The sequence below is a fragment of the Streptomyces sp. CLCI03 genome, assembly GCF_053615355.1.
Window position 1 is genome coordinate 3,541,457 of record NZ_CM132132.1, and the last position, 54,360, is coordinate 3,595,816.

A 54,360-nucleotide genomic window follows, 5' to 3' on the forward strand; every position below is an offset into this window, starting at 1 on the left:
TTGCCCACCACCGTGTAGTGACGCGCGTGCCGCGTGTTGACGTGGACGACACCGGATCGGGGGGTCGCGGCCCGATCCGGGGACGCGGCGCGCGAGGGCGCGCTAGGGTTTCCAGGAGCCATGGGGAAGCGGGCTTACTTCCTACTTGGTCAGGCCCTCGCCGGGATTGCCGTCCCGTCGGGGGCCGTCTCATTTCTACGGTTGTCGGGGCGAGCATATGCCCGCGAACCAGTAGGAAATCCAGCCGAGTTGGCACCGTTCACCCGACCGAGCGACACGCGCCCGTGCGCGCCGGGGGTGGGGTGGGTCGGTTGGTTCTTTCCCCCGGTTCTTTGGTTCCTTACGCGTCCGAGCGGGCCGGATCGCGGCCCCCCGCGACCCGGCCGCGGGGCCTTCTCCCGCCCGACGCCTCGGGCCGCGTCGCGGCTCCCCGCGATCCGGGGCGGCACGGGCCGGGCCCGCCCCCGCGGCCCGTCGCGGAACCGGACGGGCGTCTGCCGCGTCTCCGGTCCATATCGGCGCCGCGAGGTTCCGGATGCGGAAATCCCCGTATTAGCATGGACATGACCAGCTGATTCTGGCCATGTCCAGTTATCAACTATCCAGGGGATACATGTCGTTCGACGCGGAATGGGCCCAGCACAAGGCCGCCGTCCTCGCACAGCAGTCACCCGCCCTGCGCCTCGCTCACGCGCCCGCGGACGGCGCCGCCCCGGGGAGCCCCGCCGGCGGTCTGGTGGCCGGCGCCACCTCCATCAACGGCAACGCCAACCTCCTGATCGAGATCGCCGCCCTCCTCCACGAGGGCCGGCCCGACGGGGACGCGAGCACGATGGCCCGCGCACCGCGCGCCCACGCCGACGTCTCGGCGCAGGTCCTGCGCTTCGCCCGGTTCGCCGACGACCAGTTCAAGGACACGATCGGCCTGTTCGCCGCCCTGGCCACCCGTCTGAAGACGGCCGGCACCGACTTCGCCCAGGTCGACGACGACACCGCCCGGTCCTTCCTCTCGGGCCTCCTCACATCCGGTCTGTACGTGAAGCCGGAGGCCCGATGAGCGGGCTCAGCCACCGCAAGGACGTCGAGTTCCTGGAGGAGTGCAACCCGGCCCTGGTGGAACGCAACGCCGCCGAGTTCAAGCGCCTGCGCGACCTGCTCGTCCAGGTCGAGGAGCCCGCCCGGCGCGCCGAGACCGGTACCCGATGGCAGAGCGACGGCAGCCACACCTACACCTCGCGCCTGTCCGAGGCGCGACAGCTCGTGCAGCACATCGCCGAGGGGTACGACAAGGCCGCGAGCGCCCTGCACGCGTACGCGGCGGCCCTGACCACCGCCAAGTCCCACTACGCGAACGGCAAGGGCTCCGAACGCAAGCTCGCCTCCCTGATCGCCACGAAGGGCACCGCGATCACGCGCACGGCTCAGGAGGCGGAGCCGATGCGCCAGTGGGAGGACATGCGGGCGACGACCGGCTTCCTCGACGGTCTCGCCGAACTCACCATGGACGTGGACGACATCCGCGACGAGGCGAACCGCCTCCACGACGACGCGGGCGGCAACTTCCGGCTGGCGAAGACCGTCGAGGAGGAGGCGCGCGGCGTGTGCGTCCACGCGCTGAAGCAGGCGTACGAGCTGCTGCCCGAGTTCCGGTTGAAGGGCGGCGGGGGCGGGGTCGACCTCTACGCGGCCATGGCCGACATCCGCCGCGAGGCGGCCGAGGCCCGCACCGACCCGCTGACGCATCTGCCGGGCAGCGGCCCGAAGAAGGACATGACCGGCCCGGTGGGACCGGACACCCCGGTCTCCCCGCAGCTCCGCGACATCCGGATGCGGGTCGCCGGGCTGCCGGACGCCGCCGACAACTACTGGGTCCCCCTGGTCACCGACGGCATGCACGCGGACTGGATCTCCCAGAACAAGGAGGTCCTGCGGGCGGCGGCCAAGAACGCGGGCCTGCCGGAGGAGCTGGTCGCGGGCGTGGCCTGGCAGGAGATCGGCGGCTACCAGCCCGGGCTGCTGGACGATGTGACGGGCACGATCCGCGAACAGGCCGCGGCCCCCTGGGGCCTGAGCCCGGTCTCCCCCGAGAACCTTCCGTGGCGACTCGGCGGCGAGCTGGACGAGACCTCGTACGGGCCGATCGCCATCCAGCTCCGGCGGGGCGCCGAGGTGCTCGGCTACGATCCGGCGAACCTCACGGACCACCAGCGGACCCTGGTGGAGGAGGCGCTCCAGGACCCCAAGCAGAATGCGTTCATAGCGGCCGGCTTCCTGGCCCAGATCAAGGCGGAGAGCGGTCTCGCCGACGTCCCGGCCGACCGGATGACGGAGGCCCAGATGCGGGAGATCGCCGCCCGCTACAACGGAGGTCCCTACTGGGACCTCCCCAAGGCCCAGGGCTACGGTGACCGCTTCGTCGGGAACCTCGCCCAAGCGAAGGACGCGATGCGATGACGTACCCGCGCGAGAGCGTCGACCTGCCCGAGGACCAGGGCTGCCTGCGGTGGGTGTTGGGTGTTCCGCTCGGGATCGTCCACCTGCTGAACGCCGCGGCCGTGTTCGGGGCCCTGTTCGCCGGGCCCCAGGGCGAGTGGGACGACCAGGGCTACGAGAACGTCGGCGCGCTGTGCCTGGTCTCCGTGTCCCTGAGCGCGCTCGGCCTGCTGATCACCGCCGTCCCGAGCGTGCGCCGGACCATGGGCCCGTGGTGGTTCGCCCCACCGCTCCTCCTCGGACTGATCGCGTTCGTCCGCGGCGCGACGCTCGGATGAGGCGCGGATGAGACCTTCCCGCGAGAACATCGACCTGCCCGAGGACCGCGGCTGCCTGCAGTGGGTCCTCGGGATACCGCTGGCCCTCTCCTACATCCCGGCGCTGTTCACCTGCTGGACGGCCCTGTCGATCCGGCCGCACCCCGACGACGACCTGCTGCGCGGGGACGTCCGCTTCCTGGCCGGCTGCTGCCTGGTGCTGTGCCTCGTAGGGCTGCTGATCACCATCACCCCGCTGTTCCGGCGCACGATGGGCCGGTGGTGGTTCGCCCTGCCGTTCCTGCTGGCGACGGTCGCCTACGTCCGCGCGCAGACGGTCTGACGCCGCAGCCCCCGCCCGGTCGGGGGCGGGGGCTGCGGCGAACGAGATGCGGCGCGGGGCGGTGCGGATCAGGCCGCGACCACGACCTGCTCGGCGGCCGGGGTCGGCTCGTCCAGCGGGGAGGCCGAGGCGGAGGCGTAGGCCTCCTTGTCCAGGATCCCCTCGCGGGCCGAGACGATGACCGGGACCAGGGCCTGGCCGGCCACGTTGGTGGCGGTGCGCATCATGTCCAGGATCGGGTCGATCGCCAGCAGCAGGCCGACGCCCGCGAGCGGCAGGCCCAGCGTGGACAGGGTCAGCGTCAGCATGACGGTGGCGCCCGTCAGACCGGCCGTGGCGGCCGAGCCGATGACCGAGACGAAGACGATGAGCAGGTACTCCTTGATGCCGAGCTGCACGTCGAAGATCTGCGCGATGAAGATGGCGGCGAGGGCCGGGTAGATCGCGGCGCAGCCGTCCATCTTGGTGGTGGCGCCGAACGGGACGGCGAAGGAGGCGTACTCCTTCGGGACGCCGAGGCGTTCGGTGACCTTCTGGGTGACGGGCATGGTGCCGACCGAGGAGCGGGAGACGAAGGCCAGCTGGATGGCGGGCCAGGCGCCCTTGAAGAACTGGATCGGGCTGACCTTGGCGACCGTCGCGAGCAGCAGCGGGTAGACGCCGAACATCACGAGGGCGCAGCCGATGTAGACGTCGGCGGTGAAGGTCGCGTACTTGCCGATCAGGTCCCAGCCGTACGTGGCGATCGCGGTGCCGATGAGGCCGATGGTGCCGATCGGGGCGAGGCGGATGACCCACCACAGGGCCTTCTGGAGCAGCTCCAGGGCGGACTCGGCGAGGTCGAGGACCGGCTTGGCCTTGGCGCCCAGCTGGAGGGCGGCGATACCGGCGACGACGGCCAGGAAGACGATCTGAAGGACCTTCAGCTCGGTGAACGGCGTGACGATGTCGGTGGGGACGATGCCGGTCAGGAAGTCGATCCAGGAGCCGGTCTTCTTCGGCTCCTTGCCGTCGGCGGCGGTGAGGCCGGTGCCGGAACCGGGGTCGGTCAGCAGGCCGATGGCGATGCCGATGCCGACCGCGATCAGCGAGGTGATCATGAACCAGAGGAGGGTGCGGGAGGCGAGGCGCGCCGCGTTGTTCACCTTCCGCAGGTTGGTGATCGACACCAGGATCGCGAAGAAGACGAGCGGGGCGATGGCCAGCTTCAGCAGCTGGACGAAGATGTCGCCGGTCTTCTCCAGGGTGGTGCCGAGCCAGCTGATGTCCTGGCTGCGGGCTATCCAACCGAAGAGGACACCGAGGGCGAGACCGGCGACGATCTGGGCCCAGAAGGGGAACTTGAACGAGGCCTTGGCAGGGGCCTGGGGGGTCGCGGACACGGACACTCTCCGGAGGTGGCGCACGAAGACAGGGGGGAAGTACTGCGGTGGTGAAACGGTGCGGCAGCAGCCAGAAGGGCCGGCCGGGACGGCTGCTGTATCGATTCAGCTCAACAGCAACAGGCCGCGGACGCGCGGCGGCAGAGGTCGACGTGCAGGCGCATCACGAGCGGAACGCTCGTGATCATGGGGTGCGCAACTGTGGTCAACATGTTGAACACGCTAACACTTCCCCTTTGAGAATCTCAAAGGGGCCCTTTGAGACAACGGCGCACAAGGCCCTCTTGCGCAGACCGGGAAAACGCGAACGCCCCAGCGTTACGGGCGGTATACCCGGTGCTGGGGCGGTTCGATGTGTGATGAAGCCAACTGTGCCGTTACGTGGTGACGCGCGCCGCGTCGTCCGCCTGGTCCTCCTGACTGCGGTTCGCGGCGAGCTTTTCCTTCGCACCCGCGACGCGGCCGGAGATCTGCGTGGACATCTCGTCGCGCTGCTTGCGCAGCAGGACGAAGGAGAGCGGGGCGGAGATCACGATGGCGAGCAGGACGACCCAGGCGGCGTTGGCGTCGCCGAGTCCCGCGGGCACCCAGCCGAGCCGGACGAGGCCCGCGACGAGGACGAGGCATCCGACGAAGATGCCCAGGCGCATCGCGGTGTAGCGGATCGTTGCGCTCGGCTTGAGGGACACGGTGACCCCTTCTCTCTCGTCGTGGTCTACGGCTGGTGCCCGTCCAGTGAAGCACGCCGGGGACCCACCACCGCCCTCCGGGGTGCGGCGGCGGGCACGGCGCACGTCAGTGCAGCGGCAGCAGCATCGTGATGTCGTCACGGTCGTCGCCGGGGGCCACGCGGATGGCTCCGGGGACGCGGCCGACCTCCTTGTAGCCGCAGGAGGCGTAGAAGTGCTCCAGGCCCAGACCGCCGCGGCAGGCGAGGCGGACGGCCTCGATGCCGTCGAGCGTGCGCGCGGCATCGGCGACGGCCTCCATCAGCGCGCGTCCGACGCCCCGGCCCTGGAGGTCGGGGTGGACCATGACCGTGTAGGCCCAGACCCAGTGCCGCTGCAGCCGGTGCGTGTTGAACGCGAGGAACGCGGCCGCGCCGACCCGGCCGTCCCGGTCGCGTCCCACGACCAGCCGGTGCCGGCCCTCGATCAGCGCGACGAGGTGCTTGATCAGCTCGGGCCGGATGTCGTCACGGGTGACGGGGGGTACGAAGCCGATGGCTCCGCCGGCGTTGGATGTGTCCGTCCACAGATCGACGAGGCCCTCGCGCAGGGCGGGGTCGACGACCGGATCGAAAGTGAAAGTAAGGGGCACAGCTGAAGAGTAATCATTACTCATGGGTGGAGGCAACGAACGCGGAACGCCGGAAGCCCCGGTCCACGGGGGACCGGGGCTTCCGGCGGCTCGAACCGGGATCGGCACGTCAGACGCGCATCGCCTGCGGGGTCTCGCGCAGGCCCGCGTCCGGACCGGGGTACTCGCGGATGATCTCGTAGCGCGTGTTGCGCTCGACCGGGCGGAAGCCCGCTTCCCGGATCAGCTCCAGCAGATCGTCACGACCCAGCTTGTTCGGGGTGCCGTAGTTGTCCGCGTCGTGCGTGATCTTGTACTCGACGACCGATCCGTCCATGTCGTCCGCGCCGTGCTGCAGCGCGAGCTGGGCGGTCTGCACACCGTGCATCACCCAGAAGACCTTGACGTGCGGCACGTTGTCGAAGAGCAGTCGCGAGACGGCGAAGGTCTTCAGCGCCTCGGCGCCCGTCGCCATCGTCGTACGCGCCTGGAGCTTGTTGCGTACCTTGCCGTCCTGCATGTCCACGAAGTCGTGCTGGTAGCGCAGCGGGATGAAGACCTGGAAACCGCCGGTCTCGTCCTGGAGCTCGCGCAGCCGCAGCACGTGGTCCACGCGGTGGCGCGGCTCCTCGATGTGCCCGTACAGCATCGTCGAGGGGGTCTTGAGACCCTTCTCGTGCGCGAGCCGGTGGATGCGCGACCAGTCCTCCCAGTGGGTGCGGTGGTCGACGATGTGCTGACGGACCTCCCAGTCGAAGATCTCGGCGCCACCACCGGTGAGCGACTCCAGGCCGGCCTCGATCAGTTCGTCGAGGATGTCGGAGGCCGACATCCCCGAGATCGTCTCGAAGTGGTGGATCTCGGTCGCCGTGAACGCCTTCAGCGAGACGTTCGGCAGCGCCTTCTTCAGCTCGGAGAGCGAGCGCGGGTAGTACCGCCACGGCAGGTTCGGGTGCAGACCGTTGACGATGTGCAGCTCGGTGAGGTTGTCGTTCTCCATGGCCTTGGCCAGGCGCACGGCCTCCTCGATGCGCATCGTGTACGCGTCCTTCTCGCCCGGCTTGCGCTGGAACGAGCAGTACGCGCACGAGGCGGTGCACACGTTCGTCATGTTGAGGTGCCGGTTGACGTTGAAGTGGACGACGTCACCGTTCTTGCGCGTGCGCACCTCGTGGGCGAGGCCACCGAGCCAGGCCAGGTCGTCCGACTCGTAGAGGGCGATGCCGTCCTCACGGGTCAGCCGCTCGCCGGAGCGGACCTTCTCCTCCAGCTCACGCTTGAGCCCAGCGTCCATGTACCGGTCGCCTCCTCTAGATGCCTCTGTCTGCCTGTCCTGCAAACCCAGCCCAACCGTACTCTCAGGCTTCCTCGGGCAGCTCCCCGACCCGGTTCTCCCACTTGGTGGAGAGCACGATGGTGGTGCGGGTGCGCGAAACGCCCTTGGTGCCGGAGAGCCTGCGGATGATCTTCTCCAGGCCGTCCACGTCGTTGGCGCGCACCTTCAACATGAAGGAGTCGTCGCCCGCGATGAACCAGCAGTCCTCGATCTCGTTGAGGTCGCGCAGCCGCCGGGCCACGTCCTCGTGGTCGGCGGCGTCGGACATCGAGAGTCCGATCAGCGCCGTGACGCCGAGGCCGAGGGAACGCGAGTCCACCGTCGCGCGGTAGCCGGTGATGACCCCGGCCGTCTCAAGCCGGTTGATGCGGTCGGTGACGCTGGGGCCGGAGAGGCCCACGAGACGGCCCAGCTCCGCGTACGAGGCACGACCGTTCTCCCGGAGTGCCTGGATGAGCTGCCTGTCCACCGTGTCCATTACGTGGAGCCTTCCATTATTCGGCGATCCTGCAAGTCTAGGTATAGAATCTAAGGCACGTAGGGTCAACACCCTGCGAAATCTTTCAGCTGATCAATGACGATCTTCAGGAGTGGTTCACCGTGCTCACGATCGAGATGGCCTACGCACACATGCGGGAGCTCCAGGAGCTGGCCAACCGATCCCGTGCCCACCAGCCCGCCGCGGCCCACCGCGTCGACAAGGCCCGCAAGCCGCTCGGCCGTAAGAAGAAGGCCTAGTCACCGGCGCTTGCCTCCCGGGGAGTGCGGGAGCTTCCGAGCTCCCCCTCCCAACGGCGGTACAGCCGGTGCGGCACCCCTGCCGCGTCCAGCACCCGCCCGGCGACGAAGTCCACCAGATCCTGGATGTGCGTCGCCCCCGTGTAGAACGCCGGAGAGGCGGGCAGCACGATCGCGCCCGCCTCGTCCAGCGCCACCAGATGCCGCAGCGTCTGACCGTTCAGCGGGGTCTCCCGCACCGCGACCACCAGCCGGCGCCGCTCCTTGAGCGTCACGCTCGCCACGCGCTGGAGCAGGTCCTTCGACAGTCCCAGCGCCACCCCCGCCACACAGGCCGTGGACGCGGGGACGATGAGCATCCCCTTGACCGGGTACGAGCCCGAACTCGGGCCCGCCGCCAGGTCCCCCGCACCCCAGTACCGGACGTCGTCCAGCTCAGGGCGCGCGAAGGTCTCGGGCTTCCCGTCCGCCCCACGCCCCAGCCACTGCGCCAGGTCCTCGCGCCAATGCGCGTCACGGAAGGCGATCCCGGTCTCGTCCAGCAGGGTGAGGCGCGAGGCACGGCTCACCACCAGGTCGACACTCTCCCCCGCGGCCAGCAGCCCGCGGAGCACCGCCGCCGCGTACGGCGTCCCGGATGCCCCGGAAACCCCGACCACCCACGGGGTGCGCTTGCGCTCAGTCATACCTCCGAGACTATCCGGCCACCGACGATGGGCACTCAGTAAGGTGTCGGGACGTTCCTGTGACGGGACGCGGCGAGGGGGAGAAGATGGGCACGGCGGTGGACACGGGCTGGACACAGCTCGACCGGGCCAAGGCGGCCGGGAAGCTGATGGTCGGCTGGGTGGCCCTGTTGTGGCTGATCGAGCTGGTGGACCTGGCCACCGGACACGCCCTGGACGGGTACGGGATCATCGCCCGTGAGGCGGACGGGCTCAGGGGGATACCGCTCGCGCCCTTCCTCCACTTCGGCTTCGACCATCTGGCGTCCAACAGCGTCCCGCTGCTGGTCCTCGGCTTCGTCGCCGCCCTCAGCGGCATCCGCCGGTTCCTCGCCGTCTGCGTCGCGGTCACCGTGGTGGACGGGCTCGGCGTCTGGCTGGTCTCCCCGTCGTACAGCATCACGGCGGGCGCCTCGGGCCTGATCTTCGGCCTCTTCGGCTACCTGCTGGTCCGCGGCTTCGTGGAACGCCGGCCGCTGGGCGTGGTGGTGGCGGTGGTGATCGCCGCCGTCTGGGGCGGCACGGTCTTCCTCGGCATCCTGCCGACGGACTCGGGCGTCAGCTGGCAGGGCCACCTCTTCGGCCTCCTGGCGGGCGCCGGGGCGGCCTTCGCCTTCCCGCGCCGCGCGCCGGACGCCGCCTAGCCGCGCAGCCGCCCGGCGGCTCGGCGGCCCGGCGGCCCGGACGCCTAGAGGGTCAGGCCTCGTACGGCCAGGTCGGCCAGGGCGCACACGAACAGGGCGATCCCGATGAAGCCGTTGACCGTGAAGAAGGCCCGGTTCAGGCGGGACAGGTCGTGCGGCTTCACGATCGTGTGCTCGTAGAGGAAGGCGGCGACGACGATCGCCAGGCCGATCCAGAACAGCGCGCCCGCGTCCGTGGCCAGCGCGTACCAGGCCAGCAGGAGCGTGGTCACGACGTGCGCGCCGCGGGCGCCCCAGAGCGCGGCCGGGACGCCGAAGCGGGCCGGGACGGACTTGACGCCCTCCGCGCGGTCGGCGGCCACGTCCTGGCAGCCGAAGATCAGATCGAAGCCGCCGATCCACACGCCCACGGCCAGGCCCAGGATCACCGCGTCCCAGGACCACTCGCCGGTGACCGCGAGCCAGGCCCCGACCGGGCCCATGGCCTGGGCCAGGCCCAGGATGGCGTGCGGGAAGTTCGTGAACCGCTTGCCGTACGGGTAGACCACCATCGGGATCACGGCGACCGGCGCGAGCGCCAGGCACAGCGGGTTCAGCAGCGCCGCCGAACCGAGGAAGACCAGGAGCGCGATCCCGGCGCCGGTCCAGGCCGCGCGGACCGAGACCGCGCCGGTGACCAGCTCACGGCCGGCCGTGCGCGGGTTACGGGCGTCGATCTCGCGGTCGATGATGCGGTTGGCGGCCATCGCGAAGGTCCGCAGTCCCACCATGCAGATGGTGACCAGGAGCAGGACGCCCCAGTGGACGCGCCGGTCGAGCTGGAACATCGCGGTGAACGCGGCGATGTAGGCGAAGGGCAGCGCGAAGACCGAGTGCTCGATCAGGACGAGTCTGAGAAAGGCCTTGACCTTCCCGACCTGCGGCGCGGCGGGCCCGGGACCGAGGACCCCTTCGGCTGCCGATGTCATGCGACGCTCCGGTGGAACTCGACGACGTGCTCGCGGACCTCGGCGACCGCCAGCGTGCCGAGCTCCACGTCCAGCAGTCCGGTCGGCGACCCCGGCTCCTCGGAGCCGGCCGGCGGTACGACCCGGGCGCTCAGGGAGACGCGGTCGTCACCGGCGGGGCGGACGGACAGGACGATGATGCCGTCGGCCAGTTCGAGTTCGGCGTCGCCCGCGCCGGCCAGCGCGTACAGCAGCTCGTCCGCGAAGACCGCGGCCTCGTCGTCGGTGAGCTCGGGCAGCGCGAAGGTCCGCCCCTCGCCGTCCGTACGGTCGGCCATGACCTGCCAGACGCCGGACTCCCCGGCGAACTCCTCGGGGGTGACCCCGGCCTGCTCGGCCGCGAGGCGCAGCCCAGGGTCGTTCACGTCGAGGTCGGGGCGTACCAGTGCCACGCAGGGCGTGTCGTCGCCCAGGAACAGGGCGGGGCCGCCCACAACGATCGGGCTCACAGTCCGTACTCCTTCCAGCGGCGGTCCACGAGGGCGGCGGTCGCCGGGTCGGACTCGACCATGTCGGGCCAGCCGCCGTCGCGGGTGTAGCCCTCCTCGGGCAGTTTCTTGGTGGCGTCGATGCCGGCCTTGCCACCCCAGAACTGCTGGTACGAGGCGTGGTCCAGGTGGTCCACCGGTCCTTCGACGACGGTGAGGTCGCGGGAGTAGTCGGTGTTGCCGAGCGCCCGCCAGGAGACCTCGTGCAGGTCGTGGACGTCGCAGTCCTTGTCGACCACGATGATCAGCTTGGTCAGCGACATCATGTGCGCGCCCCAGATGGCGTGCATGACCTTCTGCGCGTGCTTCGGGTACTTCTTGTCGATCGAGACGATCGCGCAGTTGTGGAAGCCGCCCGATTCCGGGAGGTGGTAGTCCACGATGTCCGGCACGATGATCTTGAGCAGGGGCAGGAAGAACCGCTCCGTCGCGCGACCGAGCGGACCGTCCTCGGTCGGCGGGCGGCCGACGACGATCGACTGGATGAGCGGACGCCTGCGCATCGTCACGCAGTCGATCTTCAGGGCCGGGAAGGGCTCCTGCGGGGTGTAGAAGCCGGTGTGGTCGCCGAAGGGACCCTCCGGGAGCATCTCGCCGGGCTCCAGCCAACCCTCGATCACGACTTCCGCGTTGGCCGGGACCTGGAGCGGGACCGTCTTGCAGTCGACCATCTCGATCCGCTTGCCCGCGACGAAGCCGGCGAAGAGGTACTCGTCGATGTCGCCCGGCAGCGGCGCGGTGGACGCGTACGTGACGGCGGGCGGGCAACCGAAGGCGATGGCGACCGGCAGCCGTTCACCCTTCGCGGCGGCGACGGCGTAGTGGTTGCGGCTGTCCTTGTGGATCTGCCAGTGCATGCCGATGGTGCGCTTGTCGTGGCGCTGCAGCCGGTAGAGGCCGAGGTTGCGGACGCCGGTCTCGGGGTGCTTGGTGTGGGTCAGGCCGAGGTTGAAGAAGTCCCCGCCGTCCTTGGGCCAGGTGAAGAGGGCCGGGAGCTGGTCGAGGTCCACGTCGTCGCCGGTGAGGACGACCTCCTGGACAGGCGCGGAGTCGCCCTTCACCTTCTTCGGCGGCACGTGCACCATCGAGCCGAGCTTGCCGAATGCCTCGCGGACCCCGATGAAGCCCTGCGGGAGTTCCGGCTTGAGCAGGCCGCCGATCTTCTCGCTGATCTCGCCGTACGACTTGAGGCCGAGGGCCTTCAGGAGGCGGCGGTCGGTGCCGAAGACGTTCATGGCCAGCGGCATCGCCGAGCCCCTGACGTTCTCGAAGAGGAGTGCCGGGCCTCCCGCCTTGTTCACTCTGTCGACGATCTCCCCGACCTCCAGATACGGGTCGACTTCGGCCTTGATGCGCTTGAGGTCGCCCTCCCGCTCCAGGGCCCGGAGCAGCGAGCGGAGATCGTCGTAAGCCATAGGGGTCAGTATCCGTCACCAACTACCCTGGAGGCGTCACCGGGGCCCTGACGCGGGCCCCCCGTCACTGACTGGGAGTCGGTCCCACACCGTGCTGCGCTATCTGCCGTTCCTGCTGATCCTCGCGCTGACCATCTACGCCTTCATCGACTGCCTGAACACGCCGGAGTCGGAGGTCAAGCACCTCCCCAAGGTGGTCTGGGTGATCATCATCCTGCTCTTCTCCATCGTGGGGCCGGTCGTGTGGCTGTTCGCGGGCAAGGACCGGGTGGCCTCGGGCGGCGGCGGGCGGGCGCGCCGGACGCAGTGGGTGGCGCCCGACGACAACCCTGAGTTCCTGAAGTCGCTGCGCGACGAGCAGGAGAAGAAGGACCAGGACAAGGACAAGGACTAGGTCCGAGTCCGGGCCGGGCCAGGGTCCCGCAGGGCCCCCTACCGGGCCCACGGCAGTACGCGGGTGCCCTCCTCCCCGGGGACCGTGACCACGCCGTCGGCGCGCATCACGACGTAGGCCTCGAAGGTCTCGACGGAGTGGATGCGGCGCAGCACGTCCGGGGGCAGGACCAGGGTCCGGCCGGCGGTGACCTTCTCGGTGCGGCCGTCGCAGGTGACCTCCAGGGCGCCGGCGGTCAGGGTCCACACCTGCTCGCGGCTGACGGAGTGTTCGGGGCCGGTGCTGCCGGCGGGCATGGCCACCTGCCAGCTGCTGAGCTCGGCGCTGCCGCGGCTGGGGGCGGCGAAGCCGGTCATGGTGGCGTTGGGGGTGGCGGTGACGTTCTCGGGGGCAGGGCTGATCACGTGCAAGGCAGGACCTCGTCTTCCGATGACATGCGAGTAAAGCTCCTTTACTTCGACTGAGTAAAGCAGCTTGACTCAACCGTGTCACCATATTTGCGTGATGAGAGACGAGAACGAGGGCGTCGAGCTGCTGTTCCTGCTCGGCCTGGGCTTCCAGGCGCTGCTGGGAGAGTTCACCCGACGCGTCGCCGAGGCCGGATACCCGGACCTGCGACCGGTGCACGGCATGGCCTTCCAGGCCCTCCAAGGCGTCGGCGCCACCGCCACCGAGCTCGCCGAGCGGCTCGGGGTGACCAAACAGGCCGCCGGACAGATCGTCGACGACCTGGAGAAGCGCGGCTACGTCCACCGCGAACCGCACCCCGAGGGCGGCCGCCGCAAACTGGTCGTCCTCACCTCGGCGGCCCGCGACCATCTCGCCGTCGCGGGCCGGATCCTGCACGAGCTGGAGGCCGAACTGGGCCGCGGCACCGATCTCACCGCCCTGCGCGCGGGACTCGGGGAGGTCGTGCGCACCTTCCACGGGGAGGGGCCGCTGCCGCCGCTGCGCCCGGTGTGGTGAGCAAAACTATTGAACATGTTCAATAACGCTGCCACACTGATCACATGCCGAAGAACAGCAGGCGCAGGACCGGCCGCACGGTCCTGCGCGATCTGCTCACGTACGGGACCGTCGCCGCCCTGCTCGCCCTGACCGGCTGCGGTGCGCCGGCGCAGGTGAGCCGGGGCCCCGTCGAGAACGCCCGGTCCTCGCAGATCGCCGGTACCTGGAGGTACGCCGAGGGGGCCGAGGTCGTCTTCCGGGCCGACGGTACGGCCGAGGTCACCCTGCTCGACGGGCAGGAGGCGGACTACGACCGCGACTGGCGCATCTCCGGCCCCGCCACCTGGGAGCTGACCGCCGACCAACCGGCCGGCCGGACCCCTGGCCAGCACGTCCGGCTCTACCTGCCCGAGCGCTTCGGCGCCGAGTGGCGGTCCGTCGCCGAGGCCTGGGACGGTACGCAGCGGGAGGCGGCGCCACCGCCCGAGTCCTACACCTGGATGTTCGAGCTACGGCGCGACGAGCGCGGCCTGCTGGAGCTGTACTTCTACATCGGGCACTGGAGCGACAAGGTCACCTACGTGCTGGAGAAGGAGGCGTAGGCCTCGCGCAGCGTCGACCAGCGGGCGTCCGTCCAGGCGGACCAGTCCGCCGGTCGCCCGGCCAGTGCGGCGTCCAGCAGCTCGAAGTGCTCGTGCCAGCCGGCCAGGCGGTCCAGGCGCTCCTGCTCCGAACCGCGCCGCTCGTTCACGAAGCGGATCACGGTCGAATCGGTCCCGACGGGCTCCAGGTGGAAGCGGATCCGCCCGTGTTCGGTGACCGTGTACTCGGCGACCCGCTCCACGTCCCAGGCGGTGACCCGCCCGGTCACCACGGCCTGGGTGTTCAGCCACCGCAGCGTGATCGCCCCACCGAGCCGGCGCTCCAGGACGTCCGCCGCCGCCAGCCAGCCGCGCAGCCCGTCCGGCGTGGTCAGGGCGGGCCACAGGGCGGCGTAGGCGTGCGGCAGGTGCAGCTCGAAGCGGAGCAGCCAGTGGTCCTCGCCCCGCTGTTCGCTGGTGGCATGGCTCACGAGAGTCATGCCACCAGCGTCCCACTCCCGCCGGTCAGACGCCCGCGTACGAGTGCTTGCCGCTGAGCAGGATGTTCACGCCGTAGTAGTTCCAGATCCAGCAGGCGAAGGCGAAGAGCGCGAGGTACGCGGCCTTGCGGCCCTTCCAGCCGGCGGTGGCACGGGCGTGCAGGTAGCAGGCGTAGGCCACCCAGGTGACGAAGGACCAGACCTCCTTGGGGTCCCAGCCCCAGTAGCGGCCCCAGGCGTCGCCGGCCCAGATCGCGCCCGCGATGATCGTGAAGGTCCACAGCGGGAAGACGGCCGCGTTGATGCGGTACGAGAACTTGTCGAGGGAGGCCGCGGAGGGCAGCCGCTCCAGGATCGAGCTGCGGATCCTGCCCGGCGTGCCGCCCGCCTCCAGCCGGCTCTCGTAGGAGTCGCGGAAGAGGTAGAGGACCGCGCCCGCGGCGCCGATGTAGAAGACGGCGCCGCAGAAGATCGCGGTGGAGACGTGGATCCACAGCCAGTACGAGTGCAGGGCCGGGACCAGCTGGTCGCTGTCGGTGTAGAGCCAGGTGACGGCGATACCGAGGTCCAGCAGCACGGTGGTGACCAGGATCAGGCCGAGCCAGCGGACGTTCTTCTTCAGGGCGAGCAGCACCAGGTACGCGCCGACGGCCACCGTGGAGAAGGTGATCGAGAACTCGTACATGTTGCCCCAGGGGGCCCGCTGCACCGACAGGGCGCGGGCGACCACGCCGGCCGCCTCGACGAGGAAGGCGAGCGCGGTCAGCGAGATCGCGATCCGCCCGTACAGGTCGCCCTGCACGGTGCCGCCGGCGGCGCCGGGGCCGTCCGGGACGTCGCGGGCGCCGGACGCGGATCGGGTGGTGACCTTGGGCTGGTCGAGGACGGCGGTGGCCCCGCCCTTGCCGCGGACCTGCACGGTGGGGGCGGCCGCGGCCGCCCCGGCCGCGGCGGTCTCCTTGGCGCCGGTCAGCGCGGCGGCCGTCCGGCCCACCTTGCTGCGGCTGCCGAAGGTCCACTCGGCGATGTGCGCGAAGAAGGCGAGCATGTAGACCGCCATCGACGAATAGATCAGGTAGTTGCTGATCTCAGCCAGGTTCTCGTTGGCTGCGGCTGCGAGCGGCGTCATCCGCGCTCTCCTTCAGGGGTTTCTTCAACAGGATCAGACGCCGTGGGCGCCTGCTGGTGCAGCTGGGCGGCGAGCTCCGCGAGCTCCTGCGGGAGCTTGGTGGACTCGCTGCGGCCCAGGCCCGCCATCTCGACGACGGTCACGCCGTCCTTGCCGGTCACCGCGCGGACCCAGATCCGGCGGCGCTGGATGAACAGCGATCCGGCCAGGCCCGCGATGGCGGCGATCGCACCCGCGAGGGCGAGGCCGCTGCCGGGCTGGTGGGTGACGGAGAAGGTGGCCCATCGCTCGATGCCCTCGAACTTCACGGTGCCCGCCCCGTTCGGGAGGGTCATCGTGTCGCCGGGCGCCAGCTTCTGCTTGAACTGCTGGCCCGACTCGTCCTTGAAGGACTCCATCTTGGTGGTGGTGAGCCGGTAGACGTTCTGCGGCAGACCCGAGTCCACGCCGAGGCTGCCGTGCCAGGCGTTGAGCATGAGCTGCGGGTTCAGGAGGGCGGGGAACTGCGAGAACATCGTGCCCATGCCCTCGCCGGCGAAGCTGGGCACGAAGACGGCGTTGAAGCCGAGCTGTTCCTTCTTGCCGTCCTTGTCCTTGTAGCCGTCGGTGACCTTGATGGCTCCGGTGGAGGTGAGGTTGGCGTCCTGCGGGAGCACCGGCACGGCGTCCTTGAAGATCACCTTGCCGGTGGGGTCGGTCACCGAGACGATCGGCGCGTAGCCGTGACCGAGCAGGTAGACCTTGGAGCCGTCCACCTCCAGGGGCTTGTTGACCTGGATCTCACGCTTGCGCGGTGTGCCGTGGGCGCCGTCCGAGAAGGTGACGTACGCCTTGAAGTCGCGCGGGGTGCCCCGCTGCGGGCCGGTCATCTCGTACGTGGCGTCGAACCGGTCCAGCGTGAAGCTGAAGGGCGGCAGGTCGTCCGGGTCGAAGAGGGTGCCGGACTTGAAGTCGTCGTACTGGGTGAGCGTGTTCGAGAAGCCGGTGCCGCGCAGGACCAGCTTCCCGCCCTCGGACTTGAAGTACTGGCCCCAGGCGAAGGCCACCAGCATCACGATCAGCGCGACGTGGAAGATCAGGTTCCCGGCCTCGCGGAGGTAGCCCTTCTCCGCCGCCACGTGGCCCTCGCCGGCCTCGGTGCGGAAGCGGCTGCCGCGGAGGACCGTGCGCGCGTGCGCGAGGACCTCGTCCGGGGTCTTGTCGGTGCGCCAGGTGGTGTGGGCGGGCAGCCTGTCGAGGCGTCGGGGCGCGGCCGGCGGGCGGCCGCGGAGCTGGCCGACGAACTGCCAGGAGCGCGGCACGATGCAGCCGATGAGCGAGATGAACAGCAGCAGGTAGATCGCGGAGAACCACACCGAGCTGTAGACGTCGAAGAGCTGGAGCTTCTCGGCGACACCGACCCAGGAGGAGTGCTCCCGCTTCCAGTCGACGACCTTCAGGGCGTCGACGTTGTTCTGCGGGACGAGGGAGCCGGGGATGGCGCCCAGGGACAGCAGGAAGAGCAGGATCAGCGCCACCCGCATGGAGGTGAGCTGTCGCCAGAACCAGCGGGCCCAGCCGATCACACCGATGCCGACGGCCGGCCCGGTGGGGCTGTCGTCCAGCGGGGCGGTGGAGAGCTGGGCACCGGCGGCGGCGTCGGCGGAGTCCGCCGCGGCGGACGCGGGCGAGGCCTCGTCGGACGTCTCGGTGGTCGCTTTGTCTGTCGTACTCATGTGCTTTTAGTCCTCAGATCCCCACCGTGAAGCTTTGGGTCCAGCTCTGCATGTCGCTGACGATGCTGGCCCACATTCCTGTGACGAGCAGCAGACCGGTCAGGATCAGCATGCCTCCGCCGATGCGCATCACCCATGCATAGTGCTTCTTCACCCAGCCGAACGCACCGAGCGCCTTGCGGAAGGCGATCGCGGTGAGGATGAACGGCAGGCCGAGTCCGAGGCAGTAGGCGACGGTCAGCAGTGCGCCGCGACCGGCGCTGGCCTGGTCGAGGGAGAGCGTGGTGACGGCGGCGAGGGTCGGGCCCATGCAGGGGGTCCAGCCGACACCGAACAGGACGCCGAGCAGCGGGGCGCCGATCAGGCCGGCCGTCGGCTTCTTGTGGAAGCGGAACTCCCGCATCGTCAGACCCGGAATCGCGCCCATGAAGAAGAGACCGAGAACGATCACCAGGCCGCCCAGGACCCGGGAGATGATCTCGTTGTTCTCCCGGAGGGTCTCTCCGAAGTAGCCGAAGAGCGCGCCGGTGGAGACGAAGACCGCCGTGAAGCCTGCGATGAACAGGAGCGCTCCGGCCAGCATCCGCCCCCGCCGGGCCTCGGCCAGGTCGGCGCCGCTGACGCCGGTCACGTACGACAGGTAGCCGGGGACCAGCGGGAGCACGCAGGGCGAGAAGAAGGAGACCAGGCCGGCGAGCAGCGAGACGGGGAGCGCCAGCATCAGCGCGCCGTTCAGGACCGTCGTGTTCACGCCGGTGGCCTCGGCGGCGAGGACGTACGCGACCACGTGGTCACTTCTCCGCGAGGACCGGGTCGATCATCGACCGCAGCTGCTCGTCGTTGATCGGTGCCAGGGTGCGGGCGGCGATCCTGCCGTCCTTGTCGAGGATGATCGTGGAGGGGATGGCGTTGGGGTTGAGCGTGCCCTTGGGGAAGCGGAGCATCAGCTTCCCGGCGGGGTCGAAGAGGCTCGGGTAGGTGATTCCGTAGTTCTCCTCGAAGGAGATCGCGCTCTGTTTGCTGTTGTCGCGCGTGTTGATCCCGACGAAGGCGACGTCCTTGCCGGCGTCGGCGTATTCCTTGGACACCGTCGCGAAGTACTTGGCCTCGTTGCGGCACGGCGGGCACCAGGAGCCCCACACGTTGAGGACCACGACCTTGCCCTTGAGCGTGGTGGTGTCGAGGGTCTCGTCGCGGACGGTCTCGCCGTCGAGCTTGGGGGCCTCGGCGCGCTCCGCCCGGGACACGGTGGAGATGCCGCTCGCACCCGTGACGTAGTTGCCGCCGGAGCCGGTGACCGGCTTGCCGCCGTCCGAACCCCCGCACGCCGACAGCGTGAGGGCACCGGCCAGGGTCGCCACCGCCAGCAGGGTGGCACGGCCGCCGGTCGTGCGGCGGCTACTACGACGGATACGCGCGCGGACAAGGCTCATGTGAAAAGTTTCGCATGAGCAATTCGTCGATCTTCCGCGCCCCCCGGGGCGGTGTGCGCGCCCTGGTCGGGCGACGCTCCGCCGCCCCGGTCAGGCGGCGGTCAGGTACGCGCTCCAGCCGCCGGCCGGCGACCGGCCGGGGCCGAGGCCCTGGAGCCTGGCGAGCACCTTGGGGTCCTGGACCTCCAGCCAGTCGGTGAACTGCCGGAAGGATACGAGCCTTACATCCCTTTTGTCCGCCATGCCCTTGAGTGCCTCCTCGACGGCGTCCATGTAGATGCCGCCGTTCCACTGCTCGAAGTGGTTGCCGATGAACAGGGGCGCGCGGTTCGTCTCGTACGCCCGCCGGAAGCCGCCCAGATAGGTGGCCGTGGCCTGGGCGCGCCAGCCCGGGTAGTTGGCGGGGACGCCCTGGGTCGTGTTCTTCGACTGGTTCGCGAGGATGTTGTAGTCCATCGAGAGGACCTCGAAGGAGTGCCCGGGGAACGGCAGGGACTGCAGCGGCAGGTCCCAGATGCCGGACCTGCGCACCGGCCAGACCTGGAGGCCGCCGGGCGAGCTGGAGTCGTAGCGCCAGCCCAGCCGCCGAGCCGTCGGCAGGAGGCCGTCCCGGCCGAGCAGGCAGGGGGTGCGGGCGCCCTTCAGCTCCTTGGCGTAGTCGAACGGCAGGGGTTCGACATCGGTGAATCCGGTGTTCGTGCGCCAGTTGGTGACGAACGACACGGCCTGCTCGATCTCGGTCTCCCAGTCCTGCGGGGTCCACCGGCCGACCGAGCCGGATCCGGCGCAGAAGTGGCCGTTGAAGTGGGTCCCTATCTCGTGCCCGTCCAGCCAGGCCTGGCGGACGTGCGTGAGGGTGGAGCGGACGTTCTCGTCCTTGAGGTAGCCGATGTCCGAGGCCCCGACGGGGTTGTTCGGCGGCCGGTAGAGGTGCCGCTTCGACTCGGGCAGCAGATAGATGCCGGAGAGGAAGAAGGTCATGGCCGCGCCGTGGTCCTTGGCGAGCTTGAGGAAGCGCGGGAAGAGACCGTTGCCGATCTCCCCCGCGCCGTCCCAGCTGAAGACGACGAACTGCGGCGGGGTCTCGCCCGGCTGGAGCGGCACGGGCGCGTCCGGTTGATTCGGCTGCGGTCCGGTGTCGGCGGTGGAGCCGTCACCGATCGGCCTGGCCGCCGGCTTCTCGCCGGGCTTCGGGTTCCTGACGGGTCCGGGAGAGCCGGGACCGGACGTGTCCGATGAGCCGCAGCCCGCGATTCCCATCGCGGCGGCCGCACCAAGTCCCAGTCCCAGCAGCCCCCTCCGACTGACTCCCCTGATGTCGCGCATGTCACCGTCCCCACTGTCGACCACCCATACCGAGCCGAAGTCCATATAAACGGACAATCGGTTCGGACATGCGAGCTGACACGGTGATTCCCGCGCGACTTGTCTTTAGTTGGGCAGAACCGTAACGGCCTGTAACAGTCGGCCGATCAAGACCTGATCGGCCCGACCCGACCGGCCCGGCCGGGCCCGGATCAGGCACCCGTCGGGCACGGATCGGGCTCCGACCGAACAGGGGTCAGGCGCCGAACGCCTTGGACGCGCCCTTCACCGGCTTGGCCCCGGCCAGCAGGTGAGCCGGCACCAGATCCCGGGCCGGCTCGCTGTACCCCACCGACACCAGCTTGTCGCCCTGGAAGGTGAAGGAGGTCATCGAGGCCAACGTGCACTGCCGGCGCCGCGGGTCGTGCCACAGCCGACGCTTCTCCGCGAAGCTGCGCACGATCCAGATCGGCAGCTGGTGGCTGACCGCCACCGCCTCCCGACCACGGGCCGCGTCGCGCGCCGCCTCCAGCGCGCTCATCATCCGGACCACCTGCTCGACGTAGGGCTCGCCCCACGACGGCTTGAACGGGTTCGTCAGGTGCTTCCAGTTGCCGGGCTTGCGCAGCGCGCCGTCGCCGACCCCGAAGGTCTTGCCCTCGAAGACGTTCTCCGCCTCCAGCAGACGCGCGTCGGTCGCCAGATCCAGGCCGTGGACCTTGGCGATCGGCTCCGCCGTCTCCTGCGCCCGCTCCAGCGGGGAGGACACCACGTAGGCGATGTCGCGACCCTTGAGGTGGTCCGCGACCCGGTCCGCCATCTGCCGGCCCAGCTCGGACAGGTGATAGCCGTCACGGCGCCCGTAGAGCACCCCGTCGGGGTTGTGCACCTCGCCGTGGCGCACCAGGTGCACGACGGTGAGCTCGGGGGTGGCGGGCGTGGCGCTGCTGCTCATGCGGTGGCCTCCGCGGCGGCTCGGGCGGCGGCCGGCAGCGCCGCCGCGATGCGCTCGATCGCCTTCTCGTCGTGGGCGGTGGAGACGAACCAGGACTCGAAGGCGGACGGCGGCAGGTACACGCCCTGCGCCAGCATCGAGTGGAAGAACCCGTTGAAGCGGAAGCTCTCCTGCTTCTTGGCGTCGTCGTAGTTGCGCACCTCGTCCTCGGTGAAGAAGACGGAGAACATGTTGGACGCGGTCTGCAGCCGGTGCGCCACGCCCTCCTTGGTGAGCGCGCCGGTGACCAGGCCCTGGATCTCCTTCGAGACCGCGTCGACCTTCTCGTACGCGGCCGCGTCGAGCAGGCGCAGCTGCGCGAGACCGGCGGCGGTCGCGATCGGGTTACCCGAGAGCGTGCCGGCCTGGTAGACGGGACCGGCGGGGGCCAGGTGGCCCATGACGTCGGCGCGGCCGCCGAAGGCCGCGGCGGGGAAGCCACCACCCATGACCTTGCCGAAGGTCATCAGGTCGGGCTCGACCCCGTCGACGCCGTACCAGCCGGCGCGGGAGGTCCGGAAGCCGGTCATGACCTCGTCGGAGATGTAGAGCGCGCCGTTCTCCCGGCACAGGTCCGCGAGCCCCTGGTTGAAGCCGTCGGCGGGGGTCACCACACCCATGTTGCCGGGCGCGGCCTCGGTGATCACACAGGCGATCTCACCGGGATGCGCGGCGAAGGCCGCCCGGACCGCTTCGAGGTCGTTGTAGGGGAGGACGATCGTGTCGCCGGCCTGCGCGCCCGTCACACCGGGGGTGTCCGGAAGCGCGAAAGTCGCCAAACCGGAACCGGCGGCGGCCAGCAGGGCGTCCACGTGACCGTGGTAGCAGCCGGCGAACTTCACGACCTTGGCGCGACCGGTGAAGCCGCGGGCCAGCCGGATCGCCGACATGGTCGCCTCGGTGCCGGAGGAGACCAGGCGGACCTGCTCCACGGGTTCGATGCGCGCGACGATCTCCTCGGCGAGCGCCACCTCTCCCTCACCGGGCGTACCGAAGGAGGTACCGCGGGCGACGGCCGCCTGGACGGCCTCGATCACCTCGGGGTGCGCATGGCCGAGGATCATCGGTCCCCACGAGCACACGAGGTCGACGTACTCACGACCGTCGGCGTCGGTGAGGTACGGACCGGTCCCGGACACCATGAACCGGGGCGTACCGCCCACGGCGCGGAAGGCGCGCACGGGAGAGTTCACGCCGCCGGGGGTCACGAGGGAGGCGCGCTCGAAGAGCGTCTGCGAAACTGGGGCTTCATACGGGTACGGGTAGCTCACACCAGCCATGGTCTCAGAGGCCGCGACAGACTTGCGGACGGGCGTTTCACCGCGTCGCACCGGGGGAGGTCACTGCCATGATGATCAGGCTGCGTGGCGGGGGCCACGGGGCCGGGGCAAGCAAGACCAGTCGGGTGGAGATATGCAACGCGGTGGTGGACCGGGCGAGGGAACGGACGGCCTCGATCCGCAGCGCGCCCGCGAGGCCCGCCGCCGGGGCAAGCACCGCCGCCGCGGAACGGAGGCGGCCGACGCAGTCCCCGTACCCACGTCCCCGTCCGACGACCTGCCCAAAGGCCGCGGTATGGGAGTGACGTACAAGTACTTCGGCGCCCCCGACGGCGCCACCGCCGCCCGCGTCCCGGTCACGATGCGCCCCGAGGAGCTCGGCGGCGACGAACTCGGCATGGGCGGCCTCTTCACCAAGATCAAGCCGGAGACGGTGGCCGCGATGGTCCTGACCGGCATCGAAGGCATACCCCTCCACAAGGTGCCCCCGCTGGAGCTGGTCGTCCTCCACCCCGACTACGCGGTGGTCAAGCTCCCCATGACCGTGGTCGACCCGCTGCGCGGAATCGGCGAGGAATCGGTGGGCGCGGCGGCCTTCATCTGGTCCACGGTCCCGGACCGCGGCGGCCCCAGCGACGCCTTCAACGTCTACCAGCTGCTCCACGAATGGCAGGATTTCAGCCACCGCCTCCACGAGGCCGGGCACCAGCCGTACTGCCTCGTCTGGCCCTGACCGCCGGACACGCCGAACACGCCGAAGGGTCCGCCCCCCTTCTTCTAGACGCCCGCGCGCAGCGTTTCGGCGGGCAGGATGCGGGCGGCCGCCAGGGCCGGATAGAGGCCCGCGGCCAGGCCCACGACGAGGCCGACCAGCGGGCCCGCGGCCGTCAGGACGGGGTCGAGGACCACCAGCCAGTTCTTGGCCAGGCAGGTCACCGCCGTGATCTGGACGCCGAGCACCGTGCCCACCACCCCACCGGCCAGTCCCACCAGGCCGCTCTCGATGCAGAACTGTCCGGCGACCGCCCGCCGCGAGGCGCCCAGGGCCCGGCGCAGGCCGATCTCGGAGCGCCGCTCCAGCACGGACACGTAGGCGGTGTTGCTGACACCGAGCGCGCCCACGCCGAGCGAGACCGCGGCCAGGCCCAGGAACAGGGCCCGGGTCTGCGACTCGACGCCCTGGCGCAGCGAGCGGGGGTCCGGCGGCACCAGCGCGACGAGTTTGTCCGGGGCGCCCGGGGCCAGCGCGAAGGGAGCCTCCTCGCCGACCTGGTCGGCGGCCCCAAGATCCGTACGGATGATCATCTCCGCGGGGGCGAAGCTCAGTCCCGCCGGATCCTGCGAGGCGGCCCAGTAGGGGACGACGACCGAGCCGGTGAGGTTCGTGTCGCCGGTCGGGGCGCGGAAGACGCCGAGCACGCTGAAGGAAACCCCGTTGACATGGATCACGGAATTGGCCGCGCCGCCGTCCACGGTCAGCCGGGCGGCGGCCGCCGTGTCGATCAACGCCACCCGCTCGCGCCGGGCCTCGTGACCCGTGTCGAACCAGCGGCCCCGCGTGAGCTCGGCCGACATGGCGAGCAGCGCTTCGGGCTGCGCGGCCATGACCGTGCCCTCGGGCAGGTCGTTCGCCTCGCCACCGGGCAGCCGCGAGACGGCCGGCTGCTCGCCGGCCCTGCTGACCAGTCCGGCGCTGCGGACACCGTTGAGCTCGCGCACGCGCCGGCTGTCACTGCCGTCGGGGCGCGGCCGGACCCCGGCGACGGCCTCCGACGGGTACTTGACCGTCACCCGCGTCGCCTTGAGGGCGTCGAACTGGTCGGAGACGGCCCCGGCCGCGCTGGCCGTGATGCCGAGCGTGGCGAGGGCCGCGGCCAGCCCCACGGAGATGCCCACCATGGTGAGGAGCGTGCGGAACCGTCGGCCGAACAGCGCGAGGAACGCCTGGACGAGCAGATCCGCCGGCGAGGTACGGGGGTTTCCCGGCACGGTCTCCCGCGCCTGCGCCTTGCCCCTCGTACGGCTACGAGACACGGCCGTCCACCACCTTGAAGACGCGGTCGGCCCTGGCCGCGACGTCCTGTTCGTGGGTGACCACGACCACGGCCCGGTCCTGCGCGACCAGTCCGGTCAGCAGGTCCATGACGCGGGCCGAGTTGGCGGTGTCCAGGTTGCCGGTCGGCTCGTCGCACAGCACGACCGCCGGCCGGTGGACGATGGCCCGCGCGACCGCGACGCGCTGCCGTTCCCCGCCGGAGAGGGTGGTGGGCTTCACGTCGAGCCGGTGCCCCAGCCCCACGGACTCCAACGCCCGCACCGCCTGCGGCCGCCGCTCGGCCCGCGGCACGCCCAGGTGCACGAGCGGCAGGGCCACGTTCTGTACGCAGGTCAGGTGCGGGACCAGGTGGAAGGCCTGGAAGACGAAGCCGAGCGTGGAGGCCCGCAGGGCGGTGCGGGCGCGTTCGGACAGGGCGGTGGTGTCGTGGCCCTGCAGCAGGTACCGGCCGCGGGTCGGGACGTCGAGCAGTCCGAGCACGCTCAGCAGCGTGGACTTCCCGGAGCCCGAGGGGCCGACGACGGCCGCCAGCCGGCCGGGCCGGATGTCGAGCGTGACGTCGGCCAGCGCGTGCACGGGCGACGGTCCCGGATAGGTCTTCGCGATGCCGGTCATCTCGATGACGGGGGCCGGCTCCTCCTCAGCCATCGGTACCGCCCGAGCCGTCCTCGGATCCGCCGTCCGCGGGGCTGCCGCGGCGGACGAGGACGACCGTCTGGCCGGCGGCGAGGTTCTCGTCCAGCGCGTGGACCGCGCTGAGGCCCTCGTGGGTGAACAGCACCTCGACCGGGATGTTCCGCTCCTTGCCGCCCTCGGTGACGGTGACCGTGGACGAGCCGCCGAGGTCGGTCCAGACGGCCGACACCGGGACGGTCAGCGAGCCCTTCGGGCTGCGCCGGAGTTCGACGGCGATCTGCTGGGCGGAACCCTCCTCGGCCTCCGCGCCGGTGGGTACGAACAGCGCCTCGTGCCGACCGCCCTCGGCACCGGAGCCGTTGCCACCGCCGTTGCCGGCCGCGGTGCCCGCCGGGCCCGCTCCCGCCGTCCCGGCCGTGGCCGCGCCGTCCTGTCCCCCGCTCCTGCCGCCCTGCTGGTCCCCGTTCCTGCCGTCCGAGGGGCTGTCGAGGGAGCCCAGGGCGCCTTCCCGGCCCTCGTACGGGCCGGTGCCGAAGCGGATGACCGCGTCGGCCGGCAGATCGCGCAGCCGTGTGCGCTGGTCCGCGCTGAGGACGGCCCGCACCTGGCGGCCGCCGCTGCCGAGGACGAGGAGCGGCTTGTCGGCGGCGTCCCCGACCGCCGCGGTCACCTGCACCACCGTGGCCGGCAGGGTGCCGACGTACGCGACCTCCGCGGCCGGCAGCACCTCACCGGGCTTGGCCGGCCCGGCGGCCGGCGGCGTGCTCGCTCCACCGGTCCCACCCGAGCCGCCGCTGCCCCGCGTGCCGTTGCCGCCGTCGCCGGGAGCCGTGCCGGTGCCGCCGTCGGTCTCCGCGCCGCCCCGGGGCGCCGTGCCGCCTGCCGCGGCCGCCCCGCCCGTGCGGGCCGCGCCGGCGGCGGAACCACCTCCCCCGGTGGTGCTCTGCCCCTGCCCTGCGGGCGCCTCGTACCCGGCCGCCACGTACAGCTTGCGCACCGCCTCGACGGTGGCCGGGCCGTACGTGCCGTTCACCGCCGTCCCGTACAACGGCTGCAGCGCGCGCTGCAGTTGCTGCACGTCCGGCCCCTTGTCGCCCGCCTTCAGGTCCCGGTACGCGGGGAAGCGCCCCGGGAGCAGCAGGACCGGCCGCCCCGACACCTCCGCGACGACGGCCCCGGCCTTGAGGCTCTTGCCCGCGGTCGCGGGCAGGGCCGTCACCACCGCGCGGTCGGTGCCCTGCGGCCGGCCGCCGGTGATGGTGGTGCGGGAGGCCGTCTCGACCTTCCCGGTCAACTCCATCCTCTCGACGAGCTGCTGGTCGGACACCTTCCCCGTGATCTGGGAGGGCGGGGGCGCGGCGGCGTCGGCGGCACGCTGCTCCGGGGTTCTGGCCTGGGAGGCGATCCACCAGACGGAGCCGGAGCTGCCGAACAGCACGAGGACGACGGCGGCGACGACCAGGCCCCGCCGGGACCTGCGCCGCGCGTCAGTCGCCCGCCCGGCGGACGGCCGGCCCACCTGGGTCTCATCGGGGTCTTCGAGGCTCATGACAGTATTAGGACGTCTCTCGCAGTAGATCCTGGGCCTTGCCCTTGGCCTTCGTGATGAGTTCCAGCCATGCCGTGATCTCCGCCTCGTGCTTCACCAACGAGGCCGCCGAGGCCCGGCTCTTGGCCTCCCGCGCCTTCGTGTTGAGACCGGCCTTCGTGCCGCATTCGGCATCGGTGGTGGCCTGCTTGATCTCCGCACGCTGCGCGTTGTCGAGCGCCGCGGTGTCACCGTCGGCGATATTGGCGTAATGCGCGAGCGCCGATTCCCGAGCCTTCTCCGGAGTCGCGATCTGCGGATATCCGCCCGCCTTCATGCAGGAGGACCACTCGGAGAGCGCTTTCTGATATCCGTCGTCATCGGCGAGGATATTCGCGCCGTTCTGCTTGACGCTGTTGTAGACCGTCCAGTTGAGCCGGAGGTATTCCTTCACGTTCCCGTACACGGCCTTGAGGGTTTCACCGCGGCAGCCTTTCGACGGCACCATGACCTTGCCGCCGCCGAAGTCGAATTCCACGCCGCCCTCGGGCTTGTCGACGTACCCGTCCATGGCCATGCTGTGGGCCCGCTTGACGTCCTCGGGCAGTGCGTCGAAGTCGTCCATGTTCTCGGGGGACTTCTGGTTGTCGGACCTGCGCGGGTCCGCCCCGTAGCCCACGGTGCGGGCCGTCTCGGCCGACGGGGAGAGGTCCTCGCCGCGCTTCTTGCCGGTGTCGGTGGCGGTGCCGCCCGTCGGGAAGACCTTGAAGCCCTTGTCGTTCATGCACTTGCGGATCAGCTTGGTCTCCGCCTCACGCTCCTGGTCCAGCGCCGCGTTGGCGCTGTCGAGCGCCGCCTGCGCCCTGCGGGCCGTCTCCATGTCCTGCGGGGCTTCCTCCGAGCAGGCCGAGACGGCCGCGCCCAGCAGCACCGTCACCGCGATCGCCGTCATTCCCCGGGTGCGCTTCTTCAATGTCGTGTCCTCGTGAAGGTGCGGCCGGGCCGCCCCCGCGAGACGGGAGCGGCCCGGCCTTCAGGCGGTGATCAGCAGCTGCTGCCGTCGTTCAGGGTGTTGCTCGCGCCGTCGTCGTTGGCGTCCCAGTAGTAGTTCACGGAACCACCGGGGACGAGGCAGATCTCCACGCCCAACGTCATCCAGCGTCCGCCGTACGTCTTGGACGACTGTCCGCGCCGGTTCCACCAGGAGCTGTCGTTCTCGTAGACGGCCGGCATGTCGATGTCCCAGCGGGCGGACTCGTACTTCGTCCGGTACATCGAGTTGCCGGTGCTGTAGTTGCGGTCCTTGTAGATGCAGAAGTTGCCGTCGTAACACGTTCGGTCCACGGCCGCTGCGGACGGTGCCGCGGCGATGACGCCGGCCACGGCCGCCATAGCGATGAATCCGGCCGAAATCCTCTTACTGAGCACTCGTGACTCCCCCTGGTCGGGTGGTGACTGATGCAGTGAGAGGGCAGGGCAGCCGAAGCCCTTCCCCCCGGTCGGCTGAGATCAGGCTAGGCCACGCCCACGGGAAACAAAAGGTCAATTGTCTTTACCCAAGGGGCTGTCGGTGTTTGGAATTGATCATTCACGGATGAATGTCCGGTGCGCGAATCCATCATTCCGGCGCGCCGTCACCCCTTGCGGGAACCGGGGTCGACGCAGGTCAGCCCCACGGGCACCCGGCGGGGGCGACGGAGCGTCGACGCGGCCGCGTCGCCCGGACCCCCGCGGTCCGGATAAACCTCGAACACGTCCTGAAAATCGACGTGTTCGCGATGTGCGCCACGCCCGGGCGGCCGAAACCCGTGGAGGCGCGCGGAGCGCCTTCGTAGGCTGGCCCGATGGAGAAGCGCGTACGGCTGGAGCCCTGGTCCGCCGGGGACTTCTGGCTGCTGGAACGCAAGAACGAGCCGATCATGACCCAGTTCCTGGGCGGCCCCGAGCCCGCCGCGAAGCTCGTCGACCGGCAGCGGCGCTACGAGGCGATGAGCGCGCGGGAGCCGGCCGCCGGCCGGATGTTCCGCGTGGTGTGGACACCTGCCGGCCAAGCCCCCGGCGCCGACGGCGAACGCGGGCCCGAGCACGGGGGCGGGGGCGAGCCCGAGCGCGCCGAGAGCGGCGAGAGCGTCGGATCCGTCGGCTTCTGGGAGCGGGAGTGGCGGGGCGAGCCGGTCTACGAGGCCGGCTGGGGCATCCTGCCCGAGTTCCAGGGCCACGGGCTGGCCGTGGCGGCGCTCACGGAGCTCCTGGCGTACGTCCGCGCCCACGGCTCCCGCGACAGCGTCCACGCCTTCCCCGGCACCGACCACCCGGCATCCAACGCGGTCTGCCGACGGGCCGGGTTCGAGTACCTGGGCGACGTCGACTTCGAGTACCCGCCCGGAGTGCCCCACCCGAGCTGCGACTGGCGCCACCGGGTGGAACACCCGCGGGACGGGCTCACACCGTCAGGATGACGCGGCCGCGGACCCCCGGCTTCTCCAGGTGGGCGTGGGCCTCGGCGACCTCCGCCAGCGGGAAGGTGTCGGCGACCCGGAGCGTCAGCGCGCCCGCGTCGACCAGATCCACCAGCCGGGCCAGGTGCGCCCCGTCCGCCGCGACCTCCTGCTCCACGACCCGGACACCGCGCTCCGCGGCCGGGGCGTGGTGCGGGATCAGCCCCACGTAGACCCCGCCGTCCCGTACGGAGTCCAGCGCGACCTCGCCCAGCACCGCCGCGTCCAGGACCCCGTCCACGGGCCCGACCGGAGCCGTACCGCGCGGAACGAACCCGGTCGCGCCCAGGGACCGTACGAACTCCTCGTCCTCGGCGCCCGCCAGCGCCGTCACCACCAGCCCGGCCCGCACGGCGAGCTGGACGGCCAGGGCCCCGACGACGCCCGCGGCTCCGGTGATCAGCACCGAGGAGCCGGGGGCGAGCTCCAGCAGGTCCACGGCGCGGGCGGCGGTGAGGCCGGCGAGGGGGAGCCCGGCCGCGGTCACCGCGTCCACGGTGGTCGGGGCGGACGCGACCGCGGAGGCGTCGAGCACCACGTACTGCGCGTGGCTGCCCAGCGGCTTCACCGTCCCGTGGTGCAGGCCCACGACCCGCTCGCCGATGTGCCGGCCGGTCACGTCGGCGCCGATCTCGTCGACCTCCCCGGACACGTCCCAACCGAGGCCGAGACGCTGCCCGGCGCCGCCGAAGATCCCGGAACGGACCCCGCCGTCCACCGGGTTGAGCCCGGCGGCGGTGACCTTGACCCGCAGCTGGCCGGCCGCGGGGCGGGGCACCGGGACCTCGGCCAGTACGACCTGCTCCGGACCGCCGAACTCGGTCACCACGGCCGCCGACATCGTCTGCTCGCTCATCTTCGTCTCTCCCGTTCGCAGGTTCGCGCGTTTCGCTCGTTCGCTCGTTCGTTCGCGCGTTCTCGATGAGCACTAACCTAGGGAGAGGTACTCTCTTTTCGTAAGTACGCACTCGAAGGTGCGTACCCGACCCGGAAGTGGGGGCACCCATGGCCACCAGCACCGCCGCGGCCCGCCGCGAGGAAGCACGTTCCGCCTACGACGCCTTCCTCAAGGAATGCCCCACCGGCCAACTCCTCGCCCGCATCAGCGACAAGTGGGTCGGCCTCATCGTCAGCGCCCTCGGCCAGGCCGAGAACCGCACCCTGCGCTACAGCGACCTCGGCCGCAGGATCCCCGGCGTCAGCCAGAAGATGCTCACCCAGACCCTGCGCTCCCTCGAACGCGACGGCCTCGTCACCCGCACCGTCACCCCCACCGTCCCCGTCCGCGTCGACTACCGGCTCACCGACCTCGGCAGCAGCCTCGGCTGCCTCCTGTCCTCCGTGAAGCTCTGGGCCGAGAACCACTTCGACGAGGTCAGCGCCCACCGCGACACCTACGACCGAGCCACCGCGGAGGCGTAATTCGGCCGCACCCACCACCTCGGCAATGGCATGCTGAGCGGGTGAACGGACCCGGCATTCAGCTCACCCTCGCCCCCGAACTACGCCTCTTCGCCCCGCCCAGCCGGCGCGCCGACCGCGTACCGACCGCCACCGACGGCGCCTCCAGCCTCGGCCACGTCGTCGAATCGGCCGGCGTCCCGCTCACCGAGGTCGGCCGCCTCCTCGTCGACGGCCACGAGGTACCCGTCTCCTACGTCCCCCAGGACGGCCAGAACGTCGAGGTGTTCGGCGTCGAACGACCCCAACAGGTCCCCGGCGCCCCCCTCCGCTTCCTCCTCGACGTCCACCTCGGCACCCTCGCCCGCCGCCTGCGCCTGCTCGGCGTCGACGCCGCCTACGAGAACGAGGACATCGGCGACCCCGCCCTCGCCACCCGCTCCGCCGCCGAACGACGCGTCCTGCTCTCCCGCGACCGCGGCCTGCTGCGCCGCCGCGAACTGTTCGCCGGCGCGTACGTCTACAGCGACAACCCCGACGAGCAACTGCGCGACGTACTGGGCCGCTTCGCACCCACCCTCGCGCCCTGGACCCGCTGCACCGCCTGCAACGGCCCGCTCCACGAGGCCGACAAGGAGAGCGTCGGCGACCGCTTGGAGGACGGCACGCACCGCTCCTACGACGTGTTCGCGCAGTGCACCGAGTGCGAGCGCGTCTACTGGCGCGGCGCCCACCACGCCCGCCTGGAACGCATCGTCGACGAGGCCCTCGTGGAGTTCGGCACGGCCTAGAAGGCGAGCGCGCTAGAAGGCGTACGTGTCGCCCGTGTCCAGCGCCAGCACCACGTGCTCGTTGTTGGTGTGGTTCCGGTCCGTCGCACCGCCGTTCCACCACGTGTCGACCCGCACCGCCACCTCCGGGGCCGGCTCCCGCAGCTCCAGCAGCAGCGCGACGTGCCGGCCCCGCCCGTGCAGCGGCAGCGGACCCGTCTCGCACACCACCTCGCGCGAACCCGCCCGCGCACAGCCCTCCGAAAGCCGCTGCCGGTCCGCGAGATCGGCCGACAGCCGCACCCGCAGCGTCGCGTTCGGCAGCGCGGCCGGCCCGTCGTTCTCCGGCACCAGCCAGATCCTCAGCCGCGCCCCCGACAAGGCAACCCGGCCGTGGTAGGCCACATCGGCCTCCGGCCCGTCCGCCACCGACGCCTGCGCCGACCCGGGGACACCCGCGCCGAGCGCCAGCAAACCCGCCACCACCACACTTCGTACGGCACCACGGCGCACCGACACCACCTCCTCGCGCGGAGGCTAGCCACCCGCACTCCCGGCCGGTCGGACCATCACACGAACGAGGGCGCGCCCACCCCCATCTGCCCCGCGCACCTTCGAGCCGCGCCCTTCCCCCTCCCGGCCCGGCAGGGCGCCCGCGCACACCGGGGACCGGCCCGGATCGGCGCCGCGCGGCCGCCGAGCCGCGCCTATGCTGGCGGGTGATCGCCCGTACGAACGACCGAACGACCGAGGAGCCCGCACATGAGCACGGCCGCCACCCGAACCGCCGTAGTCACCGGCGCGAGCAGCGGCATCGGCGCGGCCACCGCCCGGCAGCTCGCCGCAGCCGGCTACCACGTCGTCCTCACCGCCCGCCGCAAGGACCGCATCGAGGCCCTCGCCGCCGAGCTCACCGAGGCCGGCCACCAGGCCACCGCCTACGCCCTCGACGTCACCGACCGCACCGCCGTCGACGCCTTCGCGGCCTCCCTCGACCGCTGCGACGTACTCGTCAACAACGCGGGCGGCGCCCTCGGAGCCGAGCCCGTCGCCACCGGCGACCCCGCCGACTGGCGCACGATGTACGAGGTCAACGTCATCGGCACGCTCCACGTCACCCAGGCCCTGCTCCCCGCCCTCACCGCCTCCGGCGACGGCACGGTCGTGGTCCTCTCCTCCACCGCCGGCCACTCCACCTACGAGGGCGGCGCCGGCTACGTCGCCGCCAAGAACGGCGCCCGCGTCCTCGCCGAGACCCTGCGCCTGGAGATCGTCGGCCAGCCGGTCCGCGTCATCGAGATCGCCCCCGGCATGGTCAAGACCGAGGAATTCGCGAAGACCCGCTTCCGCGGCGACGCCGAGAAGGCGGAGAAGGTCTACGCGGGCGTCGCGGATCCCCTGTCCGCCGACGACGTGGCCGACACCATCACCTGGGCGGTCACCCGCCCCAGCCACGTGAACATCGACCTCCTGGTGGTCCGCCCCCGCGCCCAGGCCTCGAACACCAAGGTCCACCGCGAGCTCTAGAGCACTCCCGCCGCCTTCGGGTGCGGCATGCGGGCCGCCGGCTCCAGCCAGCGGCCCGTTCCACATCCGGCGGATGCCCCGGGAGAAGGGGCGGGGAGGACGAACGGGTGATGGGAGTGACGACGCGTTCCACCTGACAGGCCTGAGGTGCGCCCCCATGTCTACTTTGAGCGACCGACTACTTGCACCGGGTAATCGCGTACGCACGAAAGCCAGGCACGGAGGGTAAGTATTCATGCACAAGCTCCAACAGGTCATGATCACTACTGCGGCGGTGGCATGTCTGGCCACCCTTGGCGCGGGAAGCGCTCACGCCGCTGACGCCGGCGTGCGGGGCAGCACTCCGCGGGTCGCCCAGCTGCCTCAGCTGCCCGAGCTTCCGCGACTCCCTCAGCTGCCCCAGCTCCCGTCCATCGCCCAGCCGCAGCGTGCACAGCTCACGCAGGCAGCGCCGCAGCTGAGGGACCAGGAGGAGGCGTACGAGTCGTACGCCGCGTACACGCCCTACACCCCGTACGCGCCCTACGCCCCGTACGGCAGCACCTCCGGCACCCCGAACACGCCGAACACCCCCAACACTCCGAACACGCCCAACACCCCGGGCGGCGGAAACACGCCCAACACTCCCAACACGCCGAACACCCCCAATACCCCGAACACCCCGGGCGGTGGGGGTAACACTCCGAACACCCCCAACACTCCGAACACCCCCAATACGCCCAACACGCCCAACGGCACGGGCACGCCGAGCACCCCCTACAAGCCGATCACCCCGAATACACCGAGCGCCCCGGCCGGAATGTAGGTTCTGTCGAATACCGACGGACGCCCGGACGCGCCACCTGGAAATGACGCCTCTACGGCTTTCGTCAGGCCGTGACGGGTGTGGGCGGCTGCCCAGTTCTTCGCCTCACATGAAGGTGCCGCGCAGTGACTTTCACTGCGCGGCACCTTCATGTATTTGCCGAAATTCAGCGTGCGCTCATCCCCTCAGTTAGGGGTGTTGGGCGTGTTCGGGGTGTTCGGGGTGTTCGGAGTGTTGCCCCCACCGCCCGGGGTGTTCGGCGTGTTCGGAGTGTTGGGCGTGTTCGGAGTGTTGCCCCCACCGCCCGGGGTGTTCGGCGTGTTCGGAGTGTTAGGGGTGTTCGGAGTGTTACCCCCACCGCCCGGGGTGTTCGGGGTGTTAGGGGTGTTCGGAGTGTTACCCCCGCCACCAGGGGTGTTGGGCGTGTTCGGGGTGTTGGGGGTGTTCGGAGTGTTGTGACCGCCACGTCCCGGGGTGTTCGGGGTGTTAGGCGTGTTCGGGGTGTTCGGGGTGTTGTGACCGCCACGTCCCGCGGTGTTCGGGGTGTTAGGCGTGTTCGGAGTGTTCGGGGTGTTGTGACCGCCACGCCCCGCGGTGTTCGGGGTGTTAGGCGTGTTCGGAGTGTTCGGGGTGTTGTGACCGCCACGCCCCGGCGTGTTCGGAGTGTTAGGCGTGTTCGGAGTGTTCGGGGTGTTGTGACCGCCACGCCCCGGCGTGTTCGGAGTGTTAGGCGTGTTCGGGGTGTTGGGCGTATTACCGCCACCACCCGGGGTGTTCGGAGTATTCGGGGTGTTCGGCGTGTTCGGGGTGTTGTCGGCAACCATGATCTGGGGTGCCGGAGCGGCCGTCGCGACGGCCGGCAGTGCGACGCCCCCCGCCAGGGTCATAGAGATAGCGGAAGCCAGCAGGATCTTGCGGGAAATCTTCATCATCGGTTTTCTCCATTCGGGGTTGCGGAGGCTGTTGAAAACCATCCGCTGCAGGTTGTGATATCCGGCCTCCGGGGGGATTCCCCGGTGAGGACCTGCTTCAAATAAACCCGATGGAAGGGGGCGGGTCATGCCACAGGAGTACGTGACTTGACACCAAATTTCGATCTTGGTATTCGCCGGAACTCGATTCTGGATACGCCTGTCGACTTGCCTCGGTGAGGTGGTCTCACCGGCGCCCAGGACCGTTTCCCGGCCCGCGTCGGCCACCTGTGCGCCGGTCCGGGCGAAGCCCGCCGTCCGCCTGCCCCGAAGGTTCGCCCCTTGCCCGCCCCCGGAGCCGGCCCGCGCCGGCCACCGCAGGCAGCGCGGACACCCCACAGCCGTGGTTGCGGTACTAGCGGTACTAGTAGACCCCCGCCGCCTTCAGGTGCGGCATGAGCGCCGCCGGCTTCAGCCCGGCGGCCCTCGCCGCGTCCAGGGCCCGCCGGAGGTCCGCCGCCAGCGTCGGCGTGAAGTGCAGCAGCACGATGTCCCCGGGCTGCAGCCGTGGCGTCGGCGGGGTCTCGCCCCAGGTGGTGAAATCGTGCGTCCAGGTGATCAGCGCCTTCACCCCGCACGCCTTGGCCGCGAGCCGCACCTCGTCGTCGACCGCCCCGTACGGCGGCCGCAACAGCTTCGGCGTCCGCCCGAAGACCTCCTGGAGCCGCTCCCCGGCCCCGCACACCTCGGCGTCCTTGCCGGCCGCGTCGAGCGTGGTGAGGTCGGGATGGTTGACGGTGTGGTTCTCGACGCCGACGCGCCCTTCCTCCGTGAGCCGGGTGAAGTACCCGGTGTCGTACGAGGCCGCCCCGGGCAGCAGGAACAACGCGGCGGGCACCCGCTTCTCCAGCAGGATCCGCGCCGCCTCCGGATCGTGACTCCAGCCGTCGTCGATGGTGATGAAGACGACCCTCTCCTGGGTCGGCACACGCGACACGACGGGCGGCAGCCCCACCTTCGCCTGAGCGGACCCGACGGCCCCGAGACCGAGTGACAACGACGCGAGCGCGGCGATCAGCGCGCGGGATCTCCACATGCCGCACACTTTGGTCTAGACCAACTGACCGGTCAACCCTCATGCAGCAAAAGGGAGTTACCACCCCGCGCGCCTGGGACCGTACGGGTGAATGCGCACGAAATGTCGGCGGGCGCGGCTACGATCCGAAAGCGTGAGCCGCGAGGAGGAGGAAGCTATGGCCGTGATACAGCACGAGACCACGATCGCGGAGGCCGCCGATCGACTCTCCAAGGAGCTTCCCGGGCACCGAGTGGAGATTCTCCAGGGGAGGCTCACCGTGACACCACCCGCGGACGGGTCACACGCACTGTCGCTCAGCTGGCTGATCGAGAAGTTCTACGACGCCGACGCCCGGAACGCGGGGCTGAGATACGTCCAGGGGATCGGCCTCTGGCTGCCGACCGGCTCCGACGACTACGCGATTCCGGATTTCGCCCTCGTCGAGGCCGACTTCCGCGACCACAAGGTCCAGAAGAACTGCTACGCGGCCGATGTCTTCCGCCTGGTCGTCGAAGTGACCTCGTCGAACTGGTCCGACGACATCGGCGTCAAGGTCGACAGCTACGCGAAGGCCGACATTCCGGTGTACGTCATCGCCGACCGTCACCACGACGAGGCCGTCCTGTGCTGCGACCCGCGCAACGGCGCGTACCGCCTGCGCAGGACCTACAAGCGAGGCGAATCCATCCCCCTGCCCCCGTCCATCGGAGTCTCCGTCGAGCTCCCCGTGGACCTCCTCCTCGACGGCGACGAGGCCTGACCCCGGACACGCGGGAGCCCGGACCGATCACCATCGGTCCGGGCTCCCGCATTCCCCCGACATCCACGCCCGGGCCTCAGCCCTTGACGCAGATGACCTGCTTGAGCTTGGCCACGACCCGCACCAGGTCGGTCTGCTGGTCGATGACCTGCTCGATGGACTTGTACGCGCCCGGGATCTCGTCCACGACGCCCGAATCCTTGCGGCACTCGACGCCCTTGGTCTGCTCCACCAGGTCGCGCGCCGAGAACCGCTTCTTCGCCGCCGTCCGGCTCATCTTCCGGCCCGCGCCGTGCGAGGCCGAGTTGAAGGACTTCTCGTTGCCGAGACCCTTCACGATGTACGAGCCCGTCCCCATGGAGCCCGGGATGATCCCGTAGTCACCGCTGCCGGCGCGGATCGCGCCCTTACGCGTGACCAGCAGGTCCATGCCGTCGTACCGCTCCTCCGCCACGTAGTTGTGGTGGCAGCTGATCTCGCGGTCGAAGGAGACCTTCGCCTTCCGGAACTCCTTGCGGATGACCTCCTTGAACAGGCTCATCATCGCCGCGCGGTTGTACTTCGCGTACTCCTGCGCCCAGAAGAGGTCGTTGCGGTACGCCGCCATCTCGGGCGTGGCCGCGAGGAAGACCGCCAGGTCCCGGTCGACCAGGTTCTGGTTGTGATCGAGCCCCCGGGCCACCTCGATGTGGTGCGCGGCGAGCTCGTTGCCGATCCCGCGGGAACCGGAGTGCAGCATCAACCAGACCGAACCCGACTCATCAAGACAGAACTCGATGAAATGATTCCCGCTTCCGAGCGTTCCGATCTGCTTCATGGCGCGTTCGTGACGGAATTTGACCGCATCGGCGAGGTGGTCGAACCGGCTCCACAGGCCCTCGTACCCCTCCACCGAGAACCCGTACAGCCGCGACGGGTCCACCGCCTCCTTGTGCAGGCCCGTACCCACAGGAATGGCCCGCTCGATCTTCGACCGCAGACCCGACAGGTCCCCGGGCAGGTCGTTCGCCGTCAGGGACGTCTTCACCGCCGACATTCCGCACCCGATGTCCACGCCCACCGCCGCCGGGCAGACCGCGTCCTTCATGGCGATCACCGAGCCGACGGTGGCCCCCTTGCCGTAGTGGACGTCCGGCATGACGGCCAGGCCCTTGATCCAGGGGAGGGTGGCGACGTTGTGCAACTGCTGCATCGCGCTGCCCTCGACCGACGCCGGGTCGGTCCACATCCGGATCGGGACCTTCGCCCCAGGTACCTCTACATACGACATAAGGAATCAATCCCCCGAAAACTACAGAAAAGTCTGAATACGCAAAAGCCTCGCTCTTGATCCCAAATGCGACAGGAGACCGGCGCCGGCACCAGCGTGTGCGATAGACATTGTGTCCAGCCGCGCCCAAGTCGCGGCAACGTATTTTCCTGACCGTCGGGGGGCCCGCCGGTCGAAGGGAGCCAGTGGACGTGCAGCGCAAGGCGGTACGGCGGCGAGTCCTGCCAGGCATCGCGATGCTCACCGCGCTCGCGGCCGGGGCGGCCGGCCTGACCGGGTGCACCGGCGGGAGCGGCGACGGAAGCACCAGCGACTCGAAGGCCGGCGGCAGCTCCGCCGCGCCCGCCCAACCGGGGAAGTACCGCAGTCTGCCCGCGCCCTGCAAGGCCGGCGCCGACAGCAAGAAGCTCAAGGGCATGCTCCCGCCCGGCGACAGTCTCACCCCCGAGCAGCGCGACAAGATGTACGCCGGTGTCGCGGACGCCTCGTACGACGGCGACCGCCACGTCGGCTGCCGCTGGACCGGGCAGAGCCCCGAGGAGACGCGGCTGCTGTCGGTCGTCTTCGAGCGCGTGGTCTCCTACGACCGGACCACGAGCAGCGACGACGACAAGGCCAAGCAGGTCTACGTACGCCGACTCACCGACGCGAAGCTGCCCTTCCCCGGCCCGACCGCGAGTCCCACCCCGGCCGCTCCCACCCCGGCCGCCCCGACCCCGGCGGCGCCGAGCCCGAGCGTGCCCGCGGCCCCCGGGGCGCCGGTGTCCCCGTCCGCGAGCCCGTCGGCCCCCGTCGAGCTCGGATCCCGCGTCCTGGAGGACCTCGGCAGCGACGCGTTCCTGGAGGACAAGCTCAGCCCCGCCGGGGCCAGCGCCGCGCAGTCCCGCACCGTGCGCATTGTGTTCCGCACCTCGAACGTCATCGTCACCATCGAGTACAGCGTGCAGCCCGCACTGCCCGGAACGATCCCTCCGAGCACCGAAACCCAGGACAAAGCAAGGCAGTTGGCGCAGGCTCTGGCCGAGCGTCTCAGCGAGTGAGCGGTGCGCGCCGTGGTCTCGCGTGACGGCGCGCACAGCAGGCGGGCATCCGATCGGGCTACCGTTGCCCGGGTCCCGCGTCCGAAGAACAACCGACAAACGTACTGAAGGAACCATGCACCGATCAGCCTCGCGCCTCACCCGCGTTCTCGCCTGCGCAGCCGTCCCGGTGATCCTCACCGTCGCCGGGTGTTCGTCCGACTCGGGCAAGGAGTCCGGCTCGAACGGCGAGAAGAAGTCCGGTTCGTCCTCGTCGGCCAAGCCGAACCCGAAGTCCTCCAAGACCCTGGAGAAGCCGGCCTTCGCGGCCCTCCCGGACCCGTGCAAGGCGCTCGCGACGCCGACGATAGACACGCTCGTCCCGGAGGCGAAGGACAAGGCCGGGTCGGCGCCCAAGGCGAACGACCTGGCCGCTCGTGCCAGCTGCTCCTGGAACGGTCTGGACGAGGACGGTCTGAAGGGGTCGCAGTACCGCTGGCTGTCGCTCTCCTACCACCGCCTCGACTCCGAGGCCAGCCTCGGCGACGCCAGCAAGCGTGCCGAGGCGCAGTACAACAAGGAGATCGAGGCGGCGAAGGCCACCGAGGGCGCGCAGAACCCGAAGGCGGAGGCCGTCGGCGAGGTCGGCGACCAGGCGTCGTCGGTGATCTACGTGGTGAAGAAGGACAACAACGACCACTACAACACGACGGTCGTGGCGCGTACCCAGAACGTGGTGATCACGCTCGACTACAACGGTGCGGGGCTTGAGGGGGCCTCCGCGCCGGACCACGCGAAGCTGCTGCAGGACGCGATCTCGGCCGCCAAGGAGGCTGTGACCTCGGTGGGCGCGGCGAACAAGGCGCCGGCGGAGCAGCCGCAGTCCCCGCAGCCCCAGTAGGAACGGTCGCGGGGCGGGGCCGCCTTGGGCGTTGACATCGGGTCACCCGTACGCTGTGCCTGCTGCAGCTCGGTAAAGGCACGGTAAGTGTCCCGTACTCAGCACCAGCACTCTGCGCTCGGTATGTGCTCGACAAGGGGAGGGGATCGCGGGTGGCCGCGATGCAACTGACTCGTACGCACCGGATACTCATAGGCGTGGTGGTCGCGGGAGCCGTGGTCATCGCAGGGATCGGTTTCGCGGGCTCGTACTCCGCGGTGCGTGCCCTCGCCCTGCAGAAGGGGTTCGGCAGCTTCTCGCTGGTGTTCCCGATCGGTATCGACGCGGGCATCTGTGTGCTGCTCGCGCTGGACCTGCTGCTGACGTGGCTCCGGATCCCCTTCCCCCTGCTGCGCCAGACGGCGTGGTTGCTGACGGCGGCCACGATCGCGTTCAACGGTGCGGCCTCCTGGCCGGATCCGCTGGGTGTCGGGATGCACGCCGTGATCCCGATGCTGTTCGTGGTGACGGTGGAGGCCGCCCGGCACGCCGTGGGTCGGATCGCGGACATCACCGCGGACCGGCACATGGAGGGTGTGCGCATCACCCGGTGGCTGCTGTCGCCGATACCGACCTTCAAGCTGTGGCGCCGCATGAAGCTGTGGGAGCTGCGCTCCTACGAGCAGGCGGTCGGTATGGAGCAGGACCGGCTGATCTACCAGGCCCGGCTGCAGGCGCGGTACGGGCGTTCGTGGCGGCGCAAGGCCCCGGTGGAGGCGCTGATGCCGCTGAAGCTGGCGAAGATCGGGGTGCCGCTCGCGGAGACGACCGCGGAGGCGCTGGCGGCGACGGGCATCGAGCCGGCGGTGCTGCCGCCGGTCGACGTACAGGGGCAGCAGCAGCAGTTCCAGCAGACCCCGGCGCTGGCTGCCGCCGCGCCCGGGCCGGGGCAGCAGGGCCAACTCGCGCAGCAGAGTCAGCAGGGGCAGCTCGCTCAGCAGGCCGCCGCGCAGGCCCAGCAGGCGCAGAACCCGGCCGGTGTTCCGGGTGCTCCCGGTGCCGCCCAGCACGCCCCGCCGGCCTTCGCGGTGGACCCGACGGCCATGCCCGCGGCCCACAACAGCGCGTGGTTCGCCGCTCCGCTGGCGCCGCAGGCGGCGTACGAGGGCGGCTACAACCCCCAGTACGTGGAGGGTCTGGAGCCGACCCCGGTCCTGCCCCCGATGGGCCCGGACGAGGAGCGGCCCGCGCAGCAGGAGCTGCCGATCCCGGCTCCGCGCCAGGAGGAGGCCCCGGAGGAGGGGCCCGAGACTCCGGACGAGGCCGAGTTCGCGGAGGTCGCGTACAAGGTGTTCTGTTCGCTGTCCGACGAGAAGCAGGACTACCCGTCGGCCGAGGCGCTCGACATACACCTGTCGGACGGTTACGGCGTGACGCACCCGCGCAGCGGTTCGCTGCTGCGCCGGATGATCCCGGCGTTCAAGCTGCGGTACAACAAGGACCGCGAGGCCGAGCACATCGCCTGACGGTGATCGCCTGACGGCGACGTTCCGACGGCGACGGCCGGACGGACGGACATGCGGAAGGGCCCGCACCCCGAGGGGTGCGGGCCCTTCCGCATGTCCTGCGAGCCCGGGTGGGCTCAGACGGCGAGCAGCTTGCGCACGCGGTCGGCGCCCACCGCCAGCAGCAGCGTGGGCAGGCGCGGCCCGGTCTCCCGGGTCACGAGGAGGCGGTAGAGCAGCGCGAAGAAGGTGCGCTGCGCGACCTTGAGTTCCGGGGTCGGCTTGGCATCGGGTTCGAGGCCGGCCATGACCTTCGGGACGCCGTAGACGAGGGTGGTCAGCCCGTCCAGGGACCAGTGCGAGTCCAGTCCGTCGAGCAGCAGCCGCAGCGATGCGCGGCCTTCGTCGTCCAAGGACGACAACAGCTCGGTGTCGGCCTCCTCGCGTACGAGGGTCCGCTGGTCGGCCGGGACCTGGGTGGTGATCCAGTTCTCGGCGCGGTCCAGGCGCGGCCGTACCTCGTCGAGGGAGGCGAGCGGCTGCGACGGGTCGAGGTCGGTCAGGATCCGCAGGGTCTGCTCGTCGTGGCCGGCGGTGATGTCGACGACGGACGCGAGCGTCCGGTACGGCATCGGCCGCGGGGTGCGCGGCAGCTCGGAGGCCGCGGTGCGCACGGCGCGGGTGTGCGCGGCGGCGTCGGCGGGCAGGACGGAGCCGTCGGCGACCTTGGCCTCCAGCTTGTCCCACTCGTCGTAGAGCCGCTGGATCTCCTGGTCGAAGGCGATCTTGAAGGACTGGTTGGGGCGGCGGCGGGCGTAGAGCCAGCGCAGCAGCTGCGGTTCCATGATCTTCAGCGCGTCGGCCGGGGTGGGGACCCCGCCCTTGCTGGAGGACATCTTGGCCATGCCGCTGATGCCGACGAACGCGTACATCGGTCCGATCGGCTGCTCGCCGCCGAAGATGTGCACGATCTGGCCGCCGACCTGGAAGGACGAGCCGGGCGAGGAGTGGTCGACGCCGGAGGGCTCGAAGATCACGCCCTCGTAGGCCCAGCGCATCGGCCAGTCGACCTTCCAGACCAGCTTGCCGCGGTTGAACTCGCTGAGCTTGACCGTCTCGGTGAACTCGTCCTCGGTGCAGACGTAGGTCATCTCGGTGGTCTCGTCGTCGTACGAGGTGACCTTGGTGAAGTCCTTGCCGCACTCGCCGCAGTACGGCTTGTACGGGAAGTACCCGCCCTCGCCGCTGCTGCCGTCGTCCTCGGCGGCGGCGCCGGAGCCTTCGGCGGCCTCCAGCTCGGCCTCGTCGACCTGCTTCTGCTGGGGCTTCTTGCCGCCCGGCTTCTGCTTGGTGCGGTACTGGTCGAGGACGGCGTCGATGTCGCCGCGGTGCTTCATCGCGAACAGGACCTGCTCGCGGTAGACGCCGCTGGTGTACTGCTCGGTCTGGCTGATCGGGTCGTAGTCCACGCCCATCTCGGCCATGGCTTCGACGAAGGCGGCCTTGAAGTGCTCGGCCCAGTTCGGGTACGCGGATCCGGCCGGGGCGGGCACGGAGGTCAGCGGCTTGCCGATGTGCTGGGCCCACGACTCGTCGATGCCGGGCACGCCCGCGGGCACCTTGCGGTACCGGTCGTAGTCGTCCCAGGAGATGAGGTGGCGGACCTCGATGCCCCGGCGGCGGATCTCGTCCGCGACCAGGTGCGGGGTCATGACCTCCCGGAGGTTGCCCAGGTGGATGGGGCCGGAGGGGGAGAGTCCGGACGCGACGACGACAGGTTTGCCGGGTGCTCGGCGCTCCGCCTCGGCGATGACCTCGTCCGCGAAACGGGAGACCCAGTCGGTCTCGGTGCTGCTCTGAGCCACGACACGTCCTTCTATCTCGAATGCTGGCTTCAGCCATTCTCCCAGACGGAAAGGGCCGCTCCGAGGTTGCTTGCCGACCCGCGCCGACCCGCGCCGAGCCGGTCAGCCGTCGCCGACCGGGATCCGCCCGAGTCGCCGCACCGCGGCGAGGATCTGCTGCTGCCCGGCGTCCAGCGCCATGGGCATCAGCACGAGCGGGCTGCCGTGACGCCGGACGTACGCCGCGGCCCGGCGCTCGGGGGGAAATCCCGAAATCCGGCCGGCCCCTCCGTGGGATACTCGGGGCTTGTCGGAACAACCAAGTGCACCCACCGGCACAACCTCACAGGAACGGCAGCTCATGGCCTCGGTCCCTTCCCTCGCTTCTTCCGTCGATCAGCGCGTCGCGGACGCCCTTGCCTCCGCCCTGCCGGAGGCCGGTGGCGCGGACCCGCTGCTGCGACGAAGCGACCGGGCCGACTTCCAGGCCAACGGCATCCTGGCGCTCGCGAAGAAGGCGAAGGCCAACCCGCGCGAGCTGGCGGCGACCGTGGTCGAGGGCATCCCGACGGGTGACCTGATCCAGGAGATCGAGGTCTCGGGCCCCGGCTTCCTCAACATCACCATCACCGACCGGGCGATCATCGAGACGCTGGCCGCGCGGGCCGGCGACGACCGTCTGGGCGTGCCGCTCGCGGCGAACCCGGGCACCACGGTGATCGACTACGCGCAGCCGAACGTGGCCAAGGAGATGCACGTCGGGCACCTGCGTTCGGCCGTGATCGGCGCGGCGATGGTGGAGATCCTGGAGTTCACGGGCGAGAAGGTGGTCCGTCGCCACCACATCGGCGACTGGGGCACCCAGTTCGGCATGCTCATCCAGTACCTGCTGGAGCACCCGCACGAGCTGGACCACAAGGGCGGCCACGACGCCGACGAGCAGGCCTCCGGCGAGGAGGCCATGTCCAACCTGAACCGGCTGTACAAGGCCTCGCGCGCGCTCTTCGACTCGGACGAGGAGTTCAAGACGCGGGCCCGGGCCCGGGTGGTGGACCTCCAGGCGGGCGACCCGGAGACCCTCTCCCTGTGGCAGCGGTTCGTCGACGAGTCGAAGATCTACTTCTACTCCGTCTTCGACAAGCTGGACATGGACATCCAGGACCCCGACGTGGTCGGCGAGTCCGGCTACAACGACATGCTGGTGGAGACCTGCAAGCTGCTGGAGGACTCGGGCGTCGCCGTCCGCTCGAACGGCGCGCTGTGCGTGTTCTTCGACGAGTACAAGGGCCAGGACGGCAACCCGACCCCGCTGATCGTGCAGAAGTCGGACGGTGGTTTCGGCTACGCGGCGACCGACCTGTCGGCGATCCGCGACCGGGTGGGCAACCTGGACGCCTCGACGCTGCTCTACGTCGTGGACGCACGCCAGTCGCTGCACTTCAAGATGGTGTTCGAGACGGCCCGCCGGGCAGGCTGGCTGAACGACGAGGTCAAGGCCGTCCAGCTGGCGTTCGGCACGGTGCTCGGCAAGGACGGCAAGCCGTTCAAGACCCGTGAGGGCGAGACGGTCCGGCTGGTGGACCTGCTGGACGAGGCGGTGGAGCGGGCCGCCACCGTCGTGCGCGAGAAGGCCAAGGAGCTGAGCGAGGAAGAGATCGCCGAGCGCGCGGCCCAGGTCGGCATCGGTGCGGTGAAGTACGCGGACCTGTCGACGTCGGCGGCCCGCGACTACAAGTTCGACCTCGACCAGATGGTGTCGCTGACCGGTGACACGTCCGTGTACCTCCAGTACGCGTACGCCCGTATCCAGTCGATCCTCCGCAAGGCCGGAGACGCACGGCCCGCGGCCCGCGCGGAGCTGGCCCTCGCCCCGTCCGAGCGGGCACTGGGTCTGCACCTGGACCAGTTCGGCGAGCTGATCGCCGAGGCGGCCTCGGAGTACGCCCCGCACAAGGTCGCGGCGTACCTCTACCAGCTGGCGTCGCTGTACACGACGTTCTACGCGGAGTGCCCGGTCCTCAAGGCCGACACCCCGGAGCAGGTCGAGAACCGTCTCTTCCTGTGCGACCTGACGGCCCGCACGCTGACGAAGGGCATGGCCCTCCTCGGAATCCGCACGCCCGAGAAGCTCTGACCTCGCTCGATCCGCACAACCCGCGTCATATGTGTACGGCCCCGGCAGCTGCTGCCGGGGTCGTACGCATTTCGTGATCTCCCCGGCCCCCACGATCCATCGGACCCCATTAATCTGATCGTGTTCAAAACTTACTGGGGGGAACACGCACGTGAAGAACTTCAAGCGCATGGCCGCCGTGGCCGCGGTGGCCGTCGCCGGCCCGACCGTCCTGACCGCGACGCCCGCGATGGCCGCCGACCAGCCGGCCGTCATCGTCCCGGACGTGGCGCCGAAGGACGACGCCGCCGACGCCGGTACGCCGACCCCGGCCGTGCCGGGCGTCCAGACCCCGGTCCCGGCCCCCGCGCCCGCCGTTCCGGACGCCCAGGCGCCCGCGCCGCAGCCGGCGCCCGTCGCCGAGAAGGCGGCGAAGGACGCCAAGAGCGAGGCGGACACGCAGGACGCCGAGGCCGAGGCCGAGGCCGACGGGATGCTCATGGGCCCCGACGTCACAGTGGCGGGCATCCCGAAGAACGGTTTCAAGGCCGACGGCAGCTGGACCCCGCTGCAGGTGACGGTCGACAACGGCGGCCACGTCGCCGTGCCGAACTACACGCCCACCCTCTCCGTCGACGGGTACGGCGGCACGTTCAAGCCCTCCCAGGTCAAGGTCGAGTGGAAGACCGCCGGCGGAACTTGGCAGTCCGCCGAGCTGACCCAGGGCGAGGCGTTCGGCAACAGCCTCCAGTACAGCTTCGGGACCAATACGACCCTCGCCAAGGGCACTTCCTACACGGTCGACGTGCGGATCGCGTTCTCCGCGGGCACCACGGTGATGCCCTTCGATCTGACCTCGGCGGGCTTCAGCCGTGTCGGGAACCACGTCGATTACTCGCCCTCCGCCTGGTACAACGCCACGATCGCCGGTGCGGTCGACGACCGCGAGAACCCCTTCGTCGAGGGCCCCGCGCTGACGGTGAACGGCGTGCCGGAGACCATCAAGGCCGGCGGTGACTGGACGAACCTGTCCGTCCGCGTGGACAACTCCGGGAAGGAAGCCCTCAAGGGCTTCAACGTCGGGCTGGTCCTGGCCCGTCCGGACTGGGTCAAGATGAAGCCCTCCCAGATCAAGGTCGAGGTCCTGAGCAAGGACAAGAACGGGAAGGCCGGCTGGCACGAGGCCGAGGTCTGGTCCGAGGAGGAGAGCGTCTTCTTCGGCATCGATCTCGCGGGCGGCCCGGTCGCGGCCGGCCAGAGCTTCGACGTCCAGTTCCGGATCCGCTTCGCCGCCGACGCTCCGCTCGGCGCCGTCAGCATCTTCTCGTGGGGTTCGTCCCAGGTCGGCCCGGACACCCCGACGCCGTGGGCGGACTCGCGTTCCAGGGCCCGCCTGACGACCATCGTCGCCGCCTCCACGAACACGGGCGGGAACGGCAACGGCAACGGCAACGGCAACCAGCCGAACCCGAACGGTGGCGCCAAGCCGATCACCGACACGACCGGCACCACCGGCACCACGGGCACGACCGGTGGCGAGCTGGCCGCCACCGGCAGCGACCCGGCCACCACCTGGGCCCTCGGTGGCGCGGGCGTGGCCCTCGCCATGGGCGCCGCCCTGGTCGCGGGCACCGGTCGCCGCCGCCGCACCACCGCCTGAGGCACGAACGCCCGAGGCACGACCGTCTGACGCACGACCGGCGCGCACCCGTACGGCCCGATCCGGGCCGTACGGGTCGCACGGGTCGCACCGGACGTACGGTCGTACCGGTCGTACGGACCAGGTAGGACACGGCCCGGACCGGCGCGCGCCCGTGGACCGCCCCCGGCGTGTCGGCGGACCGTACATATTTCGCAATCCTGTAGCCCTCTGCAAGCCCCTCCCACCTCACTAACCTTGGCGCCTCCCAAGGGGTTTGGGGTGGCTCCGGACATGTCCGGAGCCCGGGGAGGTAAAGAGCATGCAGTTCAAGCGCATGGCCGTCGTGGCAGCAGCCGCGGTGGCCGGCCAAACACTCCTGATGGCCGCGCCCGCAATGGCCGAGGAGCATCCGGCGGTGACCGCGCCGGACGTGGTACCCGAGGACACCGCCGGGCCGTCGGACGACGCGCAGGCACCGGCGAAGGAGAAGACGAAGCAGGAGAAGGCCGAGGAAAAGGCCGAGCAGACCCCGGCGAAGCAGCCGGAGAAGAAGCCTGCGGAGAAGGCCGGGGGGCCGGCCGCGGAGAAGACACAGGCCGAGGACACCGACGCACAGCAGCCCGCCGTCCAGGCCGTGGCCGCACCCGCGGCGCCCGACGCACCCGCCGTCCCGGCCGCGCCCGAGGCAGCGGCCCAGACGCCGGCGCAGGCCGCCGCGCCCGAGACTCTCGAAGCCGATGAGGACACCGGGTCCGACCGGATCCTGATGGGGCCCGAGGTCACGGTCCAGGGCATCCCGGCGGCCGGGTTCAAGGCCGACGGCAGCTGGACCCCGCTCACCGTGACCGTCGACAACTCGGGCCACGTCGCCGTCGACGAGTACACCCCGATGCTGGGCGTCTCGCAGGCCGCCGGACAGTTCGCGCCGGCCCACATCAACGTCGAGTACAGCACCGCGGGCGGGCCGTGGACGGCCGCCGCACCGGTCCAGAGCGCGGCCCCGACGCTGGGCTACGCCCTCGGCGGCGCCGCCGCGATCCCTGCGGGCCAGATCCGGACCATCGACGTCCGGATCAGCTTCGCCGCGGACACCCCCGTCGTGCCGTTCGACCTGACGGCGGACGGCACGGGCCGGGTCGGCACCTCCACCGGCAGCTCCCCCACGTCCTCGTACGCGACCAGGATCACGGGCGCGCCCGGCGGTGACGAGGACCCCGTACGGGTCGAAGGTCCGGCCCTGACGGTGAGCGGGCTACCGGAATCGGTGCGGGCGGGCGGTGACTGGACGGAGCTCTCCGTCCGGGTGGACAACGCGGGCAAGGCCGAGCTGGCCGCCTTCGACCTGGGACTGGTCCTGGCCCGGCCCGACTTCGTCTCGATGCAGGTCTCGCAGATCACGGTCGAGGTCCTGCGACCGGCCGCGGACGGACTGCCGGCGGCCTGGCAGTCCGTCGAGATCACCTCGGACGAGGACGGCTACTTCTTCGCGGGCGGCCTTGTACGCGGGCCGATCGGCGCGGGCGCGGCGTTCGACGTCCCGGTCCGCGTCCGCTTCGCCGCCGACGCCCCGACCGGCTCGGTCTCCTTCTTCGCCTGGGGCACCTCCCAGGTCGACGCGGAGACGCCCCCACCGTGGGCCGGCTCCCGCTCGACCCGCCGCCTGACCACCCTCCTGGAACCGGCCCCGGGCCCGGGTGGGGAGACCCCGGGTGGAGGGACTCCCGGCGGGGAGACCCCGGGCGGGGGCACCCCCGGCGGGGAGACCCCGGGCGGAGGCACCCCCGGCGGGGAGACCCCAGGCGGAGGCACCCCCGGCGGGGAGACCCCAGGCGGAGGCACCCCCGGCGGGGAGACCCCAGGTGGCGGGACCCCGGGCGGAGGCACACCCGGCGGCGGGACCCCGGGCGGGGAGAGCCCAGGTGGCGGGACCCCCGGCGGCGGGACCCCGGGCGGAGGCACACCCGGCGGGGAGACCCCTGGCGGAGAGGCCCCCAGCGGCGAAACGCCGGGCAGCGGCACCCCCGGTGGCCAGACACCCGCCAGCAGCACCCCGCCCGGCACACCCGGCGGCAACGGGCCGGTGCCGAACGGCGGCACCAGCACCACCCCGATCAACAGCGGGAGCAACACCGGCACCACCGCCACCCCCAGCGGGAGCGCACTGGCCGCCACCGGCGCCGACCCGGCCACCAGTTGGGCCCTGAACGGTGCGGGCGTGGCCCTCGCCATGGGCGCGGCCCTGGTCGCGGGTACCGGTCGCCGCCGCCGTACCAACTGACGCCCCACCGAAGCCCCACCCGGCTTCACCCGTACGGCCCGATTCGGGCCGTACGGGCCGGGTAGGGGACGGCCCGTCCTTCCCCCACCCACCATCGGAGGCCTCGGTGCCCGACATGAACGGCCCCTACAAGCCCGGCACTCCCTGCTGGATCGACCTGATGGTCCCCGACCAGCAGGCCGCCCTCGACTTCTACTGCGACCTGTTCGGCTGGCAGGGCGAGGTCGGCCCGGCCGAGCAGGGCGGCTACTCCGTCTGCACCCTCAAGGGGCGGCCGGTCGCGGGCATCATGAAGGCGATGAACCCGGACGGCACCATCCCCGACCCGATGCCGCCGACCGTGTGGACCACGTACCTGGCCACCGACGCCATCGACCCCACCATCAAGTCCGTCACCGACGCCCACGGCACGGTCATGATGGGCCCGGTGGACGTCATGGACCTCGGGCGGATGGCGGTCGTCGCCGACCCGACCGGAGCCGTCTTCGGCCTCTGGCAGGCGAACTCCTTCGACGGCGCCGGCATCGTCAACGAGCACGGCGCCCTCATCTGGAACGAGCTGAGCACCAGCGACGTCCCCGCCGCGGCCGCGTTCTACTCCGCCATCCTGCCGATCTCCACGTCCGCCTCCCAGATGCCGGGCGCCGAGGGGTACACGGAGTTCAAGGCCTCCGGCCGTGTGGTGGGCGGAATGATGAACCTGGACAAGACGCCGCCCGGCACTCCCCCGAACTGGCTGCCGTACTTCCAGGTCGACAACGTGGACGAGATCCAGGCCGCCGCCGTACGGGCCGGGGCCACCGTCCTCGCGCCCGCCTTCGACATGGTGGCGGGCCGCATGGCCGTACTGGCCGACCCGCAGGGCGGACCCTTCGCGGTGATCACCTCGACGGTCACGGAGCAGCCCGCCTGACGTGACCCGGCCCACAGGAATGTTCTTCCTGTGGGCCTCCTCCTTCTCGGTGACGGTTCGTCCATCACCGAAGGGGGCTCATTCACATGAGGAACAAGCACGCGGGGGCGGGGGCGGCCGTGGCCGGGCTGCTGGCGGCCGACGCCGCACTGCACCTGTACTGGGCCACCGGCGCGACCTGGCCCGCCACCGACGAACGGGCGCTCTCACTGGCCGTCCTCGGCATCGAGACCTCCTTCGGACCGGGCGCGGTACTTCCCCTGGCCGCCGTTCTCCTGACGGGAGCCACCGCCGTGTTCGCCCACACCCGCGGGCGGGGCGGCCGGACGACCCGTGCCGTCACGGGCGCGGTCGCGGCCGGCCTGGCCGTACGGGGCCTCGCGGGCCTGGCGTGGGCGGCCGGGCTTCTCCCCAGCCCGCCGGACAGCCCCTTCCGCACCCTCAACCTGCTGCTCTACACGCCGCTCTGCCTCGCCGCCGCCTGGGCGGCGGTCCAGGTAGCCGCGCGGCGGAACTCGCACCAGACGACCTTCCCGGGCGTCCGGGCCAGCGCCCCCCAGTCGTCGGAGAGCGCGCCCAGGAGGGTCAGGCCGTGACCGTGCGGCCGCTCGGTGATCCGGGAGAGCCCGGGTCCGCTGTCGTGCACCTCGATGCGGACGGTCGCGTCCTCGAACCCGAACAGCCGCAGCAGGTAGCCCCGGCCGGGCGGGACCCCGTACCGCAGGGCGTTGGCCGCCAGCTCGCTCACGCAGAGCAACATGTCGTCGACGCCGTCGGTGACGCCCCATGCGTGCAAGGTGTCACGTGTGAACTGGCGCGCAGCTGCGACGGTTCGGGGTGAGCGCAGGTAGAGACGCTCGCGCATGAGCGCCGCCTGAATAGTTGGATTCACGGGACGATCGTCGCGTTGCGTGACTAGCGTGTGGCTGAGCGCCGACCCGTACTCATCGATGAGTACGGGTCCGCACGGGGTATTCCGCCTGCGCGGGTGGGGAGTTCGCAGTCATGCCACCGAGGAAACGAGTACGGCCGAACGCGACGACCATGAAGATGGTCGGCGCGATGGTGGCCGCCGCCCGCATCGCCAAGAACCTGACCCAGAAACAACTGGGAGAGCTGGTCAGGCTGGATGAGGAGACCATCGCGTCCATCGAGCAGGGCCGACGCACTCTGATGCCGAACGTCGCGGAGCTGATGGACCAACATCTCGGGCTTCCCGGAATGTTGTCCGTCGCTGCTCACGGGATGCCCGAGAAGGATCCGACGCCGACGTGGTCCGAGGAGTACATGGACCTGGAGAAACGCGCCGTCGCGTTCTCCTGGTACGAGGTCTTGGTTCTGCCGGGACTGCTGCAAACCGAGAACTACGCACGGGCCTTGTTCCGCGGCCGCGTCCCGGCGTTCGTCCAGGAGGAGATCGAGACACTGACATCCCGCCGGATGGCGCGGACCGAGCTGCTGCACCGGGAACGTCCACCGACCTTTTCCTTCGTGGTGTCGGAAGCAGCGCTCCGCGACCGGATCGGCGGGAACGCGGTCTACAGCGAGCAAGTACGTCATCTGCTGAGCTGCATGAAGTTGCCGCACGTGACACTCCAAGTGCTCCCATTCGGGCAGGCCTCCCACCCCGGCCTCGCCGGCTCGTTCGTCATGCTGGAAACACCGGAGCACGAGCACCGCGCCTACGTCGAAAGCCAGCGCAGTAGCCAGCGCGTCACTCACCCTGACGACATCAGCATCCTGACCCTGCGATATGCCATGCTGCGGACTCAGGCCCTCAACCCCGAGGAGACCACAGCCTTTTTGAGTCGTCTGGTAGGAGAGATATGAGCACCGCTCTGCAGTGGTTCAAGTCCAGCTACAGCACCGATGAAGGCGACGTTTGCCTCGAAGTCGCCACCGGCCCGGACACCGTCCACGTCCGGGACTCGAAGGTCCAGGACGGGCCGATCCTGGCGCTCGCGCCGGCGAGCTGGGCGGCGTTGACCGGCTGGCTGGCTCGATAGCCCACCTCATCCAGATCCGCGAATGACAGGTGTCGTTTGATGTACCCGACAGAGCCGGCGGAAGCCTGGATCGATGATGCGCGCAACATACTGGTCGCGCCGTCGACGTTGCAGGACAGCGACCTGATCAGGGACTTCTTCGGGTCCACGATCACACCGGAGGACCTCGCTTCCGGTTCGCCCGACCTCGCGCGCAAGACCGTCTACCTGTGTGGCGACGTGTCCGGGATCAGCGGCCGCCGGCTGAAGGCGGCGGAGCGGGTGTTCGTCGTCCGGGAGCTGTCGTACGGCTACGACGGGGGCGTCGAGGCACCTTGGACCCTGGTCGATGTCGGCCGGGTTCCCGTCCGGTTGCACGGCGCCGGCGTGTACTACCGCCGCTTCTTCGACATCGACGCCGATCACTTCGGGCGGATCCGTGCGGAGCACGCCTTCCAGTCCCTGACGGAGTCCACCAAGCCCGGAACGGCCCATCGCAGCGGAATCTATCTGACGCCCGTCGAGGAGAACGGTGACGAGCTGCATTTCCGCCTGCTCCGGTGTTCCACGAATCTCTCGGGGCCGACCGAGGGATTTCGCGCGACCGACACCCGCATCGTCGAGGCTCTGAATCGCGAGGCCGCCACCGTCTTCCGGGGCCAGGCGCCGCTGAATCACGTCCTCGCGCAGATCTACCACAACGCCGGTGCCACGGCCGAGCGCAAGCAGTCCAAGGCCAAGATTTCGGCCCATGCCGACAAGACCAAGGACATGCCCGTCAATGGCGTCATGGCCTTCTGCACCTTCTACGACGGACTCGAAAAGCTGCGGCCCCTGGCCGAAGACGCCTTCGACTACGGCGTGAAGCGTGCCAGCGGGCTGACCCGACTCCGCTTTCGCCTCAAGGAGCCGATCGTGGACGGCGATGGGGTCGCGCTCCCCTCACAGTTCGAGCTGACGCTCTACCCCGGCTCCGTTTTCTTCATGCCGTTGTCCACCAACCGCCTGTATACGCACGAGATCCGGCCCTCGACGTTGGGCGCCGATGTGCTCCCGACCCGCCTCGGGTACGTGGTGCGTTGTTCGAGTGCCGAGGCCGTTCACAAGGACGGTCGGACGTTCCTCAAGGGGGGCGGGAATCCGGTGGAGTTGGGGCCGCCCACACCGGAGGGCATGGACGAGCTGCGCAGGCTGTACGCCGAGGAGAACAGGACCTCGTCCTTCATCGACTACGGCGATGAATTCCTCTTCAGCATGAACACGGGAGACTATGTTGCCCCCCGCGTCTAGGATCTCGGACGAGATCATCTCGTACTCGTTGCCGGCCGAGCAGGATCTCTTCGCGGAGCTGTCCTCGTCGGCTCGTCTGGAAGACGTGGGAAAGGGCCGGCAAGGTGCCGTGCTGACCAGGGTCGACGGGGCGCAGGGGGTGCCTCTCGTTCGCACCACCACTCGGTACGGTAGCCCGGCGCAGCGTTTCCGTGCGGTGCACGAGCGGCTGGCCGTGCGGATTCAAGAACACCCAGCGATCCCGATCGGCTTCAACAACGCGCTCATCGAGAGCTACACGAACGCGTACAGAACCATGGGCGGTCATTCCGACCAAGCCCTGGATCTCGCCGACGGGTCCTTCATCGCCGTCTTCTCCTGCTACCGGAATCCCGAAGCCGGTCCACCGCGGAAGCTGGTGTTCGCGTCGAAGGGGTCCGGTGCGAGCGACACGTTCGAGATCCCTCTCGCCCACAACGCTGTCGTCGCGTTCTCCGTCGAGTCGAATCGGCGGTTCACGCACAAGATCGTGCTGGACACGTCCGTCCCGACGTCGGACAACCTGTGGTTGGGCGTGACGTTCCGGACGTCGAAGACCCTCGTCCGGTTTCGCGACGGACAGGTGCACCTCCCGGAGGGTGCGCGCCTGACCTCGGCCGACGACGAGCAGAAGCGCGAGTTCTACCGACTGCGGCGCCGCGAGAACGAAGAGGTGGACTTCGTCTACCCGCCGCTGACGTACACCGTCAGCGAGAGCGATCTACTGCCGCCGCTCTGACGTCAGGGGGGCCAGCCCGTCGAGGATGCGGTCCAGGCCGAAGCGGAACTGGAAGTCCGGCTCGCCGGAGCCGGTGAAGGCGTCCGAGTCCAGTAGCCGCGTCACCGCAGGGTGGCTGTCCGGTCCGGTCATGAGCCGCAGTGTGCGGATGTACTGGCCGAGCGCCTGGTCCGGCGCGACCCCGGACTCGATGATGGCGTCCATCATGTCGGCCGCCATCGTGGCCTCGTTCCGTACGAGGCCCCCGATCAGGATGATCGTCGAGAGCTTCTCGCTCTCCTTCAGGGCCGTGCCGGCCATCGACGCGAGGCCCCGGTCCATCCAGGCCAGCTGGTTGGGGGAGACGGGCGCGGCGGTGATCGGGATGCGCAGGATCCAGGAGTTGGCCATCAGGACGGCCCGCTGTGCGTACGCCCAGTTCGTGAGCAGCTCGCGCCAGCTCCACCCCTGCGCCTCGGGCGGAAGTGGCGGCGGGGCGCCGACGCCCG

The 54,360-nt window shown here is 70.3% G+C and carries 58 protein-coding genes and 1 pseudogene (2 of these 59 only partly in view); 28 read left to right on the forward strand and 31 right to left on the reverse strand.

The annotated features are described in order from the left end of the window. Positions 1-8, reverse strand: partial view of a helix-turn-helix domain-containing protein gene (locus tag ACWG52_RS16190; RefSeq protein ID WP_389808046.1) — the 5' end (the start) only. 778 nt of this gene lie to the left of the window's left edge; only the first 8 of its 786 coding nucleotides appear in the window; it begins with the start codon at positions 6-8; its stop codon lies beyond the left edge, outside the window. Positions 9-613: 605 nt separating this feature from the next. On the opposite strand from ACWG52_RS16190, the gene ACWG52_RS16195 reads away from it, so the two are divergent. From ACWG52_RS16195 to ACWG52_RS16210, 4 genes are read left to right on the forward strand one after another with little or no spacing between them, the layout of a single operon-like run. Next, positions 614-1,057, forward strand: a complete 444-nt coding sequence (locus tag ACWG52_RS16195; RefSeq protein ID WP_389808048.1) for a hypothetical protein — start codon at positions 614-616, stop codon at positions 1,055-1,057. Then, the gene (locus ACWG52_RS16200; RefSeq protein WP_389808051.1) at positions 1,054-2,454 is read left to right on the forward strand and encodes a hypothetical protein; all 1,401 of its coding nucleotides are present in this window, start codon (positions 1,054-1,056) and stop codon (positions 2,452-2,454) included. Before ACWG52_RS16195 ends, ACWG52_RS16200 begins: the two co-directional genes overlap by 4 nt. Next, positions 2,451-2,771 carry a hypothetical protein gene (locus ACWG52_RS16205; protein WP_389808053.1) on the forward strand — a complete coding sequence of 107 codons (321 nt, stop codon included), beginning with the start codon at positions 2,451-2,453 and terminating at the stop codon, positions 2,769-2,771. Before ACWG52_RS16200 ends, ACWG52_RS16205 begins: the two co-directional genes overlap by 4 nt. 7 nt (positions 2,772-2,778) lie before the next feature. After that, a complete protein-coding gene (locus ACWG52_RS16210) occupies positions 2,779-3,093 on the forward strand; it encodes a hypothetical protein (RefSeq protein WP_051763614.1) in 315 nt (104 codons plus the stop codon). Between the two features lie 68 nt (positions 3,094-3,161). On the opposite strand, the gene ACWG52_RS16215 is transcribed toward ACWG52_RS16210, so the two are convergent. The 5 genes from ACWG52_RS16215 to ACWG52_RS16235 all read right to left on the reverse strand — a co-directional run bounded on the left by ACWG52_RS16215 (position 3,162) and on the right by ACWG52_RS16235 (position 7,588). Continuing rightward, positions 3,162-4,481, reverse strand: a complete 1,320-nt coding sequence (locus tag ACWG52_RS16215) for a dicarboxylate/amino acid:cation symporter (RefSeq protein WP_390138702.1) — start codon at positions 4,479-4,481, stop codon at positions 3,162-3,164. A gap of 371 nt (positions 4,482-4,852) precedes the next feature. Next, a complete protein-coding gene (locus ACWG52_RS16220; RefSeq protein WP_375944160.1) occupies positions 4,853-5,125 on the reverse strand; it encodes a DUF4229 domain-containing protein in 273 nt (90 codons plus the stop codon). A 145-nt stretch (positions 5,126-5,270) separates the two neighbouring features. Then, positions 5,271-5,795 carry a GNAT family N-acetyltransferase gene (locus tag ACWG52_RS16225; RefSeq protein WP_390138700.1) on the reverse strand — a complete coding sequence of 175 codons (525 nt, stop codon included), beginning with the start codon at positions 5,793-5,795 and terminating at the stop codon, positions 5,271-5,273. A 109-nt stretch (positions 5,796-5,904) separates the two neighbouring features. Further along, on the reverse strand, positions 5,905-7,068 hold the full coding sequence (gene mqnE, locus ACWG52_RS16230; RefSeq protein WP_030722449.1) for an aminofutalosine synthase MqnE: 1,164 nt from the start codon (positions 7,066-7,068) through the stop codon (positions 5,905-5,907). Positions 7,069-7,132: 64 nt separating this feature from the next. Then, positions 7,133-7,588, reverse strand: coding sequence for an Lrp/AsnC family transcriptional regulator (locus ACWG52_RS16235; protein WP_030710106.1), 456 nt, complete (start codon positions 7,586-7,588; stop codon positions 7,133-7,135). Positions 7,589-7,710: 122 nt separating this feature from the next. On the opposite strand from ACWG52_RS16235, the gene ACWG52_RS16240 reads away from it, so the two are divergent. Continuing rightward, entirely contained in the window at positions 7,711-7,848 is a 138-nt protein-coding gene (locus ACWG52_RS16240; RefSeq protein WP_167745572.1) for a hypothetical protein, read from the forward strand. On the opposite strand, the gene ACWG52_RS16245 is transcribed toward ACWG52_RS16240, so the two are convergent. Beyond that, positions 7,845-8,534 carry a UbiX family flavin prenyltransferase gene (locus ACWG52_RS16245; RefSeq protein ID WP_389808064.1) on the reverse strand — a complete coding sequence of 230 codons (690 nt, stop codon included), beginning with the start codon at positions 8,532-8,534 and terminating at the stop codon, positions 7,845-7,847. The two genes, ACWG52_RS16240 and ACWG52_RS16245, sit on opposite strands and share 4 nt — an antisense overlap. A gap of 86 nt (positions 8,535-8,620) precedes the next feature. On the opposite strand from ACWG52_RS16245, the gene ACWG52_RS16250 reads away from it, so the two are divergent. Continuing rightward, positions 8,621-9,217, forward strand: a complete 597-nt coding sequence (locus ACWG52_RS16250; RefSeq protein ID WP_389808268.1) for a rhomboid family intramembrane serine protease — start codon at positions 8,621-8,623, stop codon at positions 9,215-9,217. A 44-nt stretch (positions 9,218-9,261) separates the two neighbouring features. On the opposite strand, the gene mqnP is transcribed toward ACWG52_RS16250, so the two are convergent. Genes mqnP through ACWG52_RS16265 form a run of 3 tightly spaced genes read right to left on the reverse strand, consistent with a single transcriptional unit; the run spans position 9,262 to position 12,127 of the window. Further along, the gene (gene mqnP / locus ACWG52_RS16255; protein WP_389808067.1) at positions 9,262-10,185 is read right to left on the reverse strand and encodes a menaquinone biosynthesis prenyltransferase MqnP; all 924 of its coding nucleotides are present in this window, start codon (positions 10,183-10,185) and stop codon (positions 9,262-9,264) included. Further along, positions 10,182-10,673: a hypothetical protein gene (locus ACWG52_RS16260; RefSeq protein ID WP_453128926.1), complete on the reverse strand. Its 492-nt coding sequence runs from the start codon at positions 10,671-10,673 to the stop codon at positions 10,182-10,184. The genes mqnP and ACWG52_RS16260 overlap by 4 nt, the downstream gene beginning before the upstream one ends. After that, positions 10,670-12,127 carry a menaquinone biosynthesis decarboxylase gene (locus ACWG52_RS16265; RefSeq protein WP_301368058.1) on the reverse strand — a complete coding sequence of 486 codons (1,458 nt, stop codon included), beginning with the start codon at positions 12,125-12,127 and terminating at the stop codon, positions 10,670-10,672. Before ACWG52_RS16265 ends, ACWG52_RS16260 begins: the two co-directional genes overlap by 4 nt. Positions 12,128-12,218: 91 nt before the next feature. Here ACWG52_RS16265 and ACWG52_RS16270 point away from each other — a divergent pair, with 91 nt between their 5' ends. Beyond that, the gene (locus ACWG52_RS16270) at positions 12,219-12,521 is read left to right on the forward strand and encodes a PLD nuclease N-terminal domain-containing protein (RefSeq protein ID WP_033224135.1); all 303 of its coding nucleotides are present in this window, start codon (positions 12,219-12,221) and stop codon (positions 12,519-12,521) included. Between the two features lie 38 nt (positions 12,522-12,559). Here ACWG52_RS16270 and ACWG52_RS16275 read toward each other — a convergent pair whose 3' ends face one another. Beyond that, positions 12,560-12,925, reverse strand: coding sequence for a cupin domain-containing protein (locus tag ACWG52_RS16275; RefSeq protein ID WP_389808073.1), 366 nt, complete (start codon positions 12,923-12,925; stop codon positions 12,560-12,562). A gap of 100 nt (positions 12,926-13,025) precedes the next feature. Here ACWG52_RS16275 and ACWG52_RS16280 point away from each other — a divergent pair, with 100 nt between their 5' ends. Together ACWG52_RS16280 and ACWG52_RS16285 are read left to right on the forward strand one after the other, a co-directional pair. Next, on the forward strand, positions 13,026-13,487 hold the full coding sequence (locus tag ACWG52_RS16280; RefSeq protein WP_389808076.1) for a MarR family winged helix-turn-helix transcriptional regulator: 462 nt from the start codon (positions 13,026-13,028) through the stop codon (positions 13,485-13,487). A gap of 44 nt (positions 13,488-13,531) precedes the next feature. Continuing rightward, positions 13,532-14,071, forward strand: coding sequence for a hypothetical protein (locus ACWG52_RS16285; protein WP_453128927.1), 540 nt, complete (start codon positions 13,532-13,534; stop codon positions 14,069-14,071). Here ACWG52_RS16285 and ACWG52_RS16290 read toward each other — a convergent pair. The 8 genes from ACWG52_RS16290 to hemL all read right to left on the reverse strand — a co-directional run bounded on the left by ACWG52_RS16290 (position 14,047) and on the right by hemL (position 22,406). After that, positions 14,047-14,550 carry an SRPBCC domain-containing protein gene (locus ACWG52_RS16290; protein WP_389808081.1) on the reverse strand — a complete coding sequence of 168 codons (504 nt, stop codon included), beginning with the start codon at positions 14,548-14,550 and terminating at the stop codon, positions 14,047-14,049. The genes ACWG52_RS16285 and ACWG52_RS16290 overlap by 25 nt on opposite strands. A 25-nt stretch (positions 14,551-14,575) precedes the next feature. Then, positions 14,576-15,679, reverse strand: a complete 1,104-nt coding sequence (gene ccsB, locus ACWG52_RS16295) for a c-type cytochrome biogenesis protein CcsB (protein ID WP_389808084.1) — start codon at positions 15,677-15,679, stop codon at positions 14,576-14,578. Further along, positions 15,676-17,394, reverse strand: coding sequence for a cytochrome c biogenesis protein ResB (gene resB / locus ACWG52_RS16300; protein ID WP_390168044.1), 1,719 nt, complete (start codon positions 17,392-17,394; stop codon positions 15,676-15,678). The genes ccsB and resB overlap by 4 nt, the downstream gene beginning before the upstream one ends. Before the next feature lie 13 nt (positions 17,395-17,407). Continuing rightward, positions 17,408-18,115, reverse strand: coding sequence for a cytochrome c biogenesis CcdA family protein (locus ACWG52_RS16305; RefSeq protein WP_106983103.1), 708 nt, complete (start codon positions 18,113-18,115; stop codon positions 17,408-17,410). Positions 18,116-18,185: 70 nt separating this feature from the next. Next, positions 18,186-18,827, reverse strand: coding sequence for a TlpA family protein disulfide reductase (locus ACWG52_RS16310; protein WP_389808089.1), 642 nt, complete (start codon positions 18,825-18,827; stop codon positions 18,186-18,188). Between the two features lie 90 nt (positions 18,828-18,917). Continuing rightward, positions 18,918-20,153: a polysaccharide deacetylase family protein gene (locus tag ACWG52_RS16315; protein WP_389808092.1), complete on the reverse strand. Its 1,236-nt coding sequence runs from the start codon at positions 20,151-20,153 to the stop codon at positions 18,918-18,920. A gap of 235 nt (positions 20,154-20,388) precedes the next feature. Next, complete coding sequence (locus ACWG52_RS16320; RefSeq protein ID WP_030722499.1) at positions 20,389-21,087, reverse strand: histidine phosphatase family protein; 699 nt, start codon at positions 21,085-21,087, stop codon at positions 20,389-20,391. After that, on the reverse strand, positions 21,084-22,406 hold the full coding sequence (hemL, locus tag ACWG52_RS16325) for a glutamate-1-semialdehyde 2,1-aminomutase (RefSeq protein ID WP_389808096.1): 1,323 nt from the start codon (positions 22,404-22,406) through the stop codon (positions 21,084-21,086). The genes ACWG52_RS16320 and hemL overlap by 4 nt, the downstream gene beginning before the upstream one ends. 133 nt (positions 22,407-22,539) lie before the next feature. Here hemL and ACWG52_RS16330 point away from each other — a divergent pair, with 133 nt between their 5' ends. Further along, complete coding sequence (locus ACWG52_RS16330) at positions 22,540-23,139, forward strand: hypothetical protein (protein WP_078851388.1); 600 nt, start codon at positions 22,540-22,542, stop codon at positions 23,137-23,139. 44 nt (positions 23,140-23,183) lie between these two features. Here ACWG52_RS16330 and ACWG52_RS16335 read toward each other — a convergent pair whose 3' ends face one another. The 5 genes from ACWG52_RS16335 to ACWG52_RS16355 form a co-directional block, all read right to left on the reverse strand. Next, positions 23,184-24,440 carry an ABC transporter permease gene (locus ACWG52_RS16335; RefSeq protein WP_453128928.1) on the reverse strand — a complete coding sequence of 419 codons (1,257 nt, stop codon included), beginning with the start codon at positions 24,438-24,440 and terminating at the stop codon, positions 23,184-23,186. Next, on the reverse strand, positions 24,430-25,110 hold the full coding sequence (locus tag ACWG52_RS16340) for an ABC transporter ATP-binding protein (protein WP_389808104.1): 681 nt from the start codon (positions 25,108-25,110) through the stop codon (positions 24,430-24,432). Before ACWG52_RS16340 ends, ACWG52_RS16335 begins: the two co-directional genes overlap by 11 nt. After that, a complete protein-coding gene (locus ACWG52_RS16345) occupies positions 25,103-26,647 on the reverse strand; it encodes a peptidoglycan-binding domain-containing protein (RefSeq protein ID WP_389808107.1) in 1,545 nt (514 codons plus the stop codon). Before ACWG52_RS16345 ends, ACWG52_RS16340 begins: the two co-directional genes overlap by 8 nt. Before the next feature lie 7 nt (positions 26,648-26,654). After that, positions 26,655-27,599, reverse strand: coding sequence for a hypothetical protein (locus tag ACWG52_RS16350; protein ID WP_453128929.1), 945 nt, complete (start codon positions 27,597-27,599; stop codon positions 26,655-26,657). 71 nt (positions 27,600-27,670) lie between these two features. After that, a complete protein-coding gene (locus tag ACWG52_RS16355) occupies positions 27,671-28,018 on the reverse strand; it encodes a peptidase inhibitor family I36 protein (RefSeq protein WP_237545862.1) in 348 nt (115 codons plus the stop codon). Positions 28,019-28,470: 452 nt separating this feature from the next. On the opposite strand from ACWG52_RS16355, the gene ACWG52_RS16360 reads away from it, so the two are divergent. Then, a complete protein-coding gene (locus tag ACWG52_RS16360; protein WP_390168038.1) occupies positions 28,471-29,085 on the forward strand; it encodes a GNAT family N-acetyltransferase in 615 nt (204 codons plus the stop codon). Here ACWG52_RS16360 and ACWG52_RS16365 read toward each other — a convergent pair. After that, positions 29,069-29,965 (reverse strand): NADP-dependent oxidoreductase, encoded by an 897-nt coding sequence (locus tag ACWG52_RS16365; protein ID WP_453129071.1) that lies wholly within the window; start codon positions 29,963-29,965, stop codon positions 29,069-29,071. The genes ACWG52_RS16360 and ACWG52_RS16365 overlap by 17 nt on opposite strands. Positions 29,966-30,129: 164 nt before the next feature. Between ACWG52_RS16365 and ACWG52_RS16370 the strand changes: the two genes are divergently transcribed. Together ACWG52_RS16370 and ACWG52_RS16375 are read left to right on the forward strand one after the other, a co-directional pair. Next, the gene (locus ACWG52_RS16370; RefSeq protein WP_033224122.1) at positions 30,130-30,546 is read left to right on the forward strand and encodes a winged helix-turn-helix transcriptional regulator; all 417 of its coding nucleotides are present in this window, start codon (positions 30,130-30,132) and stop codon (positions 30,544-30,546) included. A 41-nt stretch (positions 30,547-30,587) separates the two neighbouring features. Continuing rightward, entirely contained in the window at positions 30,588-31,316 is a 729-nt protein-coding gene (locus tag ACWG52_RS16375) for a Mut7-C RNAse domain-containing protein (RefSeq protein WP_389808117.1), read from the forward strand. A gap of 12 nt (positions 31,317-31,328) precedes the next feature. Here ACWG52_RS16375 and ACWG52_RS16380 read toward each other — a convergent pair whose 3' ends face one another. Next, a complete protein-coding gene (locus ACWG52_RS16380) occupies positions 31,329-31,778 on the reverse strand; it encodes a hypothetical protein (protein ID WP_244290924.1) in 450 nt (149 codons plus the stop codon). Between the two features lie 279 nt (positions 31,779-32,057). Here ACWG52_RS16380 and ACWG52_RS16385 point away from each other — a divergent pair, with 279 nt between their 5' ends. Both ACWG52_RS16385 and ACWG52_RS16390 read left to right on the forward strand, forming a co-directional pair. Continuing rightward, positions 32,058-32,822, forward strand: coding sequence for an SDR family NAD(P)-dependent oxidoreductase (locus tag ACWG52_RS16385; RefSeq protein WP_390138677.1), 765 nt, complete (start codon positions 32,058-32,060; stop codon positions 32,820-32,822). 235 nt (positions 32,823-33,057) lie between these two features. Continuing rightward, positions 33,058-33,627, forward strand: a complete 570-nt coding sequence (locus ACWG52_RS16390) for a hypothetical protein (RefSeq protein ID WP_389808124.1) — start codon at positions 33,058-33,060, stop codon at positions 33,625-33,627. Between the two features lie 1,335 nt (positions 33,628-34,962). On the opposite strand, the gene ACWG52_RS16395 is transcribed toward ACWG52_RS16390, so the two are convergent. Further along, positions 34,963-35,634 carry a polysaccharide deacetylase family protein gene (locus tag ACWG52_RS16395; protein ID WP_352164385.1) on the reverse strand — a complete coding sequence of 224 codons (672 nt, stop codon included), beginning with the start codon at positions 35,632-35,634 and terminating at the stop codon, positions 34,963-34,965. A gap of 157 nt (positions 35,635-35,791) precedes the next feature. Between ACWG52_RS16395 and ACWG52_RS16400 the strand changes: the two genes are divergently transcribed. Continuing rightward, complete coding sequence (locus ACWG52_RS16400) at positions 35,792-36,376, forward strand: Uma2 family endonuclease (protein WP_161293050.1); 585 nt, start codon at positions 35,792-35,794, stop codon at positions 36,374-36,376. Positions 36,377-36,452: 76 nt separating this feature from the next. On the opposite strand, the gene ACWG52_RS16405 is transcribed toward ACWG52_RS16400, so the two are convergent. After that, positions 36,453-37,646 (reverse strand): RtcB family protein, encoded by a 1,194-nt coding sequence (locus tag ACWG52_RS16405; RefSeq protein WP_389808131.1) that lies wholly within the window; start codon positions 37,644-37,646, stop codon positions 36,453-36,455. Between the two features lie 191 nt (positions 37,647-37,837). Between ACWG52_RS16405 and ACWG52_RS16410 the strand changes: the two genes are divergently transcribed. The 3 genes from ACWG52_RS16410 (at position 37,838) to ACWG52_RS16420 (ending at position 41,071) form a co-directional block, all read left to right on the forward strand. Next, positions 37,838-38,686, forward strand: a complete 849-nt coding sequence (locus ACWG52_RS16410; protein ID WP_389808134.1) for a DUF3558 domain-containing protein — start codon at positions 37,838-37,840, stop codon at positions 38,684-38,686. 115 nt (positions 38,687-38,801) lie between these two features. Continuing rightward, positions 38,802-39,566 carry a DUF3558 family protein gene (locus tag ACWG52_RS16415; RefSeq protein ID WP_389808137.1) on the forward strand — a complete coding sequence of 255 codons (765 nt, stop codon included), beginning with the start codon at positions 38,802-38,804 and terminating at the stop codon, positions 39,564-39,566. A 161-nt stretch (positions 39,567-39,727) separates the two neighbouring features. After that, positions 39,728-41,071 carry a DUF2637 domain-containing protein gene (locus ACWG52_RS16420; protein WP_453128930.1) on the forward strand — a complete coding sequence of 448 codons (1,344 nt, stop codon included), beginning with the start codon at positions 39,728-39,730 and terminating at the stop codon, positions 41,069-41,071. A 116-nt stretch (positions 41,072-41,187) separates the two neighbouring features. Here the strand turns inward: ACWG52_RS16420 and lysS are convergent, their stop codons facing one another. After that, complete coding sequence (gene lysS, locus ACWG52_RS16425; protein WP_389808142.1) at positions 41,188-42,915, reverse strand: lysine--tRNA ligase; 1,728 nt, start codon at positions 42,913-42,915, stop codon at positions 41,188-41,190. Between the two features lie 340 nt (positions 42,916-43,255). Here lysS and argS point away from each other — a divergent pair, with 340 nt between their 5' ends. The 5 genes from argS to ACWG52_RS16450 all read left to right on the forward strand — a co-directional run bounded on the left by argS (position 43,256) and on the right by ACWG52_RS16450 (position 50,436). Beyond that, complete coding sequence (gene argS, locus ACWG52_RS16430; protein ID WP_389808144.1) at positions 43,256-45,028, forward strand: arginine--tRNA ligase; 1,773 nt, start codon at positions 43,256-43,258, stop codon at positions 45,026-45,028. Positions 45,029-45,179: 151 nt separating this feature from the next. After that, entirely contained in the window at positions 45,180-46,667 is a 1,488-nt protein-coding gene (locus ACWG52_RS16435) for a hypothetical protein (protein ID WP_453128931.1), read from the forward strand. Between the two features lie 301 nt (positions 46,668-46,968). After that, the gene (locus ACWG52_RS16440) at positions 46,969-48,927 is read left to right on the forward strand and encodes a hypothetical protein (RefSeq protein WP_453128932.1); all 1,959 of its coding nucleotides are present in this window, start codon (positions 46,969-46,971) and stop codon (positions 48,925-48,927) included. Positions 48,928-49,042: 115 nt separating this feature from the next. Continuing rightward, on the forward strand, positions 49,043-49,840 hold the full coding sequence (locus ACWG52_RS16445) for a VOC family protein (protein ID WP_389808275.1): 798 nt from the start codon (positions 49,043-49,045) through the stop codon (positions 49,838-49,840). An 86-nt stretch (positions 49,841-49,926) separates the two neighbouring features. Next, complete coding sequence (locus ACWG52_RS16450; protein ID WP_389808153.1) at positions 49,927-50,436, forward strand: DUF3995 domain-containing protein; 510 nt, start codon at positions 49,927-49,929, stop codon at positions 50,434-50,436. Here the strand turns inward: ACWG52_RS16450 and ACWG52_RS16455 are convergent. Then, a pseudogene (locus ACWG52_RS16455) lies at positions 50,424-50,705 on the reverse strand (ATP-binding protein); the annotation flags it as partial. The gene ACWG52_RS16450 and the pseudogene ACWG52_RS16455 sit on opposite strands and share 13 nt — an antisense overlap. Before the next feature lie 185 nt (positions 50,706-50,890). On the opposite strand from ACWG52_RS16455, the gene ACWG52_RS16460 reads away from it, so the two are divergent. From ACWG52_RS16460 to ACWG52_RS16475, 4 genes are read left to right on the forward strand one after another with little or no spacing between them, the layout of a single operon-like run. After that, entirely contained in the window at positions 50,891-51,670 is a 780-nt protein-coding gene (locus ACWG52_RS16460) for a helix-turn-helix domain-containing protein (protein WP_376142220.1), read from the forward strand. Then, positions 51,667-51,846: a DUF397 domain-containing protein gene (locus ACWG52_RS16465; RefSeq protein WP_033224113.1), complete on the forward strand. Its 180-nt coding sequence runs from the start codon at positions 51,667-51,669 to the stop codon at positions 51,844-51,846. Before ACWG52_RS16460 ends, ACWG52_RS16465 begins: the two co-directional genes overlap by 4 nt. Positions 51,847-51,885: 39 nt before the next feature. Continuing rightward, on the forward strand, positions 51,886-53,115 hold the full coding sequence (locus ACWG52_RS16470; protein ID WP_389808158.1) for a hypothetical protein: 1,230 nt from the start codon (positions 51,886-51,888) through the stop codon (positions 53,113-53,115). Next, positions 53,099-53,872 (forward strand): hypothetical protein, encoded by a 774-nt coding sequence (locus ACWG52_RS16475; RefSeq protein ID WP_389808161.1) that lies wholly within the window; start codon positions 53,099-53,101, stop codon positions 53,870-53,872. Before ACWG52_RS16470 ends, ACWG52_RS16475 begins: the two co-directional genes overlap by 17 nt. Here ACWG52_RS16475 and ACWG52_RS16480 read toward each other — a convergent pair. After that, positions 53,855-54,360 carry the 3' portion of a TetR/AcrR family transcriptional regulator gene (locus tag ACWG52_RS16480; protein WP_389808164.1) on the reverse strand. Its footprint extends 259 nt past the window's final position, so 506 of the gene's 765 nt are visible here — the last part of the coding sequence; its start codon lies beyond the right edge, outside the window; the stop codon is at positions 53,855-53,857. The genes ACWG52_RS16475 and ACWG52_RS16480 overlap by 18 nt on opposite strands.

What these genes read in the sequence shown, in the direction of transcription:
- ACWG52_RS16420 (WP_453128930.1), top strand. Translation starts at nt 39,728, where the DNA reads ATGCAACTGACTCGTACGCACCGGATACTCATAGGCGTGGTGGTCGCG.
- ACWG52_RS16460 (WP_376142220.1), top strand. Translation starts at nt 50,891, where the DNA reads ATGGTCGGCGCGATGGTGGCCGCCGCCCGCATCGCCAAGAACCTGACC.
- ACWG52_RS16400 (WP_161293050.1), top strand. Translation starts at nt 35,792, where the DNA reads ATGGCCGTGATACAGCACGAGACCACGATCGCGGAGGCCGCCGATCGA.
- ACWG52_RS16355 (WP_237545862.1), bottom strand. Translation starts at nt 28,018, where the DNA reads ATGGCGGCCGTGGCCGGCGTCATCGCCGCGGCACCGTCCGCAGCGGCC.
- ACWG52_RS16280 (WP_389808076.1), top strand. Translation starts at nt 13,026, where the DNA reads ATGAGAGACGAGAACGAGGGCGTCGAGCTGCTGTTCCTGCTCGGCCTG.
- ACWG52_RS16250 (WP_389808268.1), top strand. Translation starts at nt 8,621, where the DNA reads ATGGGCACGGCGGTGGACACGGGCTGGACACAGCTCGACCGGGCCAAG.
- ACWG52_RS16440 (WP_453128932.1), top strand. Translation starts at nt 46,969, where the DNA reads ATGCAGTTCAAGCGCATGGCCGTCGTGGCAGCAGCCGCGGTGGCCGGC.
- ACWG52_RS16330 (WP_078851388.1), top strand. Translation starts at nt 22,540, where the DNA reads ATGCAACGCGGTGGTGGACCGGGCGAGGGAACGGACGGCCTCGATCCG.
- ACWG52_RS16235 (WP_030710106.1), bottom strand. Translation starts at nt 7,588, where the DNA reads ATGGACACGGTGGACAGGCAGCTCATCCAGGCACTCCGGGAGAACGGT.
- ACWG52_RS16205 (WP_389808053.1), top strand. Translation starts at nt 2,451, where the DNA reads ATGACGTACCCGCGCGAGAGCGTCGACCTGCCCGAGGACCAGGGCTGC.
- ACWG52_RS16310 (WP_389808089.1), bottom strand. Translation starts at nt 18,827, where the DNA reads ATGAGCCTTGTCCGCGCGCGTATCCGTCGTAGTAGCCGCCGCACGACC.
- ACWG52_RS16265 (WP_301368058.1), bottom strand. Translation starts at nt 12,127, where the DNA reads ATGGCTTACGACGATCTCCGCTCGCTGCTCCGGGCCCTGGAGCGGGAG.
- ACWG52_RS16395 (WP_352164385.1), bottom strand. Translation starts at nt 35,634, where the DNA reads ATGTGGAGATCCCGCGCGCTGATCGCCGCGCTCGCGTCGTTGTCACTC.
- ACWG52_RS16345 (WP_389808107.1), bottom strand. Translation starts at nt 26,647, where the DNA reads ATGAGCCTCGAAGACCCCGATGAGACCCAGGTGGGCCGGCCGTCCGCC.
- ACWG52_RS16340 (WP_389808104.1), bottom strand. Translation starts at nt 25,110, where the DNA reads ATGGCTGAGGAGGAGCCGGCCCCCGTCATCGAGATGACCGGCATCGCG.
- ACWG52_RS16200 (WP_389808051.1), top strand. Translation starts at nt 1,054, where the DNA reads ATGAGCGGGCTCAGCCACCGCAAGGACGTCGAGTTCCTGGAGGAGTGC.
- ACWG52_RS16405 (WP_389808131.1), bottom strand. Translation starts at nt 37,646, where the DNA reads ATGTCGTATGTAGAGGTACCTGGGGCGAAGGTCCCGATCCGGATGTGG.
- ACWG52_RS16320 (WP_030722499.1), bottom strand. Translation starts at nt 21,087, where the DNA reads ATGAGCAGCAGCGCCACGCCCGCCACCCCCGAGCTCACCGTCGTGCAC.
- ACWG52_RS16305 (WP_106983103.1), bottom strand. Translation starts at nt 18,115, where the DNA reads ATGCTGGCGCTCCCCGTCTCGCTGCTCGCCGGCCTGGTCTCCTTCTTC.
- ACWG52_RS16385 (WP_390138677.1), top strand. Translation starts at nt 32,058, where the DNA reads ATGAGCACGGCCGCCACCCGAACCGCCGTAGTCACCGGCGCGAGCAGC.
- argS (WP_389808144.1), top strand. Translation starts at nt 43,256, where the DNA reads ATGGCCTCGGTCCCTTCCCTCGCTTCTTCCGTCGATCAGCGCGTCGCG.
- mqnE (WP_030722449.1), bottom strand. Translation starts at nt 7,068, where the DNA reads ATGGACGCTGGGCTCAAGCGTGAGCTGGAGGAGAAGGTCCGCTCCGGC.
- ACWG52_RS16290 (WP_389808081.1), bottom strand. Translation starts at nt 14,550, where the DNA reads ATGACTCTCGTGAGCCATGCCACCAGCGAACAGCGGGGCGAGGACCAC.
- ACWG52_RS16360 (WP_390168038.1), top strand. Translation starts at nt 28,471, where the DNA reads ATGGAGAAGCGCGTACGGCTGGAGCCCTGGTCCGCCGGGGACTTCTGG.
- ACWG52_RS16450 (WP_389808153.1), top strand. Translation starts at nt 49,927, where the DNA reads ATGAGGAACAAGCACGCGGGGGCGGGGGCGGCCGTGGCCGGGCTGCTG.
- ACWG52_RS16470 (WP_389808158.1), top strand. Translation starts at nt 51,886, where the DNA reads ATGTACCCGACAGAGCCGGCGGAAGCCTGGATCGATGATGCGCGCAAC.
- ACWG52_RS16465 (WP_033224113.1), top strand. Translation starts at nt 51,667, where the DNA reads ATGAGCACCGCTCTGCAGTGGTTCAAGTCCAGCTACAGCACCGATGAA.
- resB (WP_390168044.1), bottom strand. Translation starts at nt 17,394, where the DNA reads ATGAGTACGACAGACAAAGCGACCACCGAGACGTCCGACGAGGCCTCG.
- ACWG52_RS16315 (WP_389808092.1), bottom strand. Translation starts at nt 20,153, where the DNA reads ATGCGCGACATCAGGGGAGTCAGTCGGAGGGGGCTGCTGGGACTGGGA.
- ACWG52_RS16415 (WP_389808137.1), top strand. Translation starts at nt 38,802, where the DNA reads ATGCACCGATCAGCCTCGCGCCTCACCCGCGTTCTCGCCTGCGCAGCC.
- ACWG52_RS16195 (WP_389808048.1), top strand. Translation starts at nt 614, where the DNA reads ATGTCGTTCGACGCGGAATGGGCCCAGCACAAGGCCGCCGTCCTCGCA.
- ACWG52_RS16285 (WP_453128927.1), top strand. Translation starts at nt 13,532, where the DNA reads ATGCCGAAGAACAGCAGGCGCAGGACCGGCCGCACGGTCCTGCGCGAT.
- ACWG52_RS16365 (WP_453129071.1), bottom strand. Translation starts at nt 29,965, where the DNA reads ATGTCGGCGGCCGTGGTGACCGAGTTCGGCGGTCCGGAGCAGGTCGTA.
- ACWG52_RS16370 (WP_033224122.1), top strand. Translation starts at nt 30,130, where the DNA reads ATGGCCACCAGCACCGCCGCGGCCCGCCGCGAGGAAGCACGTTCCGCC.
- hemL (WP_389808096.1), bottom strand. Translation starts at nt 22,406, where the DNA reads ATGGCTGGTGTGAGCTACCCGTACCCGTATGAAGCCCCAGTTTCGCAG.
- ccsB (WP_389808084.1), bottom strand. Translation starts at nt 15,679, where the DNA reads ATGACGCCGCTCGCAGCCGCAGCCAACGAGAACCTGGCTGAGATCAGC.
- ACWG52_RS16220 (WP_375944160.1), bottom strand. Translation starts at nt 5,125, where the DNA reads ATGCGCCTGGGCATCTTCGTCGGATGCCTCGTCCTCGTCGCGGGCCTC.
- mqnP (WP_389808067.1), bottom strand. Translation starts at nt 10,185, where the DNA reads ATGACATCGGCAGCCGAAGGGGTCCTCGGTCCCGGGCCCGCCGCGCCG.
- ACWG52_RS16210 (WP_051763614.1), top strand. Translation starts at nt 2,779, where the DNA reads ATGAGACCTTCCCGCGAGAACATCGACCTGCCCGAGGACCGCGGCTGC.
- ACWG52_RS16445 (WP_389808275.1), top strand. Translation starts at nt 49,043, where the DNA reads ATGAACGGCCCCTACAAGCCCGGCACTCCCTGCTGGATCGACCTGATG.
- ACWG52_RS16390 (WP_389808124.1), top strand. Translation starts at nt 33,058, where the DNA reads ATGCACAAGCTCCAACAGGTCATGATCACTACTGCGGCGGTGGCATGT.
- ACWG52_RS16245 (WP_389808064.1), bottom strand. Translation starts at nt 8,534, where the DNA reads ATGACTGAGCGCAAGCGCACCCCGTGGGTGGTCGGGGTTTCCGGGGCA.